At 69.0% G+C, this 57,671-nt stretch carries 46 protein-coding genes and 1 pseudogene (1 of these 47 running past the window's edge); 27 read left to right on the plus strand and 20 right to left on the minus strand.

The genetic code is table 11. The features are described 5' to 3' along the window. Positions 1-552 precede the first annotated feature (552 nt). The 5 genes and pseudogenes from ACTWQR_RS38490 to ACTWQR_RS38510 all read left to right on the plus strand — a co-directional run. Positions 553-789 (plus strand): annotated as a pseudogene (locus ACTWQR_RS38490) (hypothetical protein); the annotation flags it as partial. Beyond that, entirely contained in the window at positions 771-2,012 is a 1,242-nt protein-coding gene (gene sqr, locus ACTWQR_RS38495) for a type III sulfide quinone reductase, selenoprotein subtype (RefSeq protein WP_443231895.1), read from the plus strand. The pseudogene ACTWQR_RS38490 and the gene sqr, both read left to right, overlap by 19 nt. Before the next feature lie 16 nt (positions 2,013-2,028). Next, positions 2,029-2,346 (plus strand): TusE/DsrC/DsvC family sulfur relay protein, encoded by a 318-nt coding sequence (locus ACTWQR_RS38500; protein WP_443231896.1) that lies wholly within the window; start codon positions 2,029-2,031, stop codon positions 2,344-2,346. Positions 2,347-2,385: 39 nt separating this feature from the next. Next, on the plus strand, positions 2,386-2,859 hold the full coding sequence (locus tag ACTWQR_RS38505; RefSeq protein ID WP_443231897.1) for a DsrE/DsrF/DrsH-like family protein: 474 nt from the start codon (positions 2,386-2,388) through the stop codon (positions 2,857-2,859). A gap of 60 nt (positions 2,860-2,919) precedes the next feature. Further along, on the plus strand, positions 2,920-3,447 hold the full coding sequence (locus tag ACTWQR_RS38510) for a PIG-L family deacetylase (protein WP_443231898.1): 528 nt from the start codon (positions 2,920-2,922) through the stop codon (positions 3,445-3,447). Here the strand turns inward: ACTWQR_RS38510 and ACTWQR_RS38515 are convergent. Beyond that, on the minus strand, positions 3,347-4,006 hold the full coding sequence (locus ACTWQR_RS38515) for a response regulator transcription factor (RefSeq protein ID WP_443231899.1): 660 nt from the start codon (positions 4,004-4,006) through the stop codon (positions 3,347-3,349). The two genes, ACTWQR_RS38510 and ACTWQR_RS38515, sit on opposite strands and share 101 nt — an antisense overlap. Next, positions 4,003-5,187 (minus strand): sensor histidine kinase, encoded by a 1,185-nt coding sequence (locus ACTWQR_RS38520; RefSeq protein ID WP_443231900.1) that lies wholly within the window; start codon positions 5,185-5,187, stop codon positions 4,003-4,005. The genes ACTWQR_RS38515 and ACTWQR_RS38520 overlap by 4 nt, the downstream gene beginning before the upstream one ends. Positions 5,188-5,399: 212 nt before the next feature. Between ACTWQR_RS38520 and ACTWQR_RS38525 the strand changes: the two genes are divergently transcribed. Continuing rightward, positions 5,400-6,002 (plus strand): DUF308 domain-containing protein, encoded by a 603-nt coding sequence (locus ACTWQR_RS38525; RefSeq protein ID WP_443231901.1) that lies wholly within the window; start codon positions 5,400-5,402, stop codon positions 6,000-6,002. 323 nt (positions 6,003-6,325) lie between these two features. Here ACTWQR_RS38525 and ACTWQR_RS38530 read toward each other — a convergent pair whose 3' ends face one another. Further along, the gene (locus tag ACTWQR_RS38530) at positions 6,326-6,775 is read right to left on the minus strand and encodes a DUF5707 domain-containing protein (RefSeq protein ID WP_443231902.1); all 450 of its coding nucleotides are present in this window, start codon (positions 6,773-6,775) and stop codon (positions 6,326-6,328) included. A 280-nt stretch (positions 6,776-7,055) separates the two neighbouring features. On the opposite strand from ACTWQR_RS38530, the gene ACTWQR_RS38535 reads away from it, so the two are divergent. From ACTWQR_RS38535 to ACTWQR_RS38545, 3 genes are read left to right on the plus strand one after another with little or no spacing between them, the layout of a single operon-like run. After that, positions 7,056-9,512 carry a histidine kinase gene (locus ACTWQR_RS38535; RefSeq protein ID WP_443231903.1) on the plus strand — a complete coding sequence of 819 codons (2,457 nt, stop codon included), beginning with the start codon at positions 7,056-7,058 and terminating at the stop codon, positions 9,510-9,512. Next, positions 9,509-10,189, plus strand: a complete 681-nt coding sequence (locus tag ACTWQR_RS38540; protein ID WP_443231904.1) for a response regulator — start codon at positions 9,509-9,511, stop codon at positions 10,187-10,189. The genes ACTWQR_RS38535 and ACTWQR_RS38540 overlap by 4 nt, the downstream gene beginning before the upstream one ends. A 31-nt stretch (positions 10,190-10,220) precedes the next feature. After that, positions 10,221-10,568 carry an SCO4225 family membrane protein gene (locus ACTWQR_RS38545; protein WP_443231905.1) on the plus strand — a complete coding sequence of 116 codons (348 nt, stop codon included), beginning with the start codon at positions 10,221-10,223 and terminating at the stop codon, positions 10,566-10,568. 104 nt (positions 10,569-10,672) lie between these two features. Here the strand turns inward: ACTWQR_RS38545 and ACTWQR_RS38550 are convergent, their stop codons facing one another. The 7 genes from ACTWQR_RS38550 to ACTWQR_RS38580 all read right to left on the minus strand — a co-directional run bounded on the left by ACTWQR_RS38550 (position 10,673) and on the right by ACTWQR_RS38580 (position 18,808). Next, the gene (locus ACTWQR_RS38550; RefSeq protein WP_443231906.1) at positions 10,673-12,709 is read right to left on the minus strand and encodes a BTAD domain-containing putative transcriptional regulator; all 2,037 of its coding nucleotides are present in this window, start codon (positions 12,707-12,709) and stop codon (positions 10,673-10,675) included. 111 nt (positions 12,710-12,820) lie between these two features. Further along, positions 12,821-13,216: an FtsX-like permease family protein gene (locus ACTWQR_RS38555; RefSeq protein ID WP_443231907.1), complete on the minus strand. Its 396-nt coding sequence runs from the start codon at positions 13,214-13,216 to the stop codon at positions 12,821-12,823. Positions 13,217-13,225: 9 nt separating this feature from the next. Beyond that, entirely contained in the window at positions 13,226-15,424 is a 2,199-nt protein-coding gene (locus ACTWQR_RS38560) for an FtsX-like permease family protein (protein WP_443231908.1), read from the minus strand. Next, positions 15,421-16,185: an ABC transporter ATP-binding protein gene (locus ACTWQR_RS38565; protein ID WP_443231949.1), complete on the minus strand. Its 765-nt coding sequence runs from the start codon at positions 16,183-16,185 to the stop codon at positions 15,421-15,423. Before ACTWQR_RS38565 ends, ACTWQR_RS38560 begins: the two co-directional genes overlap by 4 nt. Positions 16,186-16,218: 33 nt before the next feature. Then, positions 16,219-16,656, minus strand: coding sequence for a hypothetical protein (locus tag ACTWQR_RS38570; RefSeq protein WP_443231909.1), 438 nt, complete (start codon positions 16,654-16,656; stop codon positions 16,219-16,221). A 200-nt stretch (positions 16,657-16,856) separates the two neighbouring features. Next, a complete protein-coding gene (locus tag ACTWQR_RS38575) occupies positions 16,857-17,531 on the minus strand; it encodes a response regulator (RefSeq protein WP_443231950.1) in 675 nt (224 codons plus the stop codon). 44 nt (positions 17,532-17,575) lie between these two features. Then, positions 17,576-18,808 carry a sensor histidine kinase gene (locus tag ACTWQR_RS38580; protein ID WP_443231910.1) on the minus strand — a complete coding sequence of 411 codons (1,233 nt, stop codon included), beginning with the start codon at positions 18,806-18,808 and terminating at the stop codon, positions 17,576-17,578. 186 nt (positions 18,809-18,994) lie between these two features. Here ACTWQR_RS38580 and ACTWQR_RS38585 point away from each other — a divergent pair, with 186 nt between their 5' ends. Then, positions 18,995-19,798 (plus strand): SGNH/GDSL hydrolase family protein, encoded by an 804-nt coding sequence (locus ACTWQR_RS38585; RefSeq protein ID WP_443231911.1) that lies wholly within the window; start codon positions 18,995-18,997, stop codon positions 19,796-19,798. A gap of 114 nt (positions 19,799-19,912) precedes the next feature. Here the strand turns inward: ACTWQR_RS38585 and ACTWQR_RS38590 are convergent, their stop codons facing one another. From ACTWQR_RS38590 to ACTWQR_RS38600, 3 genes are all read right to left on the minus strand, one after another. Then, the gene (locus ACTWQR_RS38590) at positions 19,913-20,830 is read right to left on the minus strand and encodes a peptidoglycan-binding protein (protein WP_443231912.1); all 918 of its coding nucleotides are present in this window, start codon (positions 20,828-20,830) and stop codon (positions 19,913-19,915) included. 595 nt (positions 20,831-21,425) lie between these two features. Then, positions 21,426-24,722, minus strand: coding sequence for a family 78 glycoside hydrolase catalytic domain (locus tag ACTWQR_RS38595; RefSeq protein WP_443231913.1), 3,297 nt, complete (start codon positions 24,720-24,722; stop codon positions 21,426-21,428). Between the two features lie 153 nt (positions 24,723-24,875). After that, positions 24,876-26,141 carry a TIR domain-containing protein gene (locus ACTWQR_RS38600; protein WP_443231914.1) on the minus strand — a complete coding sequence of 422 codons (1,266 nt, stop codon included), beginning with the start codon at positions 26,139-26,141 and terminating at the stop codon, positions 24,876-24,878. 124 nt (positions 26,142-26,265) lie between these two features. Between ACTWQR_RS38600 and ACTWQR_RS38605 the strand changes: the two genes are divergently transcribed. After that, positions 26,266-26,448 carry a hypothetical protein gene (locus ACTWQR_RS38605; RefSeq protein WP_443231915.1) on the plus strand — a complete coding sequence of 61 codons (183 nt, stop codon included), beginning with the start codon at positions 26,266-26,268 and terminating at the stop codon, positions 26,446-26,448. A 185-nt stretch (positions 26,449-26,633) separates the two neighbouring features. On the opposite strand, the gene ACTWQR_RS38610 is transcribed toward ACTWQR_RS38605, so the two are convergent. Together ACTWQR_RS38610 and ACTWQR_RS38615 are read right to left on the minus strand one after the other, a co-directional pair. Further along, positions 26,634-27,197, minus strand: a complete 564-nt coding sequence (locus ACTWQR_RS38610; protein WP_443231916.1) for a snapalysin family zinc-dependent metalloprotease — start codon at positions 27,195-27,197, stop codon at positions 26,634-26,636. Between the two features lie 841 nt (positions 27,198-28,038). After that, on the minus strand, positions 28,039-28,491 hold the full coding sequence (locus ACTWQR_RS38615) for a flavodoxin family protein (protein WP_443231917.1): 453 nt from the start codon (positions 28,489-28,491) through the stop codon (positions 28,039-28,041). Between the two features lie 111 nt (positions 28,492-28,602). On the opposite strand from ACTWQR_RS38615, the gene ACTWQR_RS38620 reads away from it, so the two are divergent. Then, positions 28,603-28,923: a hypothetical protein gene (locus ACTWQR_RS38620; RefSeq protein ID WP_443231918.1), complete on the plus strand. Its 321-nt coding sequence runs from the start codon at positions 28,603-28,605 to the stop codon at positions 28,921-28,923. Positions 28,924-29,407: 484 nt separating this feature from the next. Here the strand turns inward: ACTWQR_RS38620 and ACTWQR_RS38625 are convergent, their stop codons facing one another. Next, positions 29,408-30,028: a hypothetical protein gene (locus ACTWQR_RS38625; protein WP_443231919.1), complete on the minus strand. Its 621-nt coding sequence runs from the start codon at positions 30,026-30,028 to the stop codon at positions 29,408-29,410. 253 nt (positions 30,029-30,281) lie between these two features. Here ACTWQR_RS38625 and ACTWQR_RS38630 point away from each other — a divergent pair, with 253 nt between their 5' ends. The 10 genes from ACTWQR_RS38630 (at position 30,282) to ACTWQR_RS38675 (ending at position 48,408) form a co-directional block, all read left to right on the plus strand. Next, positions 30,282-38,984 carry a DNRLRE domain-containing protein gene (locus tag ACTWQR_RS38630; protein ID WP_443231920.1) on the plus strand — a complete coding sequence of 2,901 codons (8,703 nt, stop codon included), beginning with the start codon at positions 30,282-30,284 and terminating at the stop codon, positions 38,982-38,984. 140 nt (positions 38,985-39,124) lie between these two features. Beyond that, the gene (locus ACTWQR_RS38635; RefSeq protein ID WP_443231921.1) at positions 39,125-39,562 is read left to right on the plus strand and encodes a hypothetical protein; all 438 of its coding nucleotides are present in this window, start codon (positions 39,125-39,127) and stop codon (positions 39,560-39,562) included. Between the two features lie 167 nt (positions 39,563-39,729). Beyond that, entirely contained in the window at positions 39,730-42,237 is a 2,508-nt protein-coding gene (locus ACTWQR_RS38640; RefSeq protein WP_443231922.1) for a DUF4132 domain-containing protein, read from the plus strand. Beyond that, positions 42,234-44,111 carry a DUF4132 domain-containing protein gene (locus ACTWQR_RS38645; protein ID WP_443231923.1) on the plus strand — a complete coding sequence of 626 codons (1,878 nt, stop codon included), beginning with the start codon at positions 42,234-42,236 and terminating at the stop codon, positions 44,109-44,111. The genes ACTWQR_RS38640 and ACTWQR_RS38645 overlap by 4 nt, the downstream gene beginning before the upstream one ends. Before the next feature lie 75 nt (positions 44,112-44,186). Beyond that, on the plus strand, positions 44,187-44,825 hold the full coding sequence (locus ACTWQR_RS38650) for a hypothetical protein (RefSeq protein WP_443231924.1): 639 nt from the start codon (positions 44,187-44,189) through the stop codon (positions 44,823-44,825). Then, positions 44,822-45,016: a helix-turn-helix transcriptional regulator gene (locus ACTWQR_RS38655; RefSeq protein ID WP_443231925.1), complete on the plus strand. Its 195-nt coding sequence runs from the start codon at positions 44,822-44,824 to the stop codon at positions 45,014-45,016. The genes ACTWQR_RS38650 and ACTWQR_RS38655 overlap by 4 nt, the downstream gene beginning before the upstream one ends. Positions 45,017-45,155: 139 nt before the next feature. Next, on the plus strand, positions 45,156-46,076 hold the full coding sequence (locus ACTWQR_RS38660; protein WP_443231926.1) for a hypothetical protein: 921 nt from the start codon (positions 45,156-45,158) through the stop codon (positions 46,074-46,076). Between the two features lie 13 nt (positions 46,077-46,089). Continuing rightward, entirely contained in the window at positions 46,090-46,473 is a 384-nt protein-coding gene (locus ACTWQR_RS38665) for a hypothetical protein (RefSeq protein ID WP_443231927.1), read from the plus strand. Between the two features lie 216 nt (positions 46,474-46,689). Then, entirely contained in the window at positions 46,690-47,106 is a 417-nt protein-coding gene (locus ACTWQR_RS38670; protein ID WP_443231928.1) for a hypothetical protein, read from the plus strand. A gap of 375 nt (positions 47,107-47,481) precedes the next feature. Continuing rightward, the gene (locus ACTWQR_RS38675) at positions 47,482-48,408 is read left to right on the plus strand and encodes a phosphotransferase family protein (RefSeq protein WP_443231929.1); all 927 of its coding nucleotides are present in this window, start codon (positions 47,482-47,484) and stop codon (positions 48,406-48,408) included. Between the two features lie 7 nt (positions 48,409-48,415). On the opposite strand, the gene ACTWQR_RS38680 is transcribed toward ACTWQR_RS38675, so the two are convergent. After that, positions 48,416-49,723: a hypothetical protein gene (locus ACTWQR_RS38680; RefSeq protein ID WP_443231930.1), complete on the minus strand. Its 1,308-nt coding sequence runs from the start codon at positions 49,721-49,723 to the stop codon at positions 48,416-48,418. A 328-nt stretch (positions 49,724-50,051) separates the two neighbouring features. Between ACTWQR_RS38680 and ACTWQR_RS38685 the strand changes: the two genes are divergently transcribed. From ACTWQR_RS38685 to ACTWQR_RS38695, 3 genes are all read left to right on the plus strand, one after another. Further along, positions 50,052-50,612 (plus strand): bifunctional DNA primase/polymerase, encoded by a 561-nt coding sequence (locus ACTWQR_RS38685; protein ID WP_443231931.1) that lies wholly within the window; start codon positions 50,052-50,054, stop codon positions 50,610-50,612. After that, positions 50,602-50,907 (plus strand): hypothetical protein, encoded by a 306-nt coding sequence (locus ACTWQR_RS38690; RefSeq protein ID WP_443231932.1) that lies wholly within the window; start codon positions 50,602-50,604, stop codon positions 50,905-50,907. The genes ACTWQR_RS38685 and ACTWQR_RS38690 overlap by 11 nt, the downstream gene beginning before the upstream one ends. A 1,049-nt stretch (positions 50,908-51,956) precedes the next feature. Further along, positions 51,957-52,283, plus strand: coding sequence for a DUF4760 domain-containing protein (locus ACTWQR_RS38695; RefSeq protein ID WP_443231933.1), 327 nt, complete (start codon positions 51,957-51,959; stop codon positions 52,281-52,283). A 366-nt stretch (positions 52,284-52,649) separates the two neighbouring features. On the opposite strand, the gene ACTWQR_RS38700 is transcribed toward ACTWQR_RS38695, so the two are convergent. The 3 genes from ACTWQR_RS38700 to ACTWQR_RS38710 form a co-directional block, all read right to left on the minus strand. Further along, complete coding sequence (locus ACTWQR_RS38700; protein ID WP_443231934.1) at positions 52,650-55,259, minus strand: tetratricopeptide repeat protein; 2,610 nt, start codon at positions 55,257-55,259, stop codon at positions 52,650-52,652. A gap of 2 nt (positions 55,260-55,261) precedes the next feature. Further along, positions 55,262-55,699 (minus strand): hypothetical protein, encoded by a 438-nt coding sequence (locus ACTWQR_RS38705; RefSeq protein WP_443231935.1) that lies wholly within the window; start codon positions 55,697-55,699, stop codon positions 55,262-55,264. A gap of 381 nt (positions 55,700-56,080) precedes the next feature. Then, a complete protein-coding gene (locus ACTWQR_RS38710; protein ID WP_443231936.1) occupies positions 56,081-56,821 on the minus strand; it encodes a GntR family transcriptional regulator in 741 nt (246 codons plus the stop codon). A 200-nt stretch (positions 56,822-57,021) separates the two neighbouring features. Here ACTWQR_RS38710 and ACTWQR_RS38715 point away from each other — a divergent pair, with 200 nt between their 5' ends. Together ACTWQR_RS38715 and ACTWQR_RS38720 are read left to right on the plus strand one after the other, a co-directional pair. Beyond that, on the plus strand, positions 57,022-57,369 hold the full coding sequence (locus ACTWQR_RS38715; protein ID WP_443231937.1) for an SCO3933 family regulatory protein: 348 nt from the start codon (positions 57,022-57,024) through the stop codon (positions 57,367-57,369). Next, positions 57,369-57,671 carry the beginning of an FtsK/SpoIIIE domain-containing protein gene (locus ACTWQR_RS38720; RefSeq protein ID WP_443231938.1) on the plus strand. 1,017 nt of this gene lie beyond the right edge of the window, so the window shows 303 of its 1,320 coding nt (coding positions 1-303); the start codon lies at positions 57,369-57,371; its stop codon lies off the right edge, out of view. The genes ACTWQR_RS38715 and ACTWQR_RS38720 overlap by 1 nt, the downstream gene beginning before the upstream one ends.

The raw sequence follows: 57,671 nt of genomic DNA on the forward strand, positions 1-57,671 counted from the left end.
CCCCGGCCCGGACGCAGGCTTCCGCGCGGCTCGGCCCGCCGTTCGCAGCCGGGCCGTCGCCTGTTCGTCACGTGATCACCGTGCACTGCCGGCCATCGGCCTCCCCCGACCCCTCGCCCGTCAGACCGCGCCGCGGATCGCCCCGGCGAGCCGTTCGGGAGTGCGGGTGGAGAGGTAGGGGGTGGGGTCCTCGGTGTCCACGGGCGCTTCCCCTGGTCGGCAGGTTTGCGCAGGTCAGATGGTTGTTGGTCGACATGGCAACGGTCACCGATGCAGCCTTTGGCGATTCGTGTATGTGTGCGTTTCACTGCGGGCAAGGCACCCGCCGCGAGGGGGAAGGCGTACACGATGAGCGATCGCAGTCACGAGCACGGGCCGGGGCACCAGCACGGAGGGGGCGGGCACGCCGGGCACTCCCTGACACCGCATCAGGGATGCCAGACCCCTCTGTCATCATCCCGCCGTGCTGTACGACGCCTTGGTGGCCGAAATCCCGTAGGAACGACTCGCTGGACGACGTGAGGTCCGCCAGACGTCTCCTGCCCGGCCAACTGGCGCCCCGGCGGCGACGTCGTCCTCGCCGCCCCGAAGACCCACGCCGAACTGGTTGCCCGGCTCGCCGACGACACCATCGAGCTCTCCGACCGGTATCTGGCGACCAGGCCCGGCACTCCGGCCCGAGCCCAGGGCCGAAGGTATACCCCCACGGGTAACTGTCCCGGGACCAACGGCCCCTGCCCCGGCCTCGCCCCACCGCCGAGAGTGGGGGCATGGACAAGAGCATCGTGATTCTCGGCAGCGGCACCGCCGGCACACTGACGGCCAATCGGCTGCGGCGGATGTACGGCGACAGTGACTACCGGATCACCGTGGTCGACCAGAACGACGACCACGTCTACCAGCCCGGACTGCTGTTCGTCCCCTTCGGCCTGGCCGAACCCCACGCCTTGGTCCGCCCGCGTCCGCGGCAGCTCCTGGACGGCATCGCCTACCGGCACGCCGAGATCGACCGGGTGGACCTGGACGCCGGGAAAGTGCGCTTCACCGACGGCGCTTCGCTGGGCTACGACGTGCTGGTGGTGGCTACTGGCGCGAGCCTGTTGCCGGAGGAGACCGAGGGGTTGACCGGGCCCGGCTGGGGCGAGAAGGTCCACACCTTCTACGACCTGCCCGGTGCGACCGCCCTGCACCGGGCGCTGGAGCGCTTCGAGGGCGGCCGTGTCGTGGTCAACGTGGCTGACATGCCCATCAAGTGCCCGGTCGCACCGCTGGAGTTCGCATTTCTCGCCGACTGGTACTTCCAGCGCCGGGGTATCCGCGACCGTGTCCAGCTGACGTACGCCACCCCGCTCGACGGTGCCTTCACCAAGCCGGTCGCCGCCAAGGCACTGGGCAGCCTGCTGAAGGAGAAGGGCGTCGAGCTGGTCACCGAGTTCGCGCTCGGCGAGGTCGACGGTGCGGGCGGCCGGTTGGTGTCGTACGACGAGCGCGAGGTGCCTTTCGACCTGGCTGTCGTGGTGCCGCTGCATGGCGGCGCCGAGTACGTCGGCCGTTCCCCGGGCCTGGGCGACGAGCTCGGCTTCATCCCCGTCGACCGGCACACCCTCCAACACCCCGACCGCCCCAATGTGTTCGCCATCGGGGACGCGGCGGGTCTGCCCGCGTCCAAGGCCGGCTCGGTCGCTCACTTCGAGGGGGAGGTGCTGGTACACAACGTCGGCCGCTTCCTCGCCGGGCAGCCGCTGGACGCCTCCTTCGACGGGCACACCAACTGCTTCATCGAGACCGGCTTCCACAAGGCCCTGCTGATCGACTTCAACTACGACACCGAGCCGCTGCCCGGCCACTTCCCGGCCGCGGTGGGGCTGCCGCTGCTGAAGGAGTCCCGCGCCAACCACCTCGGCAAGCTGGCCTTCGAGTGGCTGTACTGGCACAGCCTGCTGCCCGGCCGGGAACTGCCCGGCATCGGCTCGGCCATGCCCCAGCACGGCAAGACCCACACCCCCGCCTGAACGAAGAGAGACCGCCATGACCACCACCACCTACGCCGACACGCCCGTCACCGTCGACGACGAAGGCTTCTTCACCGACCCCGGCCAGTGGACCGAACCCATGGCCGAGCAGATCGCCCACGAGCTGGGCATCGAGACGCTGACCGACCGGCACTGGCAGGTCCTGAAGTTCATGCGCGCCGAGTACGCCGCCAAGGGCACCGGCCCCACCGTCCGGGTGCTCGGCAAGACGTCCGGTGTGAGCGTCAAGGAGCTGTACCAGCTCTTCCCGAAGGGCCCGGCGAAGACCGCCGCGAAGATCGCCGGTATCCCCAAGCCCCGCGGCTGCATCTGAATCCACCCCCGCCGACCGCTACCCGAAGGAGCGTCCGACATGGCCGCCACCGCCACGATCGAGAAGGTCTCGATCATCGTTTCCAAGGGATCTCTGGAAGGGATCTACCCGGCCCTGATCATGGCCAACGGCGCCCGCGCCGAAGGCATCGAGGCCGACCTGTTCTTCACCTTCTTCGGCCTCGACGCCATCACGAAGAAGCAGTACGAGCACATCAAGCTCGCCACCGTCGGCAACCCCGGCCTCCACCTGCCCACCCTGCTCGGCGGCCTGCCGGGCGTACCGGATCTGATCACCCGGTACATGGAACGGAAGATGGAGAAGCTCGACATCCCGCCCATCCCCGAGTTCATCGAGATGATCGCCGATACCGGCGCGGGCATCTACGCCTGCAAGGCATCGGTGGACCTCTTCGACCTGGCCAAGGACGACCTCATCGAGCAGGTCCAGGGCATCATCACGGTCGGCGAGTTCTACGAGCGGGCGGCCGGCGGCCAGATCATCTACACCTGACCGGGGGTGTGTGGTCGTGACCCGGAACGGTCTGCCGTCCGGCGTGCGCATGTATTGGCGGTGGTCGCCCATCCCGACGACGAGTCGTTCGGCCTGGGCGGCCTCCTGCCACTGCTGTCCGAGCACGGATTGCCCACGGCCGTGCTCTGTCTCACCCACGGAGAGGCGTCCACGCCGCATGGCAGACCGGGAGAGCCGCGAACGGTACGAGTGGGTGAACTCGCGTGCGCGGCAAGGGAACTGGGCGTGGAGCGGGTCGAGTTGGCCGACCTTCCCGACGGTGGGCTCGCCGAGGTTCCGCTGCCCCAGCTCGCAGGGCAGGTCGCCCGGGTGATCGGAAAGCCCTGCTCCGCAGGTACAGGTCCAGGCATGCCGCTCGGGCAGCGCGACGGAGAGGTCTTCCAGGTACGTGCCCACGCCGTCCCGCCCGCCGGACTGCTCGGCATCGCCACGGCGGCCACCTGTTTCGGGGTTCTGCTCGGCAGGCTCAGGGGTGGAGGCCGGCCCGGAAGGCGAACGAGACGAGTTGCGCTCGATCACGTGCGCCGACCTTCGTCATGGCCCGCACCGCATGCGTCTTCACGGTGAACGGCGACACGGACAGCTGGGCCGCGATCTCGTCGTTGCCGAGACCGCTCGCGACGAGAACGACCACGTCCCGCTCCCTGGGTGTCAGAGCGTCGAAGCGTCGCAGCAGTTCCTGGTCGATCACCGGGGGCGGACTGTCGGTCATGTGACCGATGAGCGCGGCCGTCGCGGCGGCCGACAGCGCACCGCCACCGCCAACGACCTCGGTGATTCCGGCGACGAGTTCAGCGGGGCTCACGGTCTTGCTCAGGAAACCGTTGGCGCCCGCGCGAAGGGCGGCGAGAACGATGTCGTCCTGGTCAAAAGTGGTCAGCACGATCACCCGCAGTTTTTCGGGTGGGTGCTCTTTGCGGATCCGGCGGGTGGCTTCGACACCGTCGATGCCGGGCATCCGGATGTCCATCAGGACCAGGTCGACGGGGTGGTCCCGGAGGAAGGGGACGACCTGGAGTCCATCGGAGAGATCACCCGCGACAACGAGACCTGGGTCGAGCCGGAGCATCGCTTTGATGCCCGCCCTTATCTCGTCCTGGTCGTCGACGATCAGAATCCGCGTCATCGGACGACGGCTCCCAGGGGGCTGAACTCCGCATGGACCCGGAATCGCCCGTCGTCACTTTCGATCGTCAGCCGCCCGCTGGAGGACTCGACGCGTTCGCGCATCCCCACGAGTCCCAGTCCGCTGCCCGAGCCGGAGCCGCGCAGTGAGTGGCCGACGCGGTTCTCCACGGTGACGCAGATCCTGCCGTCGCGCTCGCGCACATCCACCGCAGCCGCCCCCTCTCCATGCCGGTAGGCATTCGTGAGTGCTTCCTGAACGACCCGGTAGACCGTCACGCCGACGCTGGGCTCCACGAAACCGGCGGGGATGTCGATGGAGGGACGGACGTCGAGGCCGATGCTCTCGAAAGACGCGACAAGGCCTTCCAGGCCGCTGAGCGCCGGGGTCGGCCGGAGCGCCTCGTCGTCGGAGATGTCGTCTCCGAGGCGGAGGAGCGCGAGGATCCGTTGCGTTTCGACGACGACGGTGCGGGCGCTGGACCTGGCTGAGTCGAGGGCCTGCCGGGAGGACTCGGCGTCTTCGGGCAGCCCGATCTCCGCGGCGCCGAGATGCATGCTCAGCATCGCGACCTGGTGGCCGATGACGTCGTGGAGGTCCCGGGCGATGCGCAGTCGTTCCTCGGTCACCCGTCGGGTGGCTTCGATCTCGCGGGTGGCGATGGCGCTTTCGGCCCGTTCCTCCAGGGTGCGCCAGTGCTCTCGATGGATGCGCAGCGCGGCCCCTGTCGCACCTCCCGCTATGGCCGAGAAGAGTGCGGCGGCTCCCACGATCGCGCCGCCACGGAATCCTCCCAGCGTCATGAACGCCCCCAGGAAGAACGCCGCCACGATGCCGGTTCCGGCCAGTGGCTGCTTCCCCCCGACGGTGACCGAGAACAGCACGAGCACCGCCATCATCCACACCGACAGCGGGTCGTGGCCCACCGCTGTGACGGCGAAGGACGCCGCGCTCGCCACGACCAGTCCTGCCCACGGCCTCCACCATGAGAGGGCGACACCGCCACCGGCGAGGAGCACGGAGAGGGCCGTCGGCCAATCCGACCCCCGAAGGATCACTGCCACGATCTGGCCGGTGAACACCAGCGCGGCCACCGAATAGGCGACGAGGTGCAGCGCCTCGGGGCGGCGGACCCACAGGGGTGCCACGAGCCCGTCCGGATTGTTCTGCGCCTTGACCATGGCCCGATTCTCGCCCACGTGTGCTGCGGCCGTGTACTTCGAATGAAGTAGACGACGAACCCGGTCCGGGCGATGGGGCCGGCAGAACTCATTCGATTCGAAGTGGATGGCGGAACTACTTCGTTCGAAGTACGCGCCGCCTCCGGAAGCCGCTGAGACTCCTCATCGAGGCGACCGTCTCACACCACCACGATCACAAAACGGGACACCCGATGACTCAGACCACCGTGACTCCGAACACGAACACGAACACGAACACGACGACGCCCTCCGGGCTCCGATCGCTCTACCTGATCCGAGTCGCCTTCTCCCTGATCTGGGTGGCACTCGTCGCCGCGACCTCCGCCTCGCTCGTGTCGACGGACAAGCCCACAGTGATCGCGGCCGTGCTGCTCGTCATCTACCCCCTGTGGGACGTCATCGCCACGCTCCTCGAGCGTCGCATGGCCGGCACCGGTTCCACGGACCGCGTCGGTACCACCAACATGGCTGTCGGCCTCGCCACCACCGCCGGGATGATCACCGCCGTCTTCTCCACCATCGGGACGGCCCTGCTCGTGTTCGGCATCTGGGCCCTGCTTTCCGGTGCGATCCAGCTCGTCGTGGCGATCCGGCGCCGGCGCACCGTCGGTGCCCAGTGGCCCATGGTCATCAGCGGCGGACTGTCCGTCCTCGCCGGTGCCTCCTTCGCCGCCATGTCCGCCTCGGAGACGAGTAGCCTGTCCACCGTCGCCGGATACTCGGCCTTCGGTGCCTTCTGGTTCCTTGTCTCCGTCATCGCCCTGAGCATCCGCGGCCGACGCGAAGAGCGTTGACCACCGCCGTCGGACCTCCGGGGCACAGTTGGGGCGAGGCCCGAGGCGCTTCGCCCCTCCCTCGTCACCCGCCATGCCCGACAACGGCACCGCCGCGCCCGACTCGACCCAGCGCATGCTGCCTGGGCCGAACGCCTCGGAGACGTGGTCGTAAGCCTGGGCATCACCGTCACCTCGCTGGTGATCGGCATGCATCCGCCGGGGGCCCTACCCGCCGTGGGGACTCGTGCTCGATCGCTCGGGCAGGTCCGGCCAGGGCACGCCGGTACGGGCCCGACCCGACGAGCCCGTCGCCCGCGACGATGCCGGCCGGTCGTGGCGTGTCAGTGCGTGACGTCGAAGGTGGCGGCGCGGGGCACGAACGTCGTGTCCCCGTCCTTGGCCGTCGCCAGTGCCGAGACGTACCAGGTGCCCTTGGCCAGTTCGGCCGCCTCACGCTTCGTGACCTTCAGGGTGTAGGTGCAGCGGGTGGTCTCGTCCGAGGTGCTCCGGCACTTGGCGCTCTCCGCCGAGCGAAGCTCCGCCTCGGTCGGGTCGAGCTTCGAACTCGCGGGCCAGGCAAGGACCTTGAGGTCTCGGATGCCCGAGTCGTCACTCACGTCCGCGGTGAAGGTGAGCGAGCCCGCGCTGCCGTCGGACGGAGCCGCGTAGCGGGCCGAGCCGTGCTCCAGGGTCGGCTCCGTGGAGGTCGAGGCCAGGGCGAGGCCGCCGGCGGCCACTCCGCCGAGGGCGACGGCGCCGATGAGCGACGAGAAGAGAATGCGCTTGGACATGGGAGATCCCCCTGAGTTCGTTGGAGAGTTCGCTTGGATACGCGGAAAAGCGTGGAAGAACCGCTGGTAGTACGCGGCCTTGGAAGTGGTCGTGGAAGCGGTGGCCGACCGCGTTCTCGATGTGATCGAGCCTATGGCCGGGGGCATGGCACCGTCCTCGCGCTACGGGACGATTGGCACGTCGAACCGCAGGTAGAGACTCTGCAACCCAGGTAAGAGACCGGAATCCCCCTCCAGCGGGAGTCGGGCCGCTCACCTGCGGCCATAGCCTTGATCCGGCATGAATCGAACCGACGACCGGCTGCTCCCGGTCCTGCTGATCTGCGCCCAGGCCGTGGTGTGGCCCGGGGCGGCGCCGGCGCGCGGGGCCGTCCCGCCCGCGTCCGCCCTTCTCGTGGCGGCCCTGGTCGCCGGAGTGGCGACGGCCGCACTCGCCCTGCGCCATGTCCACCCGGTGGCCACCCTCGTCGTGGTCGCCGCAGCCTGTGCGCTGGGCGCCGGGCCGCTGCCCGCCGGGGCGATGGCGGTACTCGGCACCGCGGGTGTCGCGCTGGCGCTGTTCACCGTGGCGACCGAACGCGATGCCTTCACCGCCGTGTTGTGCGTGGTGGCGCTCGCCGCCTGGCAGCTGCTCCAGGGCATCAGCCTGCACGGGCTCAGCGACCGCAACGGACTCGACCTCGTCCTGACCGCGGTGCTGTACGCCGCCGTGTGCGGCGCCGGCCTCCTCGTACGGCGGATCCGTCGCGCGCGGAGAGCGGCCGAACAGCTGCTGAAGCGCGCCGAGTCCGAGCGCCACCGGCTCCCGGCAGTCGAACGGCGGCGTATGGAAAGGGAGTTGCACGACGTCAGCGCCCACCATCTGACGGCCGTGGTGGTCACGGCGGGGGCGGCCCTCGGGCTGCGCGAACGTCGTCCCGAACTGGCCGAGGAGGCACTGGAGTTCGCTGTCGAGACCGGCCGCGAGGTCACCCGCGCGCTCGGCGCGGTTCGGGCGCCGGCTCCCTCCCGCGAGGACGTGCCGTCACCGGAGGAACGGCTGCTGGACCTGGTCGCCGGGTTCCGGCGCCTGGACCAGCAGGTGGACTGCGAGATCGACCCTCTGCCGGACGGCGCCGTCGCGGACGCGGCGTACGGCATCGTGCGCGAGGCGCTGACCAATGTGGCGCGGCACGCCCCAGGTGCGCATACGAGGGTGCGAGTCCGGTACGGCGACACCCGCACGGACGTCGTGGTCACGAGTGCGGCACCGCCGGCCGGTGCGGCGGCGCACGGTGCGGGGCTCGGCGGCGGTCGCGGCCAGGGGTTCCTGAGGTCTCGGGCACGGGAGGCGGGCGGCACCCTCACCACCGGCCCGACGGCGGACGGCGGTTGGGAGGTGCGCGCGGTCCTGCCCGGCCGGACCGCCGCCCCGGTGGAGCGGTCCGTGCCGCGGAGCTACCGCCTGGCGCAGGTGACGGCCGCCGTCGGCCTCGTCCTTCAACCGCTGCTCCCGGCGCTGGTCATCCGGGCGGAGGACGCGTCGAGCGGTACGCGGGTGTCCGCGGGCCTGCTCTTCGCGATGCTGGCCGCGGCACAGGCGGTCGCACTGCTGTGGCTGCGCCGTGCGCCCCGCGCGACCCAGGGCGTCCTGTTCGGTCTGGCCGCGCTCTGGCCGGTGGCGATGGCGGCGGGCGACTACACCGGTCCGGTGATCGTGCCCCCCGCGCTGAGCCTGCTGGCCACCTGCGCGGCGCTTGCGGCGGACGCGAAGCGCTCCGCCGGCTGTGTCGATATGCGGCTCCGCCGCGGGGGCGCGATATGCCGTCAGCTGTCTGCGGCGCCATCGTGGCTGGTCGCGCCCGCGATGGGGATCCCCCCGCTCGAGCGAAGCCGAGAGTGGGGGAGGAGCCGCATGTCGACACCGCCCGCGCTCCTTCAGGGCGATGTACTGCTCCTGTCGGTCCGCCCGCTCGCGGCCGTGGCCGTGCACGCGGCGGCCGCGACCGCCGCCGTCCTGGACCGGGGCACGACGGTCCCCGTCTGGGCGGTCGTCGCGGGGGCGACCGCCGGGGCGTCTCTCGCGGTCGGCGCGGCCTGCTGGGCCGGAGCCCTGCGCGGGCGGCGCGACCGGGCTGCCCGGGGCACGCAGAACGAACGCCTCGCCGCCTGGACCGAGGAGGCCGTCCGGGACGCGTGGGCCGAGCGCCGCAGAATCGCCGCCGGGCTGGAGACCACCGTCCTCTCACGCACCGCCGACATGGTCGCGGAGGCGGAGGCGGGCCGGCTCGACGACACCGCCGAACGCGCCCGCGAGGCCCTGGCCGCGATGCGCGCCCTGCTCGACACGGTCCAGGAGGGCGAGACAGGGCCCGAACTGCGGCCGCAGCCCACCCTCCAGGCGCTCGACCTGCTCGCCCACCAACTCCGGGCCACCGGCCGCGACATCGAGATACGGCTGACCGACCGCGTACCGGAACGACTGCCCACCGCCGTCGACCTGGCCGCCTACCACGCCGCCGAGACGCTGCTCGCGGCCGGCGGCGGGGAGCCGGCGGTGCTCGAACTCGACGTGGACGACGGTACGTTGACGCTCACGGCCACCGGCGTGCCCCGCGCCGCCGACCCCGCCGTACGGGATCGGCTGACCACGCGGGTCTCGGCGCTCGGCGGCACCCTGACCACCGGCCCGCAGGGCACGGTCCGCCTCCGGCTGCCACTCGCCGTCGCGCCGGACAACGAGGAGAGACAACGATGAGCCTCAACGTGCTGGTCGTCGACGACCAGGGCATCGTACGGGCGGGGTTCGCCGCCGTGATCGACGCCGAGGAGGACATGACGGTCGTCGGCGAGGCCGCCGACGGCGCCGCCGCGGTGCGGCTCGCCGAAGAGCTGGCACCCGACGTGGTCGTCATGGACGTACGCATGCCCGAGCTGGACGGCATCGCCGCCACCCGCATCATCACCGGACGGGAGAACGCGCCCCGTGTCCTCGTCCTGACCACCTTCGACCTCGACGCGTACGTCTTCGACGCACTGCGCGCCGGCGCCTCGGGCTTCCTCCTCAAGGACGTACACCCCTCCGAACTGCTGCACGGCATCCGGGTGGTGGCGGCCGGCGAGAGCGTGCTCGCCCCGTCCGCGACCCGCCGCCTCATCGGCCGCTACTCCTCCGGACCGCCCGCCGCGGTCCCGGCCGGGAGCTCCCCCGAGCTGGACAGCCTGACCGGCAGCCAGCGGGGCGTCCTCACCCTGGTCGCGGCCGGACTCACCAACGCGGAGATCGCCGAGCGACTCGGCATCACCGTAGGCACCGTGAAGTCGCACGTGAACGCGCTGCTCCGCAAGCTCGGCCTGCGCGACCGCGTACAGGCGACGATCCTCGCGTACGACCTCGGCCTCGCCCGCCCGAACCCACCCGGCACTCATCTCTGACCACCACAACGCAACCGAGGACTCCATCCCCGTGACCAGTACCGATTCCGATTCCGATTCCGATCCCAATTCCGTTCGATACGACCTCCGCCGTCTGCGCGACCACATCGGCGTCGTCGGCCTCGCCTACCTCGTGGTCTGTGTCGTCCTGCTCGTGTGGGCGCTCATGGTGACCGCGGGCGACAGCTCGGGCGAGTCCATGGCGGGCGTCATCCCACTCCTCGCCACGGCCCCCGCCAGCCTCGTGTTCCTCGTGCTGCCGGACAACAACGTCATGTTCATCAGCGCCGTCGCCTTCGGGGCAGAGGTCAACGTCGAGATCATCGGCTGGTGCACCCGCGCACTGCGCCGCGGCCGTCGCCCGGACTCGGCGTCCTGAGCCCCGGCACCTGCGGGAGGCCGCTCATCCGACTGCGCCAGGAGGCAGTCGGCACGCCGCCGGCCCCTGGCTCACTCGCCGCCAGGGGCCGTACCACGGGAAATTCAGTGCCCTTGTTCCTGGGCGGAACGGCGGCTCTGGGCGGGAGCCGAGGCCGGAACCGCGGGGCCCGCCGCGCGCAGATGCCGGGCCAGGCGCGCCGGGGCGGCATCGTTACGACTCGCCAGCTCGCGGGCGAGCGCGGCGTGCCGCAGCTGCCGGGAGGACGGGGTCTGGGCGCTCAGCACCACGTCGCGGGGCAGTTCGGGAAGCCGGTAGCGGCCGGTGCCGTCTCCGCCGGGGTCCGCGTCCCAGACCAGGATCCGGGCGGTGACGGCGGCGTCTATCAGCGGCAGCAGCTGATCCGGTGCCAGGCCCTCGACGTCGGCGAGCAGACCGACGTCCAGCCACTCATCGTCGGCGGCGGCGTAGCCGAGCATGGTCCGGGCCGGGTCGGGCAGCCCGACCAGTCTCGCGTTGAGGATGTTGCGTACCGCGGCGGGTACCTGTGCCGTCGGCCCGGTGCGCCGGTCGGGCGGGAGCTTGAGCAGCTCGGCCAGGGTGAACGGGTGCCCCTCGGCACGCCGGTGCAGCGCCGCCGCCTCCTCGGGCGGGACGTGCTCGCCGCGCGCCGCGAGCAGCGCGGCCACGTCGTCGGCGGTCAGCGGCTCCAGGGTCAGCCAGGTCGCGCCGAGCAGGGCCAGATCCGCGAGCAGCAGGCTGGACGCGGGGTTGTCGGTGTTCCGCAGGCTGCACACGAAGATGACAGGGGCCTCCCGCAGCACCTTGGCGAGCCGCCGCAGCAGGCGGTGGAAGCCCTGCGGTGCCTGGTCGAGGTCGTCGACGACACACAGCGTGGGGGCCCGGGTGAGCTCATGGACGACGGTTTTGAGCGGGTCCTTCTGCGCGATGTCGTCCTGACCGGAGTCGGAGCCGTCCTGCCGCAGCGCGTCCAGGAGTTGGACGGTGGGGCAGGTCTGGGAGATCCCGCGGTTCCCGCTGAGCGCCTGACCGGCCCTGGTGCGGGCGACGGTGAACCCGGCCGCCGCGGCGCGGGCGGACAGCTCCTCGATCAGCCTGGTCTTCCCTGAACCCTGCTCCCCGTTGACCACGGCCCACTGGGGGCGCCCCGCGGTCGCGGCCGACAGCAGGGCGGCCAGCTGCGCGGTCTCCTCGCCCCGGCCCATGAAGGGCGCGGGGGCGGCGGTGCCGGGGTCCGGTTGCACACACGCGGCGGCGAAGTCCAGGGCCGGGGAAAGAGCCGAAATGGACGGAGACGTGGCGGGGGCGGGCGTGGCGGGGCCGGACCGGCGAGGAGTGCCGAGAACGACGGCATCGTGCCGCAGGATCGCGGTGTGCAGGTCCCTCAACTGGGGGCTGGGGTCCAGACCGAGTTCCTTGGCCAGCATGTCGCGGAACCGCTCGTACTGGCGCAGCGCCTCGACCGTCCGTCCCGCGGCGTACAGCGCACGCATCAGCAGCGCCCAGGACGTCTCACGGAGCGGAGCCTTGAGTACGAGGCCCTCGGAGACGTCGATCGCCTGTTCCGTCTCGCCCTGCTGGACGAGGATCGCGGCCTGCAACTCCGAGGCGTGCTGGAAGGCGCCGTCGAGCCGGGCGCGCTCGCGTTGCGCGAAGGCGTGGTCGGCGGCCTCGGCCAGAGCCTCACCACGCCACAGCCCGAGCGCCGCGTCGACCTCCCGCCGTGCGGCGAGGAGTTGACGTCCCCTCAGGGCTTCGCGGGCCGTGCTCACGGAGTCCTCGAAGAGTGCTGTGTCCCGTGCTTCGCGGGGCACCTTCAGGGCGTAGCCGGCCGGGCCGCTGACCAGCATGGTGGACCGGCCCTGCCCTACCGGGTCGAGGACCGCGCGCAGTCGGCTGATGTGGGCGCGCACGGAGGAGCCGGCACCCGTCGGCCGGTTGGTCGGCCACAGGTCGCGGAGGAGAGTGTCCTGTGAGACGGGGCGGCCGTCCTCGATGAGCAGGCGGACGAGGAGCAGCCGGCGCTGCCGGGGGCCCACATCGAGGGAAACATTGCCCTTCAGCACTTCGACGGGGCCGAGCACGCCGAACCGCAGCTCGTGTCTGTGACGTGAATTCACCGGGTGGGCCCTCCTGGGCGACGCTGGGTACGAAGGGCCTCGCCGAACACGGCATCGGGCATGCGCAGGCTATGCGATGGATCGATGTGACGACTGGTTCAGCGGCCCGGCTCATTCGGTGCTTCCCAGCGCGGTCATCGGCGTGATGCGTGTGGCGCGGCGGGCGGGCAGGAGGCCGGCGAGCGCGGTGAGGGCTGCCAATGCCGTGAAGACCAGCAGTAGTTGGGCTCCCGGTAGGCGAAGGGGCGCGTCGGTGACGGCGATGCGGACGAGGAGCCAGGCGTAGGGGACGCCGAGGGCCAGGCCGAGGACGCCGCCGAGGACTCCGTACAGACCGGCTTCCAGGGTGATGGTCCGGCGCAGTGCGCCGCCGCCCAGTCCCAGCGCGCGCAGCAGTCCGAACTCGCGGGTGCGTTCGATCGCGGTCAGGCTGGTGGTGGCGGTGACGCCGACGACAGCGATGAGGACCGTCAGGGCGACGAGCCCGAGCGCGGTGGTGCCCATCATCCGGACCGTCTACTGGTTGCTGTCCCGGGTTTCCGCCAGGACGCTGATGCCGACGTCGTCGGGGTCGGGTACGTGTTCACGGATCGTGCTCTCCAGCGCCCGCTGCGCCTTGCCGCGGGCGGCGAAGCCCCCGGCGGCGGCGTCGGCGAGGATGCCGCTCGCGTTCCGGGAGGCGCCCATCCGGTCGAGATCGGCGGGTACGACGAGTACGTTCGCCTGGCCGGGGCCCTCGTCGGGCAGCGTCGCGGCGACGGTCAGCCGGATGTCGCCGCGGCCGGACGTGAGGGTGAGGGGGTCGCCCGCCCGCACGCCGAGGAGGTCGGCCACGTCGGATGAGACGACCGCGCCGCCCGGGCCCAGGTCTCCGAGGGAGCCGGTGGCGGTGTCGATGTACTGGGCCGTGGGCAGGGCGTCCGGGTCCAGGTCCGATACCTCGAACTCCGTGCGCGGCTCCGTGGGGCCGGCGGTGACCTGGAGGATCCGGTAGCTGGTGACATGGGTGAGCTGCGGTGACGCGGCGAATTGTCGTACGACGGTGGAGTCCAGGCCCTTGCTGCCGGCCTCGACCCGGAAGTCGGCGGGGGCTTCGACGGCGTTGGCGCGTTCCATGTAGCCGCCCAGACAGGCGACGGAGACGAGGGCGCCGGAGACCAGGGCGACGCCGAGGGCGACGACGACGGAGACAGCGGCGGCACGGCGCGGTGTGCCTCCGACGCCGCTGACGGCCAGCCTGCCGGTGGTGCCCAGCCGGCGCAGCGGCCAACCGGCCACTGTCAGGACGGGGCGGACCAGGAGCGGGCCCAGGGCGATGAGCGCCAGGAAGGCGAAGCCTGCCGAGGCGACGGTGACCAGCATGGCGAAGTCGCGGTCGTAGTCCTCCTGGCCCGGCTGGGGCAGTTGGCCGAGGAGCAGAGCGGCGAGCCCCGCGGCCGCGGCGGCGAGAAGGATTCCGGTGGTGAGACGAGAGGCGTGGATGCGGTGTTCGGCGGTGATGGTGCCGGCGGCGCGCAGTGCCTGGAGCGGGGACACGCCGGCCGCCGACAGGGCGGGGGCGAGGACCGCGCAGACCGTCACCAGCACGGTTCCCACGACCACCAGTACGGCCTGCGGCAAGGGGAAGCCCGGTGCGGACAGCTCCTGTTCCGCGAGGAGGCGGGCGGCCGGCGGGGCGAGGTGTCCGGCGCCAAGCGCCGTCAGCACACCGAGCGAGCCCGCGATCACGCCCATCAGGGCGCCCTCGACGGCGAGCGCTGTCACCAGCCGGCTCCGCTGGGCGCCGATGGCACGCAGGAGCGCCAACTGCCGCAGCCGCTGCGCGAAGACGATACGGAAGGTCGAGGTGGCGACCAGGGCCGCGGCCCCCACCGCCACGGCCAGGAACACGGAGATGAGCTGGAAGACCTCACGCAGGTCCCCTCCCACGGCCTCGCGTGCTTCCTGGGCCCGCACAGCGCTGCCGGACTTGAGCGACGCGTCGGAGGACGCCTCGTCGAGCACGCCGCGCACCTGCCGGGACAGCTCGCCCTGCGGGACACCGTCCCTGGCTCGGACGTCCACGTGCCGATAGCCCGGCAGATCCGCGAGGGGCTCGACAAGCGCTTCGGGGGCGTAACCGCCGGACTCCTGCTCGGCGGTCGCGGTGCTCTTCACCACGCCGGTGACGGTGACGACGACCTCGACGGTCTTCTCCGCGTTCGCGCGGTCGGGGACCAGCAGGGTCGTGCGGGTGCCGGGGGCGAGCTCCAGCTCTTCGGCGGCCCGCCGGTTGACCGCGATCTCGCCGGCCCGGTCGGGATAGCTTCCCGCGACGAGCCGGGCCTGGGACAGGGGTCCGGTGCCGGGGTCGGAGCGGAGGTCCAGCCAGCGCTCGGACGGACCGGCGATCGTCGCACCGGAGTCCACCCGGCCGACGGCCTCTGCGACACCGGGCAATGCGCGTATCTGCCGCAACGTGGCACCGCTGATGTTGGCCGACTCCCCGTCGGCGGTCGCGACCAGGCTCACGGCTTCGGGCGTGCCGCGGAAGCGGTCGAGGGTGGTGTTCGTGGTGATCTGCTGGGCCATGACCGTGGCGAAGACCACGAAGGCGGCCACGAGGACCGCCAGCCCGGTCGTCACCAGCCGGCCGGGCCGCCGCAGCAGTTCGGCCAGCTGCGATCCCAGGACGCTCGCGCGCCAGGGGGCGTTCACGCGCCGGGGGGCGTTCATCGGGCCCTCCCCACGGTCCGCAGGGCATGCGTGACATCTGCGCCGGCCGCCGCGTCGACATCGTCGACGATGCGTCCGTCGGCGAGGACGAGCACGCGGTCGGCGTAGGCGGCGGCGCGCGGGTCGTGCGTCACCATGACCACGGTCTGGCCGAGGTCGCGCACGGAGCGGCGCAGGAAGTCGAGGACCTCCGCGCCCGACCGCGAGTCCAGGTTGCCGGTGGGCTCGTCGGCGAAGACCACGGCGGGCCGGGCCAACAGGGCGCGGGCCAGGGCCACGCGCTGCTGCTGGCCGCCGGAGAGTTCGCCGGGCCGGTGGGACATCCGGTCGCCGATGCCGAGCACGCCTACGAGGTGGTCGAGCAGGTCGTGATCGACGGACCGGCGGGACATGGTGACGGGCAGCACGATGTTCTCCAGAGCCGTCAGCTGGGGCAGCAGGTTGAACGACTGGAAGACGAAGCCGACCTTGTCCCGCCGTACGCGGGTCAGCGCCCGGTCGGAGAGAGCGGTCAACTCCGTGCCGTCCAGGACGATTTGGCCCGAGGCGGCCGAGTCGAGGCCGGCCAGGCAGTGCATCAGCGTCGACTTGCCCGAGCCCGACGGGCCCGCGATCGCCGTGAACCGCGCGCGGGCGAAACCGACCGTCACCCCGTCCAGGGCCCTGATCTGTGCCTGCCCCTGCTGATAGATCTTGACCAGGTCCACGGCCGCCGCGATGTGCTCACCGTCGGCTGCGTGCATTTCCGGGGCTTGAGTCATAGCCATGAGGTGAATTCCCCTTGCCGCGGCGCGTCAGGACGCGATCGGAGGGAACGCGAGCTTGACCCCGGCGTCTGTGCAGTGGGTGTTGGCCTTCTTCGTCAACTGGTCCACTTCCCGTTCCGCCGGGGCTGTGCCCTCCCCCTTCGCGTGCTGGAACGCCCACCCTTCGTATATGGAGATCTGGGCGCTGAGGAACCCGTCCTTCATCTGTGACCTGCGCAGCTCCCCCGTGCTCTGCCACCACTCTTCGACGGCTGCCTTGCCGCTGGGGAGTTCCTGCGCATCGTCGACGATTTTCTGCGCCAGTGCGCAGTCGGCCTTCGACGCCTGACTGGGCGCACTGCGCTCGTTCCACCAGTTACTGCCCGCGACCGCGATCACCGTGAGAAACAGCGTTGCAATGAGGCCGACCAGAATTGACCTGTTGTTTCGCGTGGGCTTGTTTCGCGTGGGCGTGGAAACAGACATGATGACCTCCGAGAATTTCGTCCGAAGCTGTTCGTCGACATTCGTCGATACGTTTGTCGATCAGCTACGGGTAATTCTCGAAGAACGGGCATCGCGGCACATCGGCTCAGAACCTGATCTCCGCGCCGCGGAACTGCGACCGGAGACAGAGGGCGGGACTACGACCGCAGTCGCAGTCCCGCTTCACTCCTGGCGTGTGGTCAGCTCGCCGGGCTGACGAGGCCCGAGTCGTAGGCGAAGATGACGGCCTGGACACGGTCACGCAGGTCCAGCTTGGTCAGGATCTTCCCGAAGTGGGTCTTCACGGTCGCCTCCGCGATGAACAGACGCGAGGCGATCTCGCTGTTGGACAGGCCCTCGCCGACCAGACCGAGCACCTCTCGCTCGCGCAGGGTCAGCATGCCGAGCCGCTCGTCAGGGCGGGCCGAGGGCGCCAGCCTGCCCGCGAACCGGTCCAGGAGCTGCCGGGTGACGCGCGGGGCGACCACGGACTCGCCGGCCGCCACGACACGGATCGCCGCCACGACCTCCCCCGGCGGGGTGTTCTTCAGCAGGAAGCCGCTGGCTCCGGCCTGCAGCGCGGCGAAGGCGTCCTCGTCGGTGTCGAAGGTGGTGAGCACCAACACCCGGGGCCCGTCCGAGAGTTGGCCCAGCCGCCGCGTCGCTTCCACCCCGTCCATGACGGGCATACGGATGTCCATGATGACGACGTCGGCCTCGGTACGGGCCAGCAACGCCAGGGCGTCCGCACCGTTCTCCGCCTCGCCCACGACCTCGATGTCGCCCTGCGCGGCCAGCACCATCGCGAACCCCGCCCGGATCAGCGGCTGGTCGTCCACGACGACGACACGGATCGCCCCGCTCGCGGCCTTCATACCGTCACTCGTCCCGTCGCTCGCCCTGTCACTCGCCTCGTCCTTCATCCCGCCGTCCTCACCGGAAGTTCCTTTATGGGAAGTTCCGCGTCGACCTGCCATCCCGCGCCCAGGCGCGGCCCGGCGGTGAAACTGCCGCCGGACACCTCCACACGCTCGCGCATGCCCACGAGCCCGTTCCCGCCGCTGACTCTGTCTGCCGCCGCTTGAGAGCCGGCCAGCTTGCCGGCCCCGTCGTCGACCACGCTGATCAGCACAGCGTCCTTGTCGAACCGGAGAGTGATCGCGACCTGCGCGCCGGGACCGGCATGCCGCAGCACGTTGGTCAGGCTCTCCTGGACGACCCGCAACACGGTCAGTTCGTCCGTCGTCGACAGCCCACCCCGTTCACCCTCGACCGCCAGGTCCACCTTCAGCCCGGCGGCACGGGCACGCTCGGCCACCGTCTCCAGGTCGTCCAGCGAGACCCTGCGCCGACCGGCGTCCGCATCCGGCGCCTCGCCCTGGCCGGAGGCCCGCCCGCCGCGCAGAACGCGCACAATCCCGTGCATGTCCTCCAACGCGTCACGCCCCGTGTCGCCGATCGCCTTCAGCGCCGAAACCGCCTTGTCCGGATCCGACTTGAGGGCGTAGCCGGCCCCATCCGCCTGCAGGATCATCACCGCCAGACTGTGGGCCACCACATCGTGCAGCTCCCTGGCGATCTCCGCCCGCTCCTCGGCGGCCGCGAGACGCACCAGGTGCTCACGCTCCCGTTCGGCCGTGGCGGCCCGGGCTTCCAGACTGGCCACGTACAGCCGACGTGTCCGCAGCACCACGGCGGTCAGCCACACGGCCGCGCAGAGACCACCGACGGCGACGAACTGGACGAAGCTCCCTGCCGTATCCCGTCCGCCGAAAGGGCTGAATCCGCCGAAAGCCACCGCCACGCCCAGCAGGACGACCGCACCTGCCGTGTAGGCGTGCCACATCGGCCGGGCATGGGTGACCACCGAAACCATCGCGACCAGCAGCGCCACGTCGTACGCGGCCACTTCACTGGCCAACAACGGATCCGAATGCACCCCCAGCAGGTACTGGATCAGCGCAAGCCCCGAGACCAGGCCCATCACCGTCATCGGCCGACGCCGGCGGAACACCAGGGCCAGGGCCATCGCCCAGCCGATGAGCTGGTCGTACTCCTCGACGTAGCGCGAGGTCACGTAGACCACCAGCACCGCGATCGCGATGTCGTACGCCGTGTGTATCCACGGCAATGCCTGTATGCGGCGCAACATGGCCAACAGGCTACGACACCGCTCCCCGCCTCCTTTCCCGAATCCTTTCCTGGATCCATTCCTGAAAGGAAGTCGATTCCCGGCAACCGTCCGACAATTCCTGTGCAACAGGCCGAAGTCGCACGACTGGTGGACCGCTGTACGCTCTGCCCCGACCAATTCAGGCTTCACGACCAGAGGGAAGTCATGCGCAAATTCACGGCGGCTGTCGCCGCCGGCTTGATGACGTTCGCGGGGCCGGCGGCGGCGAGCGGCCCCGCGCAGGCGGCGGCGACAACCGCTGAGTACGTCGCGTTGGGGGACTCGTACGCGTCCGGGGTCGGCGCGGGCTCGTACGACGCGGCCGGTGGCGACTGCAAGCGGAGCACGAAGAACTACCCGCACCTGTGGGCGGCGGCTCACCCCGAGTACGCCTTGAAGGACGTCACCTGTAGCGGGGCGACCATCGCGGACGTGCGGAACAACCAGCTGTCCGCGCTGAGTTCGACGACCAGTCTCGTCACCCTCACGGTGGGCGGAAACGACGCCCAGTTCGCGTCGGTGGTCGACGCGTGCCTCACCGAGAGCGACAGCTACTGCAAGACGGCCACGTCATGGATGTCGTCCTACGCCAGGAACCAGCTGGTGGCTGAACTCGCCGGCCTGTACAAGGACATCAAGGCCCGTTCGCCCAAGGCCCTGATACTCGTCCTCGGCTACCCGCAGACGCTCTCCGCGACCGGTACGTGCAGCGTGATCGACCTCAGCTCCGCCAAGCGCACCGCCATGAACGGGCTGGCCGACGCGCTGGCGGAGGGCACCCTGAAGGCGACGGTCTCCGCTCGCGTCTACTTCATCGACATGCGGAAACAGTTCACCGGCCACGGGGCGTGCGGCACCGACCCGTGGATCAACGGCGTCAACCTCTCCGAACCATCGGCGACCTTCCACCCCAACGCGGCGGGCTACGAGAAGGCCTACGCGGCCAAGCTCAGCAGCGTCTGGGGCTGACACTTCCCTCGGCTGCCCGGGACGATCCCGCCCGGGCAGCCACGCCTGACCCGCCGGACAGGCCCCGGCCCTCAGTTCCTCCGACGACCGACCGGGCGTCGGCCCCTCGTGGTTTCAGGAGAACAGCAGGCGCCAGGTCAGCGGTCCGGGGGTGCCGTCGGCGTCGCCGCGCAGTTCCTTCCGTGACTTCTGGAAGTCCCGCACGTTCAGCCGGTCCGCCTCGCCCCAGGCCTTGCCCGGGCCGACGTTGTAGTGGTCGCCGAAGCCGCGCTTCACCAGCTGCTTGCCGAGCTGCAGGACGTACGCGTTCGAGGCCCCGGCCACGAAGTACTTGCGTCCCGGGAACGCGGGGACCTTCGGCTTGGCGGGTGTGGTCGCCTCCTGGGTGTCGTCGCCCAGGTCCAGGTCGGTCTTCGCGTACTTGATGATCCTGGCGAAGTCGATCGCGCCGGGGTCGCCATGGACGTTCTCGGGCACGTGCATGTGCCCGCAGACTCCCTTGAAGTCCGCCCACTGGGCGCCCGTCATCCGCTGGCCGCCGCGGTTCGCGTACGACGTGGGGTACGCGGGCCACGTCTTCGGGCCGGACAGCGGTACGCCGTGTTCCTCGTGCATCCAGGCCAGGAAGTCGGCGACGCCCCGCAGTGCCCAGTCGGGCGCGTCCGGCCAGTAGATGTGCGCCCGGCCCGCGTCCTTCCACTTCGCGTGGGTCTTCGGGTCGCAGGTGCCGACCAGCTCGACCTGGCACACGTTCATGGTGTTCGTCGCGACGCCACCCCGCAGATTGACCAGTGCCCTGGAGGAGGTCTCTATGTCGAAGTGCTGGTACCACTTCAGTTTCCTGGCGGCGAGGTCGGGGACCGCCGTCAGATTCGGTGCGGAGGAGCCGCCGCCGTATCCGGGCAGGGCGGAACCCTCCGTGGTGTGGAGGACGACGACATCGACCTGCATCGAGTCACCGCCGAAGTCGTCCTGGTACCAGTTCGCCCGGCTCGCGCCGGGGTATCGCTGGGGTCCCGTCTTGGTGCTCATCACAGACTCCTGGGTTGTGTGCGTCCTCGCTCGGTTCGGCGAGGCGGGTCACGCGGGTCGGACGGAACGAGTCGAACGGCCCTGCGGCACCGCTGATCGGGAGATTCAGCGCCCTTGTCCCAGGGCGGAACGGCGGCGGATCCAGGCGCATCGGTAGTACGTGGGGTGGGGTGCGGTGTTCGCTCGGTCCAGCAGTCAACCAATGGTTCGTTGCTCGGCTGTTGTTCGTGTGTTGTTCGCGACGGCACCGGGTTCCGATGTCTCGTCCGGTGCCGCTCAGCACGAGTAAATTCTCGAAGAACGGCCATCGCGGCACATCGGCTCAGGACCTGATCTCCGCACTGCCGTCTGCAACCTGAGTCAGAGGGCGGACTACGACCGCAGTCGCATGAGCCTGCGCAGCGCGCCCACGGCGAAGCGGGCAGGGCGTCCGCACGGGCGGCAGCCCCTTGGGGACGGCGTCGGCGGCCGGTGGACCGCAGGCGTGCGCGGTCGTGCCGAGCCCGTTCACCGTGCCGTGTCCGGTGACGCGCCGCCGAGGCTCGCGCCCGCGGTGGTTCGAGAACGGGCACCGTCCGACACGCCGTCGGGTCGCTCACGCCCGGCCTGTGAAGGCCCACTCCCCGTGCCCGACACGGAAGACGACGAACGCGGGGTCGCTGCGCAGGAACTCCGCGCCCTCCGGCGCGGCCACCCGGTCGCGCGCCCCTGACGGCACATGCACCTCGGCCGTCGAGCCCACCGGCACCCGCACCGACAGGCGCAGCTCCCGGTCCAGCCGCGACCAGGACACGGCGGCCTCGCCGCGCACCGTACGGATCGACGTACGGGCCCAGTTCACTCCCGTACGGGCGTCGGGGCGCACCGAGAAGGTGCGGTAGCCGGCGTCCCCGGGGCGCAGCCCGGCCACGTTCTCGTACAGCCACTGCGCGGCCGTGCCCAGGAAGTAGTGGTCGCGGGAGCGGGAGTCCAGCGGCCACATCTCCCACATGGTGTCGGCGCCGTTGGCCTGCCAGTACCCCCAGCTGGGATAGGTGCGCTGCGTAGCGACGGCGTGTGCCACGTCCGGGCGGCCGTGGGCGCACAGCACCTTCAGCAGCACGCTCGTGCCCAGGCAGCCGGTGTTGAGATGGTTGCCGCGCGCCTCGATGTCCGCCACCAGGCTGTCAAGGACGGAGGTGCGGGCGCCGGGCGGCACCAGGCCGAAGGCCAGCGGAATCGCGTTGGACGTCTGCCGGTACCCGGGGTCCTTCGCCGTGCGGTAGTGGCCCTCCGGACCCAGGAACGCCTCGTTGAACGCGGTCTTCAGGTTCTCGGCCGCCTCCCGGTACCGCTTCACGACCTCGCCGTCACCCAGCATTTCGCCCAGTTCGGCGGTGTGCAGCAGCGCCCGGTGGAGGTACGCGGTCGCGGTCAGCCGGGTGTCCTCCGGGGGGATCTCGTAGCCGGGCGCCACCCAGTCGCCGAGCGCCGTGACCGACAGCCCGTCCCGCAGCCGGGACAACTCCCAGTCCAGGTACCGGGTCAGCGTCGCCCAGTGCTCGCGGGCAACGCGCTCGTCCCCGTACACCCGGTACAGCTCACGGACGACGAACGGGTAGACGGTCGTCCACTCGGGGGAGGGGGCCAGCTCTTTGTAGCCCCAGCCGCCGCTCGGCACGATCACCGGCAACTGCCCCTCGCCGGTCTGGCTGTCCGCCAGATCGCCCAGCCACTTGGACAGGAAGCGGTGTATCCCAAAGGCGTATGCCATCACCGGCGTGCCCAGCTGGGCGTCGCCGGTCCAGCCGTTCTTCTCGTACATGGGGGTGTCGGTCGGGATGCCGTGCAGGTTGTTCAGGAGGGTGCGGCGCATGGCACCGTCCAGCCACTCGTAGAACGGCTCCGAGCAGCCGAAGGAGCTGACCTCCTCGACACGGGTGTGCACCAGCCGCCCCAGCACCTGCTCCGGGGACGGGCGGGAGGGAAGGCCGTGGATCTCCACGTAACGGAAGCCCTTGTACGAGAACTTCGGCTCCCAGACCTCGCCCTCGTCGCCGCCCGCGCAGATGTATTCGTCGGTCTGGAAGCGGCCCGGGACATGGCCGGTCTCGGCGTGCACACTTCCGTCGGCCTTCAGCTTTTCGCCGTGGACGAGGCGGACGACAGCGCCCGCGTCGGCGCCGCGGACGGTGAGGCGGGTCCAGCCCGCCATGGTGCGGCCCATGTCCACCACGTACACCCCGGGGCGGAGCTCGGTGATCTCCGTCGGCCGTACCGTCTCGGTGATCTCGATCGGGTCGTGCGGCTGCGCCCTGAGCGCGCCCCCGGGGGCCCGCTGCACACCCGCCGTCCGCCAGCCGCTGTCGTCGAAGCCGGAACGGGTCCAGCCGCCCGGGGCCCGGCGTGCGTCGTAAGTCTCGCCCGCGTAGAGGGAGTTGGACCGGGTCGGCCCCTCGGTGATCCGCCACTCGCCGTCCGAGGCGACGGTGGTGCGGGAGCCGTCCGGGTGGTCGATCTCCAGCTGGGCCAGCAGCCGGGGCTCGCCGTGCCACGGCGGGCGGTGCCAGTTCCAGACGTTGGGGGTGGTCATGCCGAAGAATCCGCGGCCGAGGGTGACGCCGATGGCGTTCTCGCCGCGCCGCAGCAGCGCCGTGACGTCGTGGACGGCGTACAGCACGGTCTCGTCGTAGTCCGTGAAGCCGGGGTCGAGCACCTGCCGGCCGACCCTGCGGCCGTTGATCTCGGCCTCGTAGTAGGCGAGTCCGCTGATGTAGAGGCGAGCCCGCGAGATCCGCTGCCGCACGGTGAAGGCGCGGCGCAACAGCGGCGCGGGCTGTTCCGGCACGGTGACGCTCACGCCGTCGCCCCAGGGACCCTGCCCGTACGGGGCGAGAACGGCGGCCGGAGCCCAGGCCGTGTCGTCGAACTCCGGGCGCTGCCAGCCTTCTTGGGGCTCGGTCGCCACAACGCGCCAGCCGGGGCCGGTGACCAGTTCGTGCGGGCCGCCGTCCTCCGTCTCGACGACCAGCCGGACCAGCAGGCCACCGGGGTTCACGGAGGCGCCGGGGCGGTTGGTGGCACGGGCGGCGAGCACCACCGGGCGGTCGGCGGCGCGGGCGTCCTCGGTGATGTCGGTGACATCGACGGCACGGCCGGTGCGCCAGCCGTCCTGCTGCTCCGGCGCGTGCAGCACCTGCCGGCCGTCCAGATGGAGAGTGAAGTCGTCGTCGGCGGTGGCGACGACGGTGGCCCGCCGCACCCGCGTGCCGTCCGGCAGACGCAGCACCGCCCGGAACCAGCGCGGTCCCACGGGGGCGTCGGAGGACGTGGCGTCCGGCGACCAGATCCACGAGGCACCGGAGAGGGAGGGCGGCTGCGGGGGCAGGTCGGCGCCGATCCAGCGGGCCTGCCACTCAGCGTCCGACAACGTTGTCTCCCACCAGCGGACCTCGCTCCAACGGGAGGGTCGCCCGGCGCCGTCCCAGACCCGTACCCGCCAGTGGTAGCGAGTACGGGGGCGCTGCGCAGGCCCGTCGTAGGGGACGCTCACGCTGCGGTCGGACGCCACCTTCCCCGAGTCCCAGACCAGCCTGGTCGCAGCCCCGGTGCGGTCCGTCAGCTGCCTGGAGTCGAGGGCCACCTGGACCTGGTACGCGCTCTGCCGGGCGTCTTGCCCAGTAGCGGACAGCTCCCAGCTGAGGCGGGGGAGTTCGACGTCGGTACCGAGGAGCCGCTCGGTGTACTCGACGGTGGTGCGCTCGATGCGGAGTGCTCCGGTGCGGTCGTCCTCCGGACCCCGCGCGGGTGTGCCGGCGGCCGCCGCCGGGCCGGAGGGGAGCGCGGTGAACCCGGCGCCCACGCCCGCCGTCGTGCCTTTCAGGAAGAGTCTTCGGTTCCAGGACTGGCCCATGCGTGTTCCTCGCTCGCTGTGTCGCCGCGGACAACGAAGGCGTACTTGAAACGATTCAAAATTTCCCTTGCCGGGCAATGTTATGTACGCGAGTGGCGCCCAACAAGGTGTGTGACGGCGGAGGTTGGGGCAACTTGGTGCGTCCCCCGGTGCTCAGGGCGCCCGCAGCGTTGGCGAACTCATCGACAACGCCGTCAGCCATGGGTGCGGTCCGGCCGACGCTTTTATCGCCTTCGTTGTCTCAGCAACTCCGAACCGCACCAGGGGCCCTGTCTTCATGCAGGGCGACCGGGAAATCACCCGCTCCGCGTGGAGACCGAGTAGACGGCGGCTGCCGGGAAGGAACCACAGCTCTTGTACGCCGGGGTAGGAGCCGTAGCGCTGGGGATCGAGCGTTCCGACCGCACGCCGTTTCCGGGTGTCCCACAGCGTGATCACCCCCTCGCCCCGAGTGCCGTACGCGAGCAGGGACCCGTCGTCGCTCAGTGCGACGCTGGCATCCGGGGGCGCCGAAACAGGAACGTTGCGGGACGGCAGCGGGACCGGCCCGCGGACCTGGGCGACCGTGTGCCGAGTCGCGTCGGCGGCCGCCATGAGTGCGGCCCGGGCTTCCGGTGTGTCGGCAGCCGCTCGGGCGGCGAGTGCGAACCGCGCGGCGTCGGTGGCGTTGTCATCCAGCCGGTTCTCCGCGACCTTCGCCAAACTCCGGGAGAGGCCGACGTCTTCCGCACGCTCGGCACGGCTGCCCTCTCGAAGCCATGAGGCCCCTGCGACGAGTGCCGCGACCGTCACCAGGGACACCGCCGCGACAGCCGTACGCCGCCAAGTGCGGCCTTTGCGTGGCTCGTCGAGATCACGGCCGACCAGCTCGTCCTTCGGCTTGCCGTGGATTCTCGACGCCAGTGTCGCCACCCGTGTGCGGAACCGGTCGTCGGTACGCAGCGACACATCCCGACGCATGGTGAAGTCCCGCATGTCCGCTGTCAGGGGCTCCGTTCGGAACCAGCCGCGCAGATCGTCGGGCAGAGCGGTGGTCCGTTCCCAGTCGTAGTCCCCGCGGTCGTCGTCCCATGCCAGGGAGCCATCGACCCAGGCGATCAAGAAGTCCCGGCTGCTGCGATGGGCCCGCCACCATCGCACCTCTCTACGGACGTACGTGGATCCGGCGCTGTGCGGCGACGCCACCAGAACCAGAAATCGTGAGTCGGCCAGTGTGGCCTCAAGGGCACCGGACAGATCGTCGGTGGCCTCCATGTGCGTGTCGTCGCGGAAGACGCGCAGGGCGCGCCGTTTGGTCCAGGGCTTGGCCAAGCGTTGCAGGCCGTCCTGCACGGCCTCGGCCATAGCGATGTCCGGTCGCCACGTGTACGAGATGAACGCGTCGTACGCGTATGGTCCGTCGTCTTCCCCGGCAGGCATCCACTCCCCCTCGCGGCCAGTACCGGTGTGATCGAGCGTTGGTGATCGTAGGGGACGGGCCTTGACCCGTGCCGACTTCCCAAGTTGCCCCGGTGGCGCGGACCGGGTCGCCGACAGTGGAGACGTGGGCAACGCAGGACTGAAGGTTTGCCCGTTCGGCCTCCAGCCAGGCCAGCGCTTCCTTGTGTTCGACGAATACCGGCAGCATCGCGGCCACGCTGTCTTCGGGTTGTGCCTGCTCAGAACGCAGTACGCCGTCGTTGAAGCCGATCGCGTCGTACTTCTGGCTGAACCACCCGTTATGTGACCGCCTGCCGGAGGTGTCCTTGGGGCCGCGGATGGTCCTGATCGTGAGGTTGAGGACGCTACCGAGCGCCGTGCACGATGCCCTGCCCCGTCGCACACCAGGCACCAGGAGCCACCAGGAGGCACGAGGGGGCAGGGCATCGTGAAGTGCTGTGAATCTGCTGGGAACCGTCAGGAACGGAACGGTCAGTCCAGGTACATCCGCGGCTCGTAGGCGTGTGCCGGGCTGTTGCCGACGGTGGCGAAGTTGTCTTCGACGGCGGCTCGTTCGGCGGCGTCCGGGTCGGGGTTGGTGCAGTCGACCCCGGCCGAGGAGCCGGACATGAGGCTGCTGCACGGGCCCGGTTTCGCGTCGGGCAGCCCGAGGATGTGGCCGAGTTCGTGCGCGGCGATGCGGATGGTGTGGTAGCCCTCGTTCACCGCCTGCCGTCCCATCCACACGGTGCCGTTGCCCAGGCTGGTGGTTTGGGCGCGCGGCCAGCCGTCGTCCGCGAGGATCTCGATGTTGGCCTCGTCACCCGCGGCCACCGGCTCCAGTTGGACGTTGGCCACGCTCTCGTTCCAGACCTCCGCACCGCTGTGGACCGCGTCGACGAACTCCGCGGCCCCCTCCGTGTCGTACGTTAAGACGATCGCAGCGGTGGCCGCCGGAGGTGCGGGCGCGGCCGAGGCCGTGGCCTGACCGATGGTCCACGACAGCGCCACCACCAGCATGATGGTCAGCGCCCGCGCGGCGTTTCTGAGTGTCACGGTGATCCTCCTGTGGGGGGAAGAGTGCTCATCATGCCCATGACATGATGCCGGTCATCTGCCCCTCCCTGTCCCTTCCAATCCGTCCGCCGTTCACTCGGCGCGCTGTTGGGCGGCGGCTTGTAGCTCGCCGAAGCGGAGGTGCGGGTCGGTGAGCACGGCGACGATCGGCAGGGCGACGGCGATGGTGCGGTGGGGCGAGGTGGGAGGCGGGCAGGGCCGTCGTCTCCAGCCGTTCGGGCGCGATCGGGCGGTGGCCCGGTTGAGGGTGTCACGGAGAACTCGATGCGGTCGCCCGTATCGGAGTCAACAGCGACAGGGTGCTACGAATGCGAGGGCCGGTTGAGGTGGTGGACCTTCGCGTCCGGCGGGCACGGCCTGCGGCACAGCGGCAGGCACGCTGTCACGCTCCTCCTGGGTGAACTCGCGCTTTCCGGCGAGTTGGCAGAGCTTGCGCTGCCAGTACTCCGGCCGCAGGAATGCGGCGTCGGCCGTGGAGTCGGCTGCTGATTCCTTGCCGGGCCATACCTGACGTATCGTCAGTCCGGATCTCGCTCGTCGGCGTGGTTGCGGGACTGAAGGGCGTGCAGGCGGCGGGGAGGAGGAGGTTGACGGTGCGTGGAGCGCTGCCGCGGGTGCAGCGCGTTCTGGGATGCACCTTCTGCTGATGCTGTCGCTGCGCATGGCCGGGGCCTCAGTCGTCATGGTCACTTCCGGCAGGAGGAGGGCACAGCCCGTCTCGAACGACCCTCGGTCACGGTCAGTTCGAGCGCTCCCCGATCCGCCGGAATGCGGGACACCGCACAGCGGCGGATCACACTTCCGCCTTGCTTCCCCGCGGTCAGTCCATCAACCCGGCTGTGACCGTCGCGCCGAGCTCCCAGCACGCCTCGATGTCGGCCTTGCTCGGCTCGCCGGTGACGGTCACCGGCTCGGCTGCACGGCGCCAGCCGAGGCCCGTCGTGATCGACTCGATCCCGCGCAGGGCCCCTGTCGTATCGTTCCCGCCGTGCACGTAGAAGCCGAATGGGCGACCGCGTGTAGCGTCCAGGCAGGGGTAGTACACCTGGTCGAAGAAGTGCTTGAGGGCGCCGGACATGTAGCCGAGGTTCGCCGGGGTGCCGAGCAGGTATCCGTCCGCGGCCAGTACGTCCGACGCCGTCGCGGACAGCGCGGCGAGCCGTACGACTCGGACGCCCTCGATCTCCGGTGCCGTCGCGCCGGACACCACGGCTTCGAACATCGCCTGGCAGTGGGGTGAAGGCGTGTGATGCACGATCAGCAAAGTGGCCACGTCCCGAACCCTGCCGTGCCATCACATCCCGTTGCAAGCGGCGCCGCTGTCGGCCGTCACGCGGGTCTTCCGCGCGCTGCGATCGAGGATGGCTCGTTCGACGCGGTCTGCGTGTACTTCTCGTTGCTGCAGATGTCCCGCGAGCGGCAGTCGGATCTGATTCGGCGGCTGGTGTGGGGCCTGCGGCCGGGAGGCGGTCTGGTGCTCGCCACCGTGCCCGCCGACGTGGAGGACGTCGAAGTCGTGTTCATGGGGCAGCAGGTCCGGGCGACGAGCTTCGCCACCGAGGACCTCGTGTCCCTCGTAAGCAGGGCAGGTCTGGCGGTGGAGTCCAAGCACCACGCGATGATCACCCCGGCCCACCCCGACGCCGTCCCCGAGCCCCACCTCTTCCTGTACTGCCGACAGAAGGAGACACAGTCGACCGCCTGACGTGACCGACCAAGGCGGGGGACAGGGAGTGTGTCCCGTCCCCCTGACACCTGCCAGGCCCGTTCGGCGGCAACTTCTCCCAGTAGTACGGCGAACCGGTGCGCGGACTCCCCCTGGACCCGGCAGCGAGCCGGGTAACTCACCGGGACGAACTGACCGGCGGTTACCCATGGTTCGAGCGCACAGTGCTCGCTGGAGCGAGCACTGTGCCGGTGCGGGGGGACGCCCATGGACGTGACCGGGCGCGGCGCTTGTGCGACCGTGATCCATATCGAAACTCCGACGGTCGCGGTCCATCCCGCCGGCGTCAAACACCGTCCCGAAGCGCCGCAGCTCTGCCAGCTCGCGCGAGCGGCCGGCGCCGCGGTGCAGAGCATGAAGGGTGAGGCGCAAGGGGGGGCACGGCCGGGCCCGAGTGCAGTCTGCTCGTGCTGCCCTCGTCCGAACGCCGCGACCCGCGGGCTGCCTGCTTCGCGGCGCGATGTCAGCCTTCGGTCGTGTCCGGCCGAGGCAGGACGCCGGAACACGTGGCGCGGCCGAACGTGCCGGTGGCGGTGGCGCTTTGGACGTGCTTGCCGCGGATGGCGACGGCGCAGCGGGCCTGGCCGCCCTTCTCGTCGAGGGTGATGTTGATGATCGGGTCCTTGCCGAGGGGGACGTCGACGGTCGTGCGCCACGGCAGGGTGGCTTGGCTGACGACGGTCGCTTTGCCGGTCTCGTTGCGGGCCTGGTAAGTGATGTCGGCGGTGCCCTGGCCGGTCACTTCGTACGTCACTGAGGCGGTGGGGATGCGGCGTTCGGGCTTGCTGCCGCTGTCGTCGGTGTCAAGCACGCCGTAGAGGACGAGGCCGCCGCAGGCGGCCACTGCCGCTGCGGCGGCTAGCAGGCCCGCGCGGTCCGCGCGGCCGGGGCGTTGTGGTGTGGGGTCCGCAGGTTCGGTCTGGTCCGCCGCTGACTTCTTTTCGGTATCGGGTGTTTCCGCGTGCGCCGGGGTTTCTGCCGGTTTCTTGTCCGCGGGCGTTCCGGCCGGTTCCGGGGCGGCGATGCCGTCCGATTCCTCGGACCCCGGCCGGGGTGTCGAGGATTTCCGGATTGTGCCGCCCATGAATTCTCCCTCGAAATCAGAATTGTGAATGCTCGGGTTGGAACGGGGCGGTTATACACCACGTCATCGACTGATGGCCAGCGAGCGGAAATATCGGACACAGGGCAGCCTGTTTAATGTCAACTGTGCCAACCATCACCAATGTCCGGCCACTTGACGCTGTGTCAATCAAGTGATTAAAAACTCGGGGCCGGTGGCCTGTGACTTCTTGTTCCTGCAGGCAGAGATGGGCTGGCGGCATGCTTCGGTTGCGATGTATGAGGAAAGGTTTGGCGTGAGATCCAGATTGGGCAGGCTTATCGCGTGCCTGGTGGTATCCGCGGTGACGAGTACTGCGCTGCCGCAGGTCGCTTATGCCGCGTCTCCCTCTGATGGTGACGACGAGGGAATCGTCGACACCTTCAAGGGCTGGTTCGCGGATGATGGCGCGGGCGACAGAAAGAAAGTGGATAAACCCCCGTCGCATGATGAACTGGGGATAGCCGACCGGCAGAAACTTCCCAGGGGAAAGAAGGACCCGGAGGCCAAACGGGTCAGAGAGCTGACGGGAAAACGGACGTCGAACGCGCGGTTCTGGCAGTTGTCCGACGGCCGGGTGCAGGCGGAGCTGTCGGCGCAGCCGACCTCCTACCGGGACGCGAAGTCGAAGTCCTGGAAGTCCATCGACACCGAGGTCCACGCGAGTGGGGCGAAGGGCTTCGACTTCGCCAACACGACGAACTCCGGTAAGAGCTGGTTCGGTTCGGACACCGGCCGGCTGCTGCGCTTCGAGGCGCCCGACGGCCGGTCGGTCACCCTCGGCCTCAAGGACGCGGGCAAGACGCTGAAGCCCGAGGTCAAGGGCAGCACGGTCACCTACAGGGACGCGGTGCACGGCGCCGATGTCGAGTACGTGACCGGTCCGGGCCGGGTGAAGGAGAACATCACCCTGGCCGAAGCCCCGGACGGCCCGTTGTCGTTCACGTTCACCCTGGATGCCGACGGGCTGGTGCCCAAGGCGCGCGAGGACGGCTCGATCGCGCTGTTCGGGGAGCTGCCGAATACGCCGGTGATGGTGATCCCGGCGGCGTTCATGACGGACGCGCGCAAGGACGCCGCCTCCCCGTACGGCCACGCCTACAGCTCCAAGGTGACGCAGAAGCTGACCCGGGACGGCAGCGACTGGCAGCTGACCCTCACGCCGGACGCGAAGTGGCTGGCGGCGAAGGAGCGGCAGTATCCGGTGGTTGTCGATCCGACGATCACGATCGCGCCGTCGCCGTCCGGCTCGCAGGACGCGATGGTGCTGCAGGAGGCGCCCACGACGAACTACGGGCAGTCGTGGAAGCTGGCCGTGGGGCGGACGACTCCGGGTACCGCCCGTTCTCTGATCAAGTTCCCGCTGGACGAGATCCCCTCAGGCACCGAGCTCGACTCGGCGCGCCTGGAGATGTACTTCGACAACACGCACACCACGGGCGGCGCCGACGTCCCGATCGAGGTGCACCGGGCCACCGGCACGTGGTCGGAGACGGGGGCGACCTGGAACAGCACCAGTGCGCTGGTGGGGGAACTGTCCGGCACGAGCGTTCAGGTCGATGACGGGGACGTTGGCACCACGGCGGCCGTCGGCACCTGGAAGGCCGGAGGGCAGACCCAATACGGCATCGGGGGTGACTACCTCTACAACAAGGACTCCATCACCACGGACACCTACACCTGGCAGCCGAAGTTGCCGGAGACGGCCTCCTACCGGGTGGACGCGCACTACGTGCAGTACTCCGACCGGTCCATGGCCGCCCCGTACACGGTGACGGGCAGCGGCGGCACCGCCGCCTACACCGTGGACCAGACGGCTGGTTCGGGTGGGGTGTGGGCGTCCCTCAAGGGCGGCTCGCAGATCGACTTCGCCAAGGGAACGGCCGGCAAGGTCGTCCTGGGCGACACGGACGCCTCGACGGCGGTCATCGCGGATGCGGTGCGCTGGGTGAACCCGGCGTCGATCGTGAAGAACATCGGTGAGTACAACCAGTGGCACAAGTTCCCGGTCACCGACACCGTCCAGCAGTGGGTGGACGGCACCGCGACCAACCACGGGTTCGTCCTCAAGGCCGAGGACGAGTCCACCAGCGGTCCGCTGGGCGGCCCGCGCTACGAGGCCGGTGACGGCGACTACGGCGGCGAGACCTCCACCATCCCCAGGCTGACGGTCACCTACGGCAAGGTCGGCACCACGCTGAACTCGCCCACCGTCGTCCACTCCACCGGTCCCGAACTGTCGTGGAAGGCGTACGCGAACACCACCGGCGACAGCGACCTGGACATCGCCGAATACCAGCTGCACCGCTCCACGCAGCAGGCGTTCACGCCGTCCGCGGCCACGCTGGTGGCGCCCATCGACAAGGCGGCCACCTCCCATACGGACACCACCGCGACCCCGACCTCGGACAGCTCGGCGGCGGAGATCGGCCGGTCGTACTACTACCAGATCGCGGTCAAGACCACCGACGGGCAGCTGCTCGGCTCGCCGACCCGCATCGTCGGGGTGCCCAAGGCCGGCCGCACCATGAAGCTGATCCAGGGCAGCGGCGCCGGGGTCACGGACACCACCCTGTCCTCCGCGCAGCCGACCACCAACCAGGACACCATCAACTCCTGGGACGTGGGCCAGAAATGGCTGTCCGTGGGCAACAACTCGCCCACGTACGGCAAGACCCGAGCGGCGATGAAGTTCCCCACCGGCGACATCCCCACCAGCGCCACGGTGCTGGAGTCACGCATGTTCATGTGGGGCGCGGAGACCACCACCGACACCGATGGTGCGATCTACGAACTCCACGGCCTGAACCGGGACTTCGGCGAGACCACCGCCACCTGGAACAACGCTGACTCGTCGACCGCCTGGACCAGCGCGGGCGGCGACTACTCGGCCACCGTCTCCGACACCGTGGCCAGCGTGTACGACGTGGGCCGCCACTGGTGGGACGCCACCTCCCTGACCCAGGGCTGGATCAAAACCCCGACCAGCAACAAGGGCGCCCTGGTCAAGCTGAAGGACGAGACCGCCGGCGGCCCGCAGGAACGCACCCTCTTCCTGGCCTCGGAGACCGCCGACCAGCAGATCGGCCCGCTGCTGCGCGTCATCTACGTCGACTCGACCACCGAGGACACCTACTACGCGCCGCAGACCCCGGCCCGCATGACCCCCAACTCCACGTACACGGTGGACTTCACGGTCACCAACACCACCTCCAGCGCCTGGGCGACAGGTGAGCGCGAGCTGTCCTACACCTGGAAGCTCCCGGACGGCACGGACGTGACGACCGGCGGCAACCAGGCCGCCACCGCCATCCCGGCCCTGAGCCCGGGCCAGTCCGCGACGATCAAGGCGCAGGTCAAGACGCCGATCAACTCAGACTCGGGCAACAAGCGCACCGAGTACGTGCTGGGCTGGGACGTCCGCAAGATCGCCGACGGCAGCTGGCTGTCCGCGGGCACGGGCGCCATCCCGGCCCTGAAGCAGAACGTGGCCGTCGAGGACCCCACCTCGAACTCGCTGGGCCTGGAGAAGTTCTACTCCTACACCGGCAAGAACACCGGTTCCGGCGCTACGGTCATGAACAACCTGGCCTCGGGCAACTCGGTCTGGTCGTACAACGCGTTCAACAACCCGGGCCGCGGCCTGAACACCTTCGCCCGCTTCTCCTACAACTCCCTCGACACGAGTGACACCGTCCTCGGCGCCGGCTGGTCGGGGCAGACAGCCGGTCCCGTCCGGCTCGGGGCTCCGCTGGACTTCCACCCCAACCCCAACCCGACGGAGATCCGTCTCCCGGACGGCGACGGCACGACCCACGTCTTCAGCAAGCAGCCGGACGGGTCGTGGAAGGCCCCGGCCGGAGTGCACTACAAGGTCACCATGAAGGCGGGCCTGGACTGCACGCCGGACAAGGACCCGGTCCCCGACGCCTGGACGCTCACGCGCCCGGACGGGACGCGTTTCCTCTTCGGCTGCGACGGCTACCTGACCTCGGTCGTCGACCGGAACGCCAACACGCAGACGTACACCTACGAGGAGCACAAGTCGGGCGGCAAGCCCACCAAGTACCTCAAGTACATCACCGACCCCGCGGGTCGGCAGTCGCTCACCGTCGACTACTACGACAAGAGCGAGGCGCCGTTCCCGAAGGTCGTCGACCACGTCCAGTCCATGGTCGACGTGTCCGGGCGCAAGCTGACGTTCGAGTACTCGGACCAGGCGCTCCTGACGAAACTGACCGACGGCGCGGGCTCGTCGCAGCCCAAGGTGTTCGGCTTCGACTACGACGCCACGCAGGGCAACAAGAACGTCAAACTGGTCCGGATCACCGACCCGCGCGGCAACGGCACCGGTCTGGCGTTCAACGAACCGAAGGCCGGCGACGACCCGAAGTACCACTGGTGGACCAAGACAATCACCGACCGCGCGGGCGGTGCCACGGGCTTCACGTACGCGGCGAACGCCACGAACCCTGAGTTCACCGACTCCACGGTGACCGACGCCGAGTCGCACGTCACCACGCACGTGGCAGATGACTTCGGCCGTCCGGTGCAGAACACCAACGCCAAGTCGCAGGTCGCGAAGACGGGCTGGGACGCGGACAACAACGTCACGTACCTCGAAGAGGACAACGGCGCCAAGACCGTGTACTGCTACGACGCGAAGACCGGCTACCCGCTCTGGCAGCGCGACCCGGAGAACAACAAGGCCGGGGTTCCGCCCCAGTCGGACTGTGCGCCGGGCACCTACCCGGCCAACTCAGTCAGGTACGAGTACCAGACCCGGCTCGACGGCTACTCGGCCGACCTGTACACAAAGACGTCCCCCGAGGGGCGCAAGTGGCAGTTCGCGTACGACACGTTCGGGAACCTGAAGACGGTCACCGACCCGAAGGGCGTCGCCACCACCGGCACCGCCGGGGACTACACCACGTCCTACGAGTACGACACCTACGGCGAGCTGACCAAGGCGACGGACGCCAACGGCAACCCGAGCACCAACAGCGCCTTCGGTCCCACGGGCTACCCGACGAAGATCACCGACGCGCTCGGCAAGTCCACCTCGTTCGTGTACGACGAACGCGGCCAGGTCACCCAAGTCACCGACGCCGACCTCAAGGTGACCACGCAGACGTACGACACGTACGGGCGTCCGCTGGTCAAGACCGTGCCGAAGAACCAGGCCGCGGGCGTACTGATCACGACACCGGCGCCGGTCTACGACGCCAACGACAACATCACGAAGTCGACGTCACCGGGCGGCGCGTTCTCCACGGCCGTGTACGACAAGTCCGACCAGGTCAGCGAGGCCACGTCTCCCAAGGACACGGCGACGTCCGACGAGCGGAAGGCGACCTACACGTACGACAAGGTCGGCAACCTCAAAACGACGACGGAGCCCAAGGGCTCGCTGACGTCGGCGGACACGACCGACTACGTCACCACCAACAACTACGACGAGATCTACGAGCTCACCTCCGTGGTCAACGCGGCGGGCGACAAGGTCTCCTACGGCTACGACAACGTCGGCAACCTCACCAAGGTCGTCGACCCGAAGAAGAACGCGACCTCCGACCCGGACGACTACACCACGAAGACCGACTACGACCTGAACCACCGGGTCATCACGCTCACCGACGCCGCGGGCAAGACCAGCAAGAAGTCCTACGACAAGGACTCCTTGGCGATCTCGACCACGGACGCCGAGAACAACATCGTGAACGTCACCTATGACGAGCGCGGCAAGCAGACCGAGGTCAAGGTCCCGTACTCGGGCACCACGACGCGGTCGACGAAGTTCGAGTACGACCAGGTCGGCAACACCACCAAGGTGATCACACCGCGAGGCGTCGCCACCGCGGCCGCGGACGACTTCACCGCGCGTACCGAGTACGACGCGCTGAACCGGCCGGTCAAGCAGTACCAGCCGTACGACCCGGCGGACTCCCGCTACAACAAGGCGAACGTCTACACACGGACCGACTACGACGCGGTGGGCCGGGTCACCACGACCTCGATGCCGCCGTCCGAGGGCCAGACGGTCCGCAACGACACCACCTTCGAGTACTTCGACAACGGTTGGACGAGGAAATCCACCGACCCGTGGGACATCGCGACCACCTACGACTACAACGAAATCGGCAAGCAGACCGCCCGCACGCTCACCTCGGCCGGCGGCTCGTCCGACCGCACCATGTCGTGGTCGTACTACCCCGACGGCAAGCTCAAGTCGAAATCGGACGACGGTGTGCCGGTCGGCAAGTCGGTCGTCCTGGTGGACAACTCCGACACCCAGAACACCGCCTACACGGGTACCTGGCCCAAGGCGGACATCGCCGGTCAGCAGGGCTACGACCACCAGACGCACGCGGCGGGCACGGGCACGGACGCGTTCACATGGACGCTGAACATCCCGAAGGACGGCACGTACGCCGCGTATGTGAGGTTCCCGAAGGTGACCGGTGCCGCGACGACGGCCAAGTACACGCTCACGCACGGGACGACGACTGAGCCATCGGTGACGAAGGACCAGAACGCGAACACCGGCACGTGGGTGTCGCTGGGCTCGTACAGCCTCAAGCGGGACGAGGGCGCCAAGCTGAAGCTGGACCAGAACAGCGGCGGCATCGCGGTCGCCGACGGCGTCAAGCTGGTGCGCGACACGGCCGGCGAGACAGACAGCGAGAAGAATTCCTTCGCCTACGCCTATGACGCCAACGCCAATCTGACCTCGATCGACGACACCTCTTCCGGTGCCAGGATCGACGCCTACACGCTGACGTACACCGGCCTCAACCAGATCGCCAGGGTCACCGAGGCGTTGGCGGGACAGGAGAAGAAGGCGACGTCGTACACGTACGACGCCAACAGCCAGCCGGACACCGTCAGCCACCCCGACCAGTACTCCAAGTACACCTACGACCTTCGCGAGCTGGTCAAGACAGTGTCGGTCGGCACGTCGGCCACCGACGCCTCGCCGAAGGTGTCCTCGTACACGTACACCGACCGCGGTCTGAAGCTGAAGGAGACCAAGGCCAACAACAACACCGTCGACTACGGCTACTACCTCAACGGGTCCCTCAAGACCCAGACCGAGAAGAAGCCCAACAGCACCCTGGTCAGCGACCACACCTACGCCTACGACCCGAACGGGAACCGGGCGCAGGACGTCGCGAAGAAGATGAACGCCGACGATCACACGGCGCTCCTCTCCTCGACCACCGACTTCACCTACGACCCGGCCGACCGCCTGGCGAAGTCCGTGAAGACCGGTACGGGCGCGGGCACCGACACCTACGTCCACGACGACAACGCCAACGTCGTCTCGCAGACGGTCGGCGACAAGACCTCGACCTACGACTACGACCGCAACCGGCTCCTGTCGTCGACGACGTCGGGCACGGCGTTCTCGTACAACTACGACCCGTTCGGCCGGCAGGAGTCCGTCACCGGGGGCGGCAAGACCATCGAGCGAAGCGTCTACGACGGGTTCGACCACGTCGTCGACGCGCAAAAGCTCGACGACTCCGGCTTGCTGAAGTCGACGAAGTACACCTTCGACCCGTTGGACCGCACGACGTCGAAGACGGTGGACGGCAAGACCACCGACTACGACTACCTCGGCATGTCCACGGAGGTCCTGGGCGAGGAGGTCGCCGGCAAGCTGACCAAGTCGTACCAGTACAGCCCGTGGGGCGAGCGACTGTCACAGATCACGCACAACACCGACGGCACGACCGAGGACGGCTACTACGGCTACAACGGCCACTCCGACGTCGAGACCCTGACGACGAAGGACGGCGACACCAAGGCCACCTACGGCTACACCGCCTACGGCAAGAACGACGACTCCGAGTTCACCGGCATCGACAAGCCCGACACCGCCGACCCCACCAAGGAGGCGTACAACCCCTACCGCTACAACGCCAAGCGCTGGGACGCCAATTCGGGCACGTATGACATGGGTTTCCGCGAGTACAACCCGGGTCTCAACCGATTCACCACCCGGGACATGTACAACGGCGCCCTCGCCGACAGCGACCTCGGCACCGACCCGATGACCGGCAACCGGTACGCCTTCACCGGCGGTAACCCCACGAGCTTCGTGGAGATGGACGGCCATCTGCCGTGCGCCGAGGGCATCATGGACGTGTGCGGAGGCGCCACCGGCACCGACGGCGTCTGCCTGATCTGCGTCGCCACGCCGAACCCCGGCGCGTCGAAGCCGATCGCCCGCAAGCCGGCCGTCGCCAACCAGGACCTCGACAAGGCGCTCGGGCAGCTGTACGCGCGTGACTTCGTCCAGGACGCCGACGTCTACGGCGACGGCAAGACCACCACGGCCCTCATCCAGGAGTTCAACTCCGGTCAGAAGACCGGAAAGCTCTGGCACATGCAGAAGGCGTCCAATGCCATGGTCGCCCTCTCGAACCTCCTGGAGGACGACCGCAGGGCCCGGGTCAAGGGGAACGGGCTGCTCAACGACGCCGACCTCAAGGTCGCCCAGGCCGAGGCCGGTGAGCTGTGGAACGCGCTCAATTCGAAGGACATCGCCGGTGCGGTGACCAAGGACGTGAACGCCAACCCCGCGATGCTCGCGGCGATCAACACGAACAGGGCCACCGTCGCGGGCACGCTTGCGATGCAGGAACTGACCGGGCAGGACTTCGCCCCCGCACATCCGTTGGCCAGGCAGACGCCGGTGGGCGATCCCGTGAAGATGCGGGGTGCCTACAAGGCCTTCGGCATCGCCGGAGGGGTGGTCTCGGCGGCCCAGGCTCCCAGCTACATCAAGAGCTACGGCTGGGGCAGAGGGTCGTGGGAGATGTTCAAGGACGTCTTCGACCCGCTCGGAGTCGCCGACAGCATGGGTGACGATCCCTTCGTCGACGGCGGCGGATCGAACATCTGCGACCCGTCGAGCGGGAATTGCGCCTGACAGGTAGTTGATGACAGCAGTCGTTTTCTGCGGTCATTGACTTCGGTTGATTCGGGGCCCGTCGCGCACAGCGCGCGGTGGGCCCCGTTTCGTTCCCGCCACTAGAATGTCTTCCGTATCCGAAGAGAGGCCTGACAAGCGTGATCCCGATTCGTCCCGACCGTGTGGTCGAAGAGTTCCTGCGCGTCGTCCCGAACGCCCGCTCCGTGCTCGACGACCTGGCCGCCTCCCATCCCGAGCGCTACGGCGCCTGGCAGGAGGGAAAGGTCGACGACATGCTCGAGTTCTTCCTGCAGGCGTTCACCAGACCGATTCTGCTGCCCCTGCTGCGCGAGGACTCCCCGTCACCGAAGGACGAGGCCGCGATCCGTGCGTGCTTCGAGTACGTCGAGGGCGTCGCACTCGGTGACGATTACCTCCAGAGTTCGCTGCACTTCGGAATTGTGGAACAGTTTATGGAGGGGGAGGAAATGATTCGCCGTGCCTACCGGCACAGCCTCCCGGCGACGCGGGCGGAAATCGTGTCGTTGATTGAGGAGTATCCGGAGACGTTTCGCTCACTGCGCGCGGAATTCTGAAAATCCGTCTTCAGCGCGGCTGAACCGGGTCAAGTGGCGGAATGGGTCCTGCTCGACACGGAACGCGGGTCGTTGCACTTCGGTGCGGATCCGGCGGATCCGGTCTGGTCGGTGCACCGCTCTGACATCGCATCAGGGATGTCAGACCCCTCTGTCATCATCCCGCCATGTTGTACGACGCCTTGGTGGCCGAATCCCGTAGGAACGACTCGCTCGACGACGTGAGGTTGGCCGCGCTCGACCGTGTCCGCTGGCTCGTCGACCTCCTGGAACGTCAGCGGACCGAGTTCCGGCAGTCCATGGGGCCCGAGCACCGGCGATTCGAGGCGGCGGGCGCGGCGACCCAGGCCGAGATCGACGGGCGGCTTGCGTCCTGCGCGGACGAGGAGGGCAGGGCCGCGGTCCTGTGCCTCGTGCTGGCCGCCTGCTTCGACGACACGAGCTTGTGGCAGTACGAAGCCGAGATCGGGCCCTTGATCTCGCGGGTGCGCGGCTGGACGCCCGACGAGGCCGCGGTGCTGCTGCTCCGCACCACGGAGTACGACATGGGCTTCTGGTTCGCCGATTCGCTGGGGCTGGTGCTGAACGTCGCCGACCAGCTCGACGCCGACGGCCGCCGTGCGGTCGTGCCCTGGCTGCGGCACGCACACACGGAGCTCATGGACACCACGGTCGAGGCGCGTCTGCGCGCGTCTCTCGCCCAGCGCCTCCGCACGCTGCTCGCGAGTGTGGACGAGGCGCACATCCCCGAGGACCTGATCCCAGCCGACGCTCCCTGGGCCTCCTCGCTGAGCGACCGTGCGAAGACTTCTCCGACGCCGGAACTGGCGGGCTTTGTGCGGCACTTGGCGAGCCTGTCGGGGCCGCGTCCCGCGCAGCGGTGGCGGCGGACGTGCCTCGAACTCGCGGACGCGGCGGCGGCGCGGGACCTCGTGGCCGACGTCCTGCGGGCGCTGGCCGAGGACGATCCGCTGTGCAGCAGAAGAAGCGGTGCGCACACCGGCTGGATCGGCGACTCGTTCCACTACCACTACGTCGTCCACCAGAACGACGGGGACCTGGCGCGCGGCGTCGTCTGGGCGGCCGCGCTGACCGGCGGCCCGGCCGCGGTGCCGCACCTCGGCGCGCTCGCTCTGCGGACCGGCGGCCGAGGAACCGGCGTGAGCCAGGATCTCAAGCTCGCGGGCGCGGCGATCAACGCGCTGGCCGAGACCGGCGATCCGGCCTCTCTGGAGGCCCTGTGGCGGTTGCGGTCCCGTATCAAGCACCGGGCTCTGCGCAAGCAGCTCGACACCGCGCTGGTGACGGCCGCCGGGAGGCAGGGCATCACGGCCGGGCAGCTCATCGAGCGCAGCGTGCCGGACCACGGCCTGGCGCCGGACGGTTCGCTGGAACGGGAGTTGGGCGGACACCGGGTACGGGTGGCGATCGAGGAAGCGGCGACCGTGCGGCTCACCTTCACACGCCCCGACGGGGGGATGTCCCGTACGGCTCCGGCGGCCGTGAAGGACGGCTTCCCGGACGAGCTCCAGGAGTTGAAGGCCCTGGCCAAGGAGGTGCGGGGGACACTGTCGGGTGAGCGGGCCCGCGTCGAGGCGCTGATGTCGGCCGGCCGCGAGTGGCCGTACGACGAGTGGTGCCGCTACTACCGCGACCATCCGGTCACCGGGGTCCTCGTCCGCGGCCTGATCTGGGAATTGCAGAACACCGAGGATGCCGACGCCGAGTGGCGTGCGGTGGCACCGATGGCCGAGCCGCCCGGCCGGCCCGACCGCGTCCGGTTGTGGCATCCGATCCGGGCGTCGACGGACGACGTCAGGGCGTGGCGGGAGCGGCTCGTCGTGGAGCGGCTGCGGCAGCCGTTCAAGCAGGCGTTCCGGGAGATCTACCTGCTCACTCCGGCGGAGGAGGAGACCGGCGTCTACTCCAACCGGTTCGCCGCCCACATCGTCCACTACCTGCAGCTCTACGCACTGTTCAAGGAACGCGGCTGGCAGGCCAACTTCCTCGGCCGGCACGACGGCGGCTACGACGGGGAGGCGCGGGCCGAGTTCGGCGAGGGCGAGTGGCGGGCCTGCTTCCACCACGAGCCCGCCACGGACGACGACGGCGGCTACGCGCCCGAGCACGCCGCGACGGATCAGGTCCGCTTCGAGCGGCGGGACGGCCGACGCTGGCGGGAGGTTCCGCTGGCGCAGGTGCCCCCGCTGGTGTTCAGCGAGGCGATGCGGGACGTCGATCTCTTCGTCGGCGTGACCTCGATCGCCGCCGATCCCGACTGGACCGACCGGGGCGAGGACCGCTATGCCGCGTACTGGCGGACGGCCACGTTCGGTGCGCTGACGGCAAGCGCGGGAGTCCGCCGCGAGGTGCTGGAACGGATACTGCCGCGCCTGAAAATCGCCGGACGGTGCTCGCTCGACGGCCGCTTCCTGATCGTCCGCGGCGATCTGCGCACGTACAAGATCCACCTGGGCTCGGCCAACATCCTGATGGAACCGGACGACGCCTACCTGTGCATCGTCCCGTCACGCGGCAAGGGCGACGGCAAGGTGTTCCTGCCGTTCGAGGACGAGCGACTCTCCCTGATCCTCAGCAAGGCGTTTCTGCTCGCCGCCGACACCAAGATCACCGACGAGACCATCCTCCGCCAGATCAAGAGGGGTGCCCGATGAGCCTCGCCGCCCGGCTGATGCGCGCACTGACCGACCCGGATTTCGCACTCAAGGTCCTTGAGGACCTCAAGGTCCTTGAGGACAAGGACAGGCACCCGGATCTGTCGCAGGTCTCTGACGAGGAACTCGGCAGCCTGCTCGTGGCGGCCTACCGGGTGGACGCCTCGGCCACGCACGCGATGACGAGGGTCCGCTTCGCGATCGAGAACGCGGCCGGGGAACGGCAGCCGCGTTATACGCCCGACGCGTGCCTTCGGCTTTTCGAGGCGCTCGTGTCGAGGGCCGAGGAGCGTGGCTGGGCGGATCCCACGCCGGCCTTGGTCGCGTTGGAGCGCTGCACGGGCCCGCTGCCCGACGTGTCCGGCCCGGCGGGCACGTTGGTCGGGCTGCTGCTGGAGCAGCAGGTTCCCGTGCGTCAGCCGTACGCGCTGCTCGCGGTCGCGAGACGGGCGGGCGTCGAGACACTGCGTGTGGCCGTAGAGCGCCTCTCCGAGGACGTGGGCCCCGTCGTCGCGGACGAGATCGCCGTTGTCGCCGGCCTCGCCCCCGCCGAACAGGTCCTGCTGTCCGAGATCGGTCGGAGCGACAGATTCTCTCCGCCGCTCCCCGACGCGTGGCACAGGGCGGCAGCCAACCCCGCCTACGTCGCCTTCGCCCGCCGTGCCCTGGAATCCGCAGCCGACCGCACCGACGCGATCCGGGCGGGGGAGATCCCCTACCGGGCGGAGAAGGCGTTCACGGACCGGGAGGTCATCTCGCTGGGACAGGCCGCGCGGGTGGCACTGGTACGCGACGAGCTGTGGCTGCCCTCACTGTTCGACCGGCTGCTGCCCGGCGTCGCCCTCGCCCCGACGTCCGCCAAGACCCTGCCGTCACAGGCCCTCCTGTACGAACTCGTGCGCGCCGCACAGGACTTCCCGACGCCCGAGCTGGTGACCGCGATCCGCACCGTGCGCAGGACCGTCCGGCACGTCGGGGTGCACAAGCAGCTGGACAAGATGATCAAGAAGGTCGAGGCCGCTCTGGCCGAGCGCACCGACGTGGCGCTACGGCTGCCGAGGCTGGAGTTCGACACGGCAACCATCAGCGGCTCCGCCGCGGGCGGCGTACTGCGCCGGTCGGCCGGCGACTACCAGGCCGTCGTCATGGTCACCGAGACCGCCACGCTGACCTGGGAGAAGGACGGCCGCCCGCTGCGCAGCGTCCCGGCGCCGGTCCGCCGTGACCACGCCACCCTGGTCAAGGAGCTGCGCGACCTGGTGAAGCGGGTGAACGCCCAACTCATCACCCTCGTACGCGCGTTGGAGGGCGGCTTCACCGTCGAGGCCGTCCACCCGTACGGCTGGTGGCGCACCGAGCTGGCCGGGCACCCCCTCGCCCGGACCCTCGTACGCCGGCTGATCTGGGAGATCGAGGTCGCACCCGGCGAGTGGCGGGCCGTACTGCCCGAGGCGGACGAGCACCTTCCCGACGCACCCGACGACGCCTCCGTACGGCTCTGGCACCCGCTCCGCTCCGGCCCCCACGCCGTGCGGGCCTGGCGGGACCTGCTCACCGAGCGGCGCATACGGCAGCCCTTCAAGCAGGCGTTCCGCGAGATCTACCTCCTCACCCCGGCCGAGGAGCGGACCCGCGTCTACTCCAACCGCTTCGCCGCGCACATCGTCCACTACCGCAGGATGTTCGCCCTGTTCCGGGCCCGGGGATGGAAGAGCGACCGGCTCGGCCCCTGGGATGGCGGGGACGGCGACGAGGCCGAGCGCACCCTGGCGGTGGGGGAGTGGCGGGTCCGCTTCTTCCACACCTGGGCCGCCTGGGCGGGCGACGACGAACTGGCCTCGAACCGACCAGGTGCGCTTCGACCGCCGGGTTGAGGGCGCCTGGCGCGAGGCACCGCTCGCCGACGTGCCCCCGCTGGTGTTCAGCGAGGCGATGCTGCGCCGCAAGGGGTGTCGGCGTACGACGCGGACTATGTGGCCGTCGGCTACGCCAAGCGGCTCGCCGACCACTACGGCGTGGCTGTCGTCCTTGTCCACCACGTTCGTAAGGCGGGTTCCGAGGACTTCCTCACCGAGGTCTCCGGCACCAACGGCATCGCCGGAGCCGCGGACGCCACCCTTGTACTGAAGCGGGCGCGCGGCCAGGCGGACGGCATCCTGTATGTCACCGGACGCGACGTGGACGAAGCCGAGTACGCCCTAAGCTTCCAACCCGCCTCCGGCGCGTGGCACTTGTTGGACGGTCCGGTGTCCGACCACACCGTCAGCGACACCCGCGCCACGATCCTGCGCTACGTCCGCGCTCACCCCGGCGCCAAGCCGAAGGACATGGCAGGCGAGCTGCCGAACGTCGACCTGGACACGATCCGGCGCACCTGCAACCGCATGGCCGACGCCGGACAGCTCACCAAGGACCCCGGCGGCCGGTACTACCCGGACACCGAAACCCGGACAGAGGGCACGCCAGAGGTGTCCGCACTGTCCGGCTGTCCGGTTACACCGTCTGACCAGCACGAACACCCCGGACAGTCGGAATTGCAGCTGTCCGGCCTGTCCGGTGCGGACGAAGCCGAGGGAGAGGCGGAATGAGCGCCCGTACGCAGGACGAAAAGATGACCGTCCAAGAGGTCATCACCGATCTGAAGGTCGCCCCGTCGACCTTCTACCGGTGGTGCCAACTCGGCAAAGGACCCCGCGCAATCAAACTCCCCAACGGCGACGTACGGATCCGGCGGTCGGAGTACGAACGTTGGCTTACAGAGCGGGAGGACGCTGCGTGAGCACGGATGACAACGCTCTTGTTCTCCGGCCGCACGGGGAGGCCAAGCCGGGGTATTCCCTCGATGTCCGACTGTGGAAAGTCACGGAGGTCAATCGGAAAGCGCGCCCGTACAACTGCGATGGGTCGTAGGCGGGAAGGTGAGTAGCGCGACGTTCGCCACGTCGGCACTAGCCGAAAACCGAAGCTCGGAATTGCGCCAGGCAATGCGCAGGGGCGAGGCTTTCGAGATCGCAAGCGGACAGCCTGAGTCCGAAGTCCGCGCGGCAGCGGAAGCGGCGAAAGCCTCAGAAGAGGAACCGCCGTTGCGGTGGTTCGAGTTCTGCCGCAAATACGTCGCCGGGCGGTGGCGTACGAGTGCAGCCAAGACCCGAGAGGGCATGGCGGACGGTCTTGCAGCCGTGACGCTCGCCATGGTCAAGCGCGGGGACGGCGTTCCATCGGATGAGCAATTGCGGTTGGCCTTCCGGTGGGGGATCGTGCCTGCGCATGCTGGGGAGGATCCGCCGGCCGACCTCAAAGCCGCGTATGACTGGCTCACGACGATGGATCGTCCGGTGGGCGATGTGGCAGACGCTGAGGTGTTCGAGGGCGTGCTCTACCGCCTCGGTTACAAGCTGGACGGCACCCCGGCGGCGGGCGACACGTACAGGCGGCGCCGCCGGGCCCTGAACAGCGTTCTCGAACACGCGGTGGTTGCGGGAGACCTTTCGGGGAACCCGCTTCAGCGCGCCCGCCGGAAGCACGTCGGCTCCAATGACGTGGTGGACCGGCGAGTCCTCGTGAACGCCCTACAGGCCCGTCAGTTGCTCGCGGCAGTTTCCTACGTCGGGTCGTGGGATCGGTGCCGTGGGAGGCGCCTGGTGGCCTTCTATGCAGTCCTGTACTACGCGGGCCTGCGTCCGGCTGAGGCGGTCGGGCTGAGGCGGTCTGACTGCCATCTACCGGACGAGGGATGGGGCACGCTGACGCTTCGGGAGACGCGTCCCGTCTCCGGAAAGGGAATGGACCGATTCCGGGGAACGTCACGACCGCCGCGGGCTCAAGGCGCGGGAGGCTAAGAGCGACCGTCCGGTGCCTATCCCGCCCGTTCTGGTGGCGATCCTGCGGGCGCACCTGGACGCGTTCGGCACGGCCAAGGAGAGGCGCGTGTTCGGCAGCGAGCGTGGGGGAGTGGTCGGCTCTTCTACCTATTGGCGGGTGTGGGAGGAGGCGCGGGAGTACGCGCTCCCGCCTGAGCGCGTCGACACGCCGTTGGCTGGTCGGCCGTACGACCTGCGACACGCCTGCATCACGCGTTGGCTGAACGCGGGGGTGCCGATTGCTGAGGTTGCCCGGCGAGTCGGCAACTCCCCTGAGGTGATCCACCGCCGCTATCACGGCTGTATCGATGGTCACGAGGAAGTGGCTAACGCGCAGATTGAAAAGGCACTGGAGGAGGATGGTGACGCTACATAGCGACCCGTTTCATCGCGTGGCGTTGGCATGCGGGCGACCGACGCGCGTCATGCGGGCAATAGGAGAGGTCCTCAGAACCATCATCTGGGCCAGACGAGTGACGCTATCCGCCCTATCGGTGTAGGATCCATCGCTTGATCAATAATTCCTGCAATGGTTCTGAGAGGAGGGAGCTAATTCCCACACAAGCAGCTGGGCTGTGACAAGGAGACGTCCATGAAGGCGGTCAACAACGTCGTGGTCACCGTCGGTGGTCAGACGATCCCTGGGTACACCAGGGACCCAATCGACCTGAATTGGGGGGCGGGTGGTGCATATCTCTACCTCTCCTACGAGCTCGTAGAGAACCCCCCCAACCCGATCACTGATCTGACCGTGATCTGGGGCGATAGCCCCGATATCTCAGCCCCGGCAGGATATGAGAAGATTAACCACGATCTGAACGAAGGGGCGGAAGGGAAGTGGATCTACTTCTGTATCCGCCGCGGTGGCCCTGATGGGCCGGTCAGGGACCTCAAGATCATCGCTGGGGACAGTGCTGACACTCAGCCGGAGGCCGGCTGGGAGCGCATTCCCGTGGACCTGAATGCGGGCTCCGGCGGGAAATTCATCTACGCGTGCCAGCGTAGGTAACCGCGGAGTCGTGCGGTGTGTACAGAACTGCTGTGACGCCACACGGTGAGGAGCGTGCGAGTACGTGGCGTGTATCGCAGATAGTGTGGACGCTGAGAGACAGTGATAGAGGGCGGGAGTCAGTGAGACTGACTCCCGCCCTCTTCTATCGGCATCCGCCCTGGTCAGCGCTCGATTTCTGCTGTTCCTAGGCGAGTGCCCCCGGCAGGATTCGAACCTGCGCACACGGCTCCGGAGCCCAGGTGAGGCCCTGCGTCTTTTGGGGCTCTGACCTGCGGCGGAGTGATGGTCATGAGGCCTGCCGAGCAAGGTCATTACGCCCCTATTACGTAGGCGGCCTGTCGAGTGCCGGGGCGGCGCCGTATGGTCGAAGGCATGATCTCGGGCAGCGGCGGGGGCCAGGACGGCGGCACGGAGTTCACGGCGGAAAGCCTTGAGGCTGTCCTGCGCGAGGCATGCGGGACGGCCGGACTGGACTCGGACGGCGCCGAGTTGCTGCGGCTCGGCTCCAACGCTGTGTACCGCTTATCGACGTCGCCGATCATCGTCCGCGTTGCTCGTGACCCCGATGCCCTGGAAGAGATGGAGCGGGCGGTACGGGTCGCGCGGTGGCTGGAAGCGGAGGACCTTCCCGCTACGCGGGTGCCGGCGGGCGTCTCGCAACCGCTGGTGGTCGGCGGCCTGGTCGTGACCTTCTGGGAGAGCGTGCAGGAGCGCGAGGAGTACGCCACGGTGGGTGAGCTGGCTGACCTACTGCGCCGACTTCACTGGCTTGAGGAGCCCGAGTCCCTGAGGCTCCCGTACTTTGATCCGTTCGCGAAGCTGTCGGGCTCTCTGAGGCAGATGAACGGCGTCACGGAGGAAGACCGCACGTTCCTGGAGGATCGTGCCGCAAAGCTGAACAAGGACTACGACCGGCTGGACTTCGTCCTCCCCTTCGGGATGATCCACGGGGACGCGAGCATAGGCAACGTGATCCGTCACCGGGACGGTCACGCGGTGCTCATCGACCTCGACGGCTTCGCGCTGGCCCCGCGCGAGTGGGATCTGATCCAGACCGCGATGTTCTACGACCGGTACGGCTGGCACACGAAGGCTGAGTACGCAGAGTTCGTTCACCGATATGGCTTCGACGTAATGAACTGGCCTGGCTACGAGACCTTGGCGCATCTTCGTGAACTGATGATGGTTGCCTGGCTCGGTCACCAGGTCGCTGCCAGTGAGCGTTCCGCGGCGGAGTTTGCCCGGCGCGTGCGGTCGCTGCGAACGGGCGAGGGGCGAGACTCGTGGGGCCCTTTCTGAGACGTGGTCAGATGCCGAGCTGGGCCTCCGAAGCAACCCACAATCTGTGTTCCTGGGCCTGCTCTGTGAAGTCCCGCGAGATCGCGCTGTCACCGGCGGCAGCAAGGTCCTGCCGGAACTCGGCGAGATAGCTGACGCAACGGGCGGACTTGAGCTGTTCCCCGAGATCGAGGGCATCGAGTGCGACGCGGCAGGCCTCCTCGGTTTCTCCGGCTCGTAGGTGGGCATCGGCGAGAACCATGGTCGCGAAGAAGTCACTTCGCACGTGGCTTCCACTCATGGCGTTCTCGCCGTGGGCAACGGCCTGGCGGGCGCTGTTCACGTCGCGGAAGCAGTGCGCAGCTTCGGCGGCAAGCTCGGCCTCGTCGAAGTAGCTGATCCACTCCGGCTCGTCGTCGCTGTTCCGACTCTCCAGAGACCTGGTCGCTGCGCTCAGCGCGGCCTCGCATGCGGTGACGTCACCTGTACGCGCGAGTGCGCGGGCTTCCATGGCGTGGAACTGGGCGCGCAGGGTCGGTGTGGCTACTGGGGAAATGCCCATGAGCGCGGCACGGGCGAGTGTCGCGCCGTGCGTGTACTGGCCGAGGAACGTGGCCTGGTGACTCATCGCGGAGAGGATGCTCCCCGCGAGTCGACGGTCGTTGGCGTCCTGGGCCAACCGGAGCGCCTGAAGGAAATACCGCTGCGCGAGGCCGTGATGACACGAGTCGTAGGACATCCAGCCGGCGAGCAGCGTCGCCTCAGCGGCAGTGGAGAAGAGGGCTCGCCCTACTTGCTCTGTGTACTTGCCCCTCAACATCGGCAGAACGTCGTTACTGAGGTACTGGATTACGGCATGCCGCGCGTGATCCCCACCGAACTGGTCGTCGAGTTGGGCAAACAGGTCCGCGGTGGTCTTGATGGCGGCCACGTCGCCCAGCCCAACACGCATGCCCTCCGAGCGTGGTCGGGGAATCGCAGGCTCGGGCGCCACCAGCCAGCGTAAGGACGCTTCACTCCACGCGTGCTCGGATGGTTCGGCCTCCAACAAGGGCTCGTACCGGTTGAGGTCGGCTCGCCACAGCTTCCCGACGGCCTGGATCGCCCCATCCGGACTGGCCGGATAGCCGGCGTCCAGGAGCGCGGAGTCCTGCTGCGAACCGTGGTTCAGCCCGAGTTCCGCCGCACTGACGCCGTAGACGTCACAGAGGAGCGGGCTGTAGAAGTCGTCCGGGGTGCTGTGCCCGTTCTCCCAACTGGCAATACGGCGCTTGACACTCGCGTCCGACGGAAGCTGATGGCCACGCCGCGCGGCGGCTTGGCGCAACTCACGCACCAATCGCGGCTGACTCCACCCTCGACCTGTTCGGGCCTCGCGTAAGCGAACGCTGATCGACTCCATCGGGGGACGTGACCGTTCCTTCCCTGCACGTGTGCCGGTGCGGCGACTCGCTCCCTGCAATGAATGTACGCGTCCGTCACCGCCTGTGGCAGGCAAGTAACAGAGATCGCCCTTGGGTTCGGGATGACGGGGGATGACGCATCGCGCGCTGATACGTCATCCCCCGTCACCTCTCGTCATCTGCCGTGGTCAGGCCACGTGCCCCGAGTCTGGATGCACGGCGGCACCGAGCCGCAACACAGTCCGACTGAGGTGGGAAGACGTGCAGAGGATGACCAGGAGGGGCGTCGAGTGGCTGTCCACTGCGGCCGACGATCCGGCGATGTGTCGGAGTGTCTGGGCGGACGACCCGCGTAGGCCCTGCATGCTCTCGGCGGGCCGCATCTTCGATGTCGTGGCGGTCGAACAGCGCCTCGGCCTCGAGGTCTTCGACCAACTGCTCCGCCGAGGCTTGCCGTTCGGCCCCACCGTTCTGGATCGCAAAGCCAGCCGTGTCGGCTTCTTCCTGGGGTCTGGCAGTCAGGAACCCTTCACACACTTCCTCGGCCAGGAGACGGCGGAGCCGCCTGACTATCGCTACCTCGGCAGTGATTCCGTGGTGGTCGTACCGGGCCCGATGCCGATGGACGGCGATCGGTATCAGTGGCTGCGGGCTCCATCACGCCGCCCGGAGGCGAACCCGCTGCGCGCGGTGGCTCTCGCGACCATGCTCGTGGCCTCTGCTGAACTGCTTGCGCGAGCAGACCGATACAGCGAGCGGTATGCCACTCCGTACGCAGCCGTCGCGGCGCTTCCCGAGGGGGCTGCCACCGATGCGGGATGACGCAACCGAACGTCATGACGCTGCTGAATGGTCGGCCCTGCACAGCGAGGGGTGGTACGCCGCCCGGAACGCGACCAGCGCTCTACGCGATGCCCTCATCCGCGCGGGCATGGAGAAGGACTTTCCATACCTCCGAGCGGACTTGAACGCCTTCGGGCACGGCCTGATCGAACTCGGGCGCGTGTCTCCCGCAACGGCAGAGCGCTTGGCCGAGTTGCTCCGGCTCGCGCTGTCATCCGCAGAAGAGAGCCCGACGAACGCGGACACGACCACGAGGAACGACAGGGAGAGCTGAAGCCATGACCGACAGGCAAGGAGTGACAGCCAAGCGCGCTGAGGACCTGCTCCCCGGTGTCCCCTACGTCCGCGGCTGGATACAGGCTCGACGGAGTGCCGGAGTCTTGGCCGAGCAACTCAACGCCCTGGGCTTGGGCTCTGACTTCCCCGGCCTGGTCGCTGACGTGAACGTGTTCGGTGACGGCCTGGTGCGCCTCGGCACCATCCGCCCGGAGGCGGCAAGCGGCACTGCTACTGGCCGAACTGATCACGTCGGGGCTCGCGGTAAATACGCAGCCCGACGTTCCGGCTCAGGCGTCGCCGGAGACTCCTCACCAGCAAGCGTCCGCAGCTTGAGCAAGTGAACCACGAGCCCCGGCTCGTCGCGGTCCGAGCAAGCCTCCCGCGATCTGCCGGCCCTGGGCCCCGCACGGCATCTCGTCGCCCCGGCGAGTGCCGTGCGGGGCTTCGACCTGTCGAGCGCCTTCCGGTCCGTGGCCTGCCGCTCGGCCGGGACCGGCGCCCCAGCGCCGCAGCCCGGACGAACGGCAGGCCACCAAGGCAGATTCCAAAGCGGCACAGAGGACACACGGCGGAAGCCCGCACTGAACATCAGCTTGGGATGTTGGGGCATTGTGGGGCCGGTTGGGGTGCTGACCTGGGCGTACGGCCGGTCTCTGGCCTTCGCGGGCTCGGCTGCGTCCACCGTGCTTCCCCGCTCGATCTGGTGCGGTTGTGGTGCGGCGTCGAGCGGTGCAGGGCCAGTGGACATCAAAGTCGTGCCCGTGCGACGGTGCCGCATGACCGTTGCCTCGATCAGCTCGTGGTTGCCGAATGTCCCGGGTCTTTTGGGGAACTCGCGAAGCGGCTAACCTCCGCCTATGAGTCTGTCACTCGCACTGAACCTGCTGGCAGTCTTCTTATCGGCCGTCGCAGTAGTCACCTCAGTCACTGTGGCGCATCGGCAACTCCGAGTCGCGCAGCACTCGAACGTACTTCCCATTGTCTTGCAGCTTTTCAAAGAGACCCGAGATCCCGAGTTCTCACGGGCAATCGAGTACATAAGCCATGATCTGGCAAGGGAACATTCACCCGAGAACGGATACCGGAAACTGCCACCAGAAGCACGGCGGCACGTCAGACGTGTCAGTTGTGTTCTACGATGATGTGGGTAAACTGGTGGCTTTTGGTGTAGTCGACGAGCGTCTCGTTATCGGATCTCATGGATTGAACATCGTCAGCATGTGGGATGCCTTGGCCCCGTATATTTACAGGGAGCGAGTCTTATCTACCCCGGCCATGCTGTACTTCGAGGACCTCGCGGCCAGGGCAAAGACCAGGCCCATGGCAACGGTCCACGCGCAACTTGGGCTGTCTCAGTGCCTTCCACCATGACATTTACGCTTGACCACGAAGATTTGACGGCTCGGACATCCGCCTGAGCCTCAGCCGACGACAGTCAGCCACAGCCGCGGGTCAGCCGACCGACCGCGCGCGTATGCTTCGCTGTACCTCCACTGGCCTCAACTACGCTGCCGGTGCCGTCGACCAGAGCAAGTTGCGACCGCCGGCACGTGAAGATTACCGAACCTCCTCCCCAAGACCTCAGCTTGGGAAGCTCAGGTGATCCAGCGCGGTTCGCACGGCTGACCTGCGGCGGGGCCGCGTTGCACTCCTGTAGGCCGTTGTTTCGTTCCCCAGTGTTCCCCGTGGTTCCCCGTACGATCTGGCACGGGTCTGGCACGACCTCTTAGCCTCGGACTACGGGCGGGGCGGTCGCTGAAACCAGCTGGGCAGGTCATGCGGCTGGTGGGGGTTGGTAGCGGTTGCTGAGGTTGCTGGATTTCCCTGCTGTACTGCTTCGGCTTCTCGGTAGGCGGACGTGAGGTTGTCGCGGAGTGCCAGGGTGTGGGGGTGGGTGTCGCCCAGGACCTGCTCGCACTGGGTGAGGGTGGCCTCGTACAGGGGGATGGCCCGCCCCAGATCCCCCACCGCCTGGTAGGCGTAGGCGAGGTTGTTGCGGCTGCTCAGGGTGTCGGGGTGAGTGTCGCCCAGCACCTGCTCGTACTGCGCGAGGGTGGCCTCGTACAGGGGGATGGCCCGCCCCAGATCCCCCGCCGACTCGTAGGCGGACGCGAGGTTGTCGCGGAGGGCCAGGGTGTCGGGGTGGGTGTCGCCCAGGACCTGCTCGTACTGCGCGAGGGTGGCCTCGTACAGGGGGATGGCCCGCCCCAGATCCCCCGCCGACTCGTAGGCGTAGGCGAGGTTGTGGCGGCTGTTTAGGGTGTGGGGGTGGGTGTCGCCCAGGACCTGCTCGTACTGGGTGAGGGTGGCCTCGTGCAGGGGGATGGCCCGCCCTGGATCCCCCGCCGACGCGTAAGCGAGCGCGAGGTTGTTGCGGCTGTTTAGGGTGTCGGGGTGGGTGTCGCCCAGCACCCGCTCGCGCTGCGCGAGGGTGGCCTCGTGCAGGGGGATGGCCCGCCCCAGATCCCCCACCGACGCGTAAGCGAGCGCGAGGTTGTTGCGGCTGGTCAGGGTGTCGGGGTGGGTGTCGCCCAGCACCCACTCGCGCCGCGCGAGGGCGGCCTCGTACAGAGGGATGGCCCGCCCCAGATCCCCCACCGCCCGGTAGGCGGCTGCGAGGTTGTTGCGGCTGGCCAGGGTGTCGGGGTGAGTATCCCCCAGGACCTGCTCGCGCTGCGCGAGCGTGGATTCCAACAGGGGGATGGCCCGCCCCGGATCCCCCACCGAGTTGTAGGCGAGCGCGAGGTTGTTGCGGCTGGTCAGGGTGTCGGGGTGAGCGCCCCCCAGGACCTGCTCGTACTGGGTGAGGGTGGCCTCGTGCAGGGGGATGGCCCGCCCCAGATCCCCCGCCGACTCGTAGGCGCTCGCGAGGTTGCCGCGGCTGGCCAGAGTGTCGGGGTGAGTGTCGCCCAGCACTTGCTCGCTTTGGGTAAGGACGGCAGTGCGAAGTGTGATGGTGTGGGCGTTGCGGCCTTGCCGGCGCAGGTACTGGGCAGCCTGGTGGTAGGTGTCGGCGGTGTCGTCTGAGACGGGGGTGTTTGGTGGTGTGGACTCGGCCAGGGCCAGGATGTGTGGGAGCAGGCGGTCCCATGGGGCGGTGGGTTCGGGCAGCGGGCCATCCGACGGAGCGGGCAGGGACTGCCGGACGGCCTCTTCGGCCTCCGTGCGGCCCGGGGCGTAGGCGTCGGGCTCGGATTCGGCCGGGGTGCGGGTGCGTAGGACGGTCTGTACGAGGCGGTGGACGCTGACGCCCTGACGGTCGTCGGTGAAGGCGATCATGTTGTAGGCGTGCAGGTCTCCGAGGGCATTGCCCAGCTCGATCGGGTTGGGGGCGAGGGAGCCCAAGAGGGTGCGGGGGATGTCGTTGGGGGCCAGCCAGGCCATGGTGTGCAGGAGGGTGACGGCCAGCGGGTCGCGGTGGGTGATGGCGATGAGTGTCTTCTCCCAGATGCGGGCGATGGTCCGCTCGGGGGTGATGACGTCACGATCCTCGTCCAGGGCCAGTCCCAGTGAGCGGCGGTAGGTGTCCAGGTCGGTGCCGGTCCGGTACGCGTAGGCCCCGGCCTGCTCCAGGGCCAGCGGCAGACACCCCAAAACCTCGGCCAGCCGCCGCGCCGCCTCCCGCTGCTCACCAGTGGGGGTGCGGCCGGGGAAGGTGATGGTGCACAGCAGGTCGGTGGCTTCGTCCAGGGGGAGCAGGCCCAGGGCCATGGTGGGGGCCAGGGTGTGCCATCCGGTGGCTTTGCGGCTGGTGGCCAGATGGTGACCGCCGGCCAGGGTGCCCAGGTAGGGGCGCAGGTGCGTCGGGTCCTCGACGTTGTCGAAGATCAGCAGCCAGCCCGGGTGCGCCTGCAACCAGGTGATCGCCCATGCCGCCCGCTCGTCCGGACCGGCCGTCCCGGCCCACTGCGGACACAGCCCCATGGCCAGCCCCGCCAGACTGGTCACGATTGACTCGGGGGACTCGGCGGTGATCCACCACACCAGCGTGTACGCGCTGCGGTAGCGGTCGGCGTAGTGCAGGGCCAGAGAGCTCTTGCCCACGCCGCCCAGCCCGTGAATCGCCCGTACCCGCGACTGCACCACCGCGGCCGAGCCCTCGCCCGCCAGCATCCCCCGCAGGTCGGTCAGTTCCTGCTCACGGCCGACGAAGACCCCCGATACCGACTCCGGCAAGAACCCCGCCCCCCGCGGCGCCTGAACCGTCAGCGCCCAGTGCACTGCCTCCCCCGGCAGCATCACGACCCGCGCGTTGTCCCCGCTGATCGCCACCCCGATCGAACCGCCTGCGGCTATCGACCGATCTCCGGAGACCTCCACCCGCACCGGCTCCCCCGGGACCGGCACGCTCACCGCTGTGCCGGGTGGATGGTGGTGTTGTCGCCGGAGGCCGCGATGCCGATGTGCTGCGCGCCGATCGCACGCGTCCCCGACACGTTCACCGTCACCCCACCAGCCGCCGGCAGCAGGGCGGCCACCTCACGGGCCAGCTCCGCGTCCTCCCGCAACGCCCGCTTGATCTGCTGCCGCAACGCCCCTGCCGCATCCTCGTCGTCCGGCTCCTCGGCAGCCTCCCGCACCGCCGACTCCAAAGCGGCGCGGCCTTGGTCGTCCCGGCGGTGCCACACCACCCGCAGAATCCGCTGCCCCAGACTCGCCGTTGCACCGGCCGCAGCGTCCACGGCCGCGTCCTGGGCCCGGCTGAACACCGCCGCCCCGTAGGCGCCCACCGCCGCCGACAGATACGGCCCGGCCTGCTCCACCAGCTGAACGATCTCCGTACCCATGCCCGCCCCTGACTGAACGTCACCCGATCCGTGCCGGTGACCAAGCGTAGGAACACACGACACTCCGTGAGTACAAAACGCCGAAACCACCCCGCGCGGTTCCGCGCCCCACCACCCCCCAACCACGACGCACCCGCGCATGATGTCGGGCCGCCTCCCCTCCGAGAGAGGGCCGGGGTGTGGGGCGGAGCCCCGCGTCTGTTCCAACTCTCTCTGGATAGCAGCTGACTGCGGCGCCGGCCGGGCCGCGCGCCGGAGCGGGGCGAAGACAGGAGCGGCGGCGCGCGGCCCGGGCGAGCGCCGCGCTTGCGCGGCGGCTTGATGACGTGGAGAAAGTCTGAGCCAACCGGGGGTGCGCTTCGGTTGCGCTCCGATGTCCGGCTACAGCCTGAACGAGAGTTCCAAGTCGTCGCCGGGGAGGTGGAACTCCTCAAGGGCCAGCGGCTTGTCCGTCTCGTTGAGCGTTACGCGGATGACGTGCAGGAGTGGGACCCCGTTCGGGAGGCGGAGGGCCTGGGCCTGGTCGGGGAGGGGCATGCGGGTGCGGACGTACTCCGTGAAGTGGAGTTCGTGGTCCAGCTCCGCGAGCGCCCCGTAGAGCTCCGGTGCTGGGGGCGGTGCCTCCTCCTCGTACTTGGTGTCGACCAGTACCGAGAACGGCACGTACGTGCGGTGGAGTTGGCGGAGGCGGCCGTGGTCGGCTGTCTGCAAGGCGTCGTACGTGAACATCGGCTCGCCCGGCGGGATGCGGAGTAGGTCCGCCAGGGCCATCGGGGCGTCAGTGCGGGTGGCTACGGAGGGCTCGGCGTCCTCCCATCGGATGCCGTCAGCTTCTACGTATCGGCCGTCGGGTGCCAGGCGCACGCCGCGCGGGCGCGTGAGGCTTGGGCGGCTCTGGGGCGAGCGGGCGAACGTGCCCCTGCCCATGATCGCCTCGACCAGACCGGATGCCCTCAGCTCTGTGAGGCCCTGACGGACTGTGGGACGCGTCACGCCGAACTGCTTTGCCAACGCCTCCTCGGACGGGAGGGGTTGGCCGGCGGGGAAGGTGCCGTTCAGGATGCCTTCGCGCAGGTAGTCGGCAATCTGCCGGTACTTCGGCTGCGTGTTCTTCGGCGGCATGCAGGGCCCTCCAAGGCCGGTTCGCCTCGCGGCTGTCCAAGAAGCTGGGCAAGTTGACCAACTTCTTGGACAGCGTCCCCCATCACAAGACGGTTGACAACCCGTACTACGGGTCGCACTCTGGATTCGTCACCCGTACTACGGGTGGTCTAGCAGCCCGAAGGATCGGCCTTCGGGCGCCAGAGATGAGGAGTTCAACAGTGGCAAGCCTTCCGATCGACACCGCGAAGTTCACGGGGATCATCTGCGCCGTTCCCCCGACTCCGCGGGTTGCCAATCGTGAGACCGGTCAGCTCCGCGTTGACCGTGAGACCGGAAAGACCATGTACCAAGTCGGCCTCTGCCTGATGGCTGGGTCGTCGGCGGACGTGGTGAACGTGAGCGTGGCTGGGGAGCCCAACGGTGTGCAGCTCGGTATGCCGGTGGCGGTGCGGGACCTGGTCGCCACTCCGTGGGAGAACGACGGGCGGCACGGGATCGCCTTCCGTGCTGCGGAGATCCGGCCCCTGAACGCTCCGGCTTCGGCTGGGAAGGGGGCCGGGCAGTGATGATCCTGGCCTCCACCTCTTCGGCTGGGGCGACCTGGCCGAGTTGGGTACTGCTGGTGGCCACAGTGCTGGTGTCGGGCCTGCTTATCGCGGGCCCGGCCCTGCGCCGCCGCTACCCCGTGGCCTGGTGGCTGCTACTCGGCTTCCCGGCCGTGGCCTTCCGGGTGACGTACACCTGGCGGGCATTGATGGCCGGGTGCGGGCTCGCCGTTAGTCGTCGACCGGCGCTGACCGTAGTGTCCGGGCTCGTCGGCAACGGGGCACCCCCTCCTCAGCCGCGCGTCCCTCGGCGCGGGGTCATA

The organism is Streptomyces sp. 2A115 (assembly GCF_052245575.1).
Classification (GTDB): domain Bacteria; phylum Actinomycetota; class Actinomycetes; order Streptomycetales; family Streptomycetaceae; genus Streptomyces.

What these genes read in the sequence shown, in the direction of transcription:
- sqr (WP_443231895.1), top strand. Translation starts at nt 771, where the DNA reads ATGGACAAGAGCATCGTGATTCTCGGCAGCGGCACCGCCGGCACACTG.
- ACTWQR_RS38500 (WP_443231896.1), top strand. Translation starts at nt 2,029, where the DNA reads ATGACCACCACCACCTACGCCGACACGCCCGTCACCGTCGACGACGAA.
- ACTWQR_RS38505 (WP_443231897.1), top strand. Translation starts at nt 2,386, where the DNA reads ATGGCCGCCACCGCCACGATCGAGAAGGTCTCGATCATCGTTTCCAAG.
- ACTWQR_RS38515 (WP_443231899.1), bottom strand. Translation starts at nt 4,006, where the DNA reads ATGACGCGGATTCTGATCGTCGACGACCAGGACGAGATAAGGGCGGGC.
- ACTWQR_RS38520 (WP_443231900.1), bottom strand. Translation starts at nt 5,187, where the DNA reads ATGGTCAAGGCGCAGAACAATCCGGACGGGCTCGTGGCACCCCTGTGG.
- ACTWQR_RS38525 (WP_443231901.1), top strand. Translation starts at nt 5,400, where the DNA reads ATGACTCAGACCACCGTGACTCCGAACACGAACACGAACACGAACACG.
- ACTWQR_RS38530 (WP_443231902.1), bottom strand. Translation starts at nt 6,775, where the DNA reads ATGTCCAAGCGCATTCTCTTCTCGTCGCTCATCGGCGCCGTCGCCCTC.
- ACTWQR_RS38535 (WP_443231903.1), top strand. Translation starts at nt 7,056, where the DNA reads ATGAATCGAACCGACGACCGGCTGCTCCCGGTCCTGCTGATCTGCGCC.
- ACTWQR_RS38540 (WP_443231904.1), top strand. Translation starts at nt 9,509, where the DNA reads ATGAGCCTCAACGTGCTGGTCGTCGACGACCAGGGCATCGTACGGGCG.
- ACTWQR_RS38555 (WP_443231907.1), bottom strand. Translation starts at nt 13,216, where the DNA reads ATGATGGGCACCACCGCGCTCGGGCTCGTCGCCCTGACGGTCCTCATC.
- ACTWQR_RS38560 (WP_443231908.1), bottom strand. Translation starts at nt 15,424, where the DNA reads ATGAACGCCCCCCGGCGCGTGAACGCCCCCTGGCGCGCGAGCGTCCTG.
- ACTWQR_RS38565 (WP_443231949.1), bottom strand. Translation starts at nt 16,185, where the DNA reads ATGACTCAAGCCCCGGAAATGCACGCAGCCGACGGTGAGCACATCGCG.
- ACTWQR_RS38570 (WP_443231909.1), bottom strand. Translation starts at nt 16,656, where the DNA reads ATGTCTGTTTCCACGCCCACGCGAAACAAGCCCACGCGAAACAACAGG.
- ACTWQR_RS38575 (WP_443231950.1), bottom strand. Translation starts at nt 17,531, where the DNA reads ATGAAGGCCGCGAGCGGGGCGATCCGTGTCGTCGTCGTGGACGACCAG.
- ACTWQR_RS38580 (WP_443231910.1), bottom strand. Translation starts at nt 18,808, where the DNA reads ATGTTGCGCCGCATACAGGCATTGCCGTGGATACACACGGCGTACGAC.
- ACTWQR_RS38585 (WP_443231911.1), top strand. Translation starts at nt 18,995, where the DNA reads ATGCGCAAATTCACGGCGGCTGTCGCCGCCGGCTTGATGACGTTCGCG.
- ACTWQR_RS38590 (WP_443231912.1), bottom strand. Translation starts at nt 20,830, where the DNA reads ATGAGCACCAAGACGGGACCCCAGCGATACCCCGGCGCGAGCCGGGCG.
- ACTWQR_RS38595 (WP_443231913.1), bottom strand. Translation starts at nt 24,722, where the DNA reads ATGGGCCAGTCCTGGAACCGAAGACTCTTCCTGAAAGGCACGACGGCG.
- ACTWQR_RS38600 (WP_443231914.1), bottom strand. Translation starts at nt 26,141, where the DNA reads ATGCCTGCCGGGGAAGACGACGGACCATACGCGTACGACGCGTTCATC.
- ACTWQR_RS38625 (WP_443231919.1), bottom strand. Translation starts at nt 30,028, where the DNA reads ATGGGCGGCACAATCCGGAAATCCTCGACACCCCGGCCGGGGTCCGAG.
- ACTWQR_RS38630 (WP_443231920.1), top strand. Translation starts at nt 30,282, where the DNA reads ATGTATGAGGAAAGGTTTGGCGTGAGATCCAGATTGGGCAGGCTTATC.
- ACTWQR_RS38640 (WP_443231922.1), top strand. Translation starts at nt 39,730, where the DNA reads ATGTTGTACGACGCCTTGGTGGCCGAATCCCGTAGGAACGACTCGCTC.
- ACTWQR_RS38645 (WP_443231923.1), top strand. Translation starts at nt 42,234, where the DNA reads ATGAGCCTCGCCGCCCGGCTGATGCGCGCACTGACCGACCCGGATTTC.
- ACTWQR_RS38655 (WP_443231925.1), top strand. Translation starts at nt 44,822, where the DNA reads ATGAGCGCCCGTACGCAGGACGAAAAGATGACCGTCCAAGAGGTCATC.
- ACTWQR_RS38670 (WP_443231928.1), top strand. Translation starts at nt 46,690, where the DNA reads ATGAAGGCGGTCAACAACGTCGTGGTCACCGTCGGTGGTCAGACGATC.
- ACTWQR_RS38675 (WP_443231929.1), top strand. Translation starts at nt 47,482, where the DNA reads ATGATCTCGGGCAGCGGCGGGGGCCAGGACGGCGGCACGGAGTTCACG.
- ACTWQR_RS38690 (WP_443231932.1), top strand. Translation starts at nt 50,602, where the DNA reads ATGCGGGATGACGCAACCGAACGTCATGACGCTGCTGAATGGTCGGCC.
- ACTWQR_RS38695 (WP_443231933.1), top strand. Translation starts at nt 51,957, where the DNA reads ATGATCTGGCAAGGGAACATTCACCCGAGAACGGATACCGGAAACTGC.
- ACTWQR_RS38705 (WP_443231935.1), bottom strand. Translation starts at nt 55,699, where the DNA reads ATGGGTACGGAGATCGTTCAGCTGGTGGAGCAGGCCGGGCCGTATCTG.
- ACTWQR_RS38710 (WP_443231936.1), bottom strand. Translation starts at nt 56,821, where the DNA reads ATGCCGCCGAAGAACACGCAGCCGAAGTACCGGCAGATTGCCGACTAC.